Below are 57,671 nucleotides of genomic sequence, written 5' to 3'. Positions count from 1 at the left end.
AGACGCTGACAAACTGGCGCGTTCAGCCAAACGGCACCGAGGGGTATCGCACGGCGGAAGTGACGCTGGGCGGCGTTGATACAAATGAACTCTCCTCGCGCACCATGGAAGCCCGCAACGTGCCGGGGCTCTACTTTATCGGCGAAGTGATGGACGTCACCGGCTGGCTCGGCGGGTATAACTTCCAGTGGGCGTGGGCAAGTGCCTGGGCGTGTGCGCAGGCGCTGGCCGAAAAGAACAGTTAGTATTTATTTTTTTTGCGTGCTGTGCCCTTAACGGGCTCGCGCTTTTTATTGTCTGCATGGTGTTTTGTATCCAAAAAAGGGTTGTGTATGTCAGCTGCTCATCTCGGTTTCCCGACGGAAACCGTTGTTGTCTTTGTGGTGATGGCCGTTGGGGCGATGTTTATCGACCTCTTTATGCACCGTCACGATAAACCTGTCTCGCTGAAAAGCGCGGCGATGTGGTCCATCTTCTGGGTCATGATGGCAATGGCGTTCGCCGGGTTCCTGTATGTCCACCACGGTGCAGAGATGGCGAGCCTGTTCCTCACCGGCTATGCGCTGGAAGAGGTGCTTTCCGTCGATAACCTGTTTGTGATGATGGCGATTTTCGCCTGGTTCGGCGTGCCGGATAAGTACCGTCACCGTGTACTCTACTGGGGTGTGCTGGGGGCGATTGTTTTCCGCGGTATTTTCGTGGCGATCGGGACCAGCCTGCTGAGCCTGGGGCCGTACGTGGAGGTCATTTTTGCGCTGGTTGTCGGCTGGACGGCGGTGATGATGCTCAAACGCAATGAAGAGAGTGACGAAGTGGAAGATTACTCCGGCCATCTCGCGTACCGCCTGGTGAAGCGCTTCTATCCGGTCTGGCCGAAAATCAGCAGCAATGCCTTTATCCTGACCCAGAAAGAGGTGGATGCGGAGCTTGAAAAGCCGGAAAACCAGGACGTCATGGTCGGGCGCGTGAAGAAGGCGAAACGCTACGCGACGCCGCTGCTGCTTTGCGTGGCGGTGGTGGAACTTTCTGACGTGATGTTCGCATTTGACTCCGTACCGGCCATTATTGCCGTGAGCCGCGAGCCGCTGATTATCTATAGCGCCATGATGTTCGCCATTCTCGGCCTGCGTACCCTCTACTTTGTGCTGGAAGCGCTGAAGCAGTATCTGGTCCACCTTGAGAAAGCCGTGGTGTTGCTGCTGTTCTTCGTGGCGTTCAAGCTGGGGTTAAATGCCACCGATCACTTCTGGCATCACGGGTACAGCATTGGCGCGACGGCGAGCCTGTTTGTGGTCTTAGGCGTGCTGGCGCTGGGGATTATTGCGAGCGTGATGTTCCCTGGGAAACGTGAGGCCTGATGCTTTGCCTTTCTCCCTCTCCCTGTGGGAGAGGGGGGGGGTGAGGGCACCAGACCGCACCTAACCCTTAATCGGCGAATTCCGGCGCTTGCGCGGGTGGTGGAAATGCCGCCAGTGAGGATCCTGCGCCGCGGCCAGCAGCTCGTGGTCGCCGCGGGTATCTCCCCAGGCGCGCAGGTGATAGGCGTTCAAATCGCCATACACTTTTTCCAGTCTTGCGACTTTCTGGGCACAGCGGCAGTTATTGCCGGTGATGCGTCCTGTCAGCTTGCCGTCTTTCACTTCCAGCTGGGTGCCAATCAGCTTAATACCGAGCTTATCCGCCCAGGGCTGAAGCACCAGCGCCGGAGAGGCAGAACAGATCGTCACCTCCGCACCGGAATTCACCTCCGCCGCCACGGCCAGAACCCCTTCGGGGCGCATCAGCTTGTTCCAGTATTTTTCGCAAAATGCTTCCGCCTGCTGGCGCAGCCAGTGCTCATCCACTCCCGTCAGGAATGTTTTGATCAGCACTTCCTTTAGCTCATCCCGCGTCAGCTTGCGGCGAACGCAGTGCAGCGTAGGTAACGCCATGCGCACCAGGCGGCCTGCGAAGTAGCGTTTCCCAAAGGCAAAACGCAGGAAAGGGATAAAGCTATCGTGGTGCGTTAGTGTCCCATCAAAATCAAAGACAGAGAGCACGCTGGATTTAGCCACCGTCTCGTCGGCAATCATATTGGTCATAAATACGTCTTAGCTGAAATACACATTCTGCGGATCAGTTTACCTGCTTTATCTAAACAGTCCTTACATCTCCACCCTTTTTTTCACGATCTTGCGATCTAAAAGTGAGTCCATTTTTGGCCTCGATAGTCGTTGGTGAAAAAATGAACTGTCTATATTATCGCCACATCGAAAGATATTTCGGGGGAACATTGGCCCCCACGCGTAAGGAAAAATTCACTCTAAGCCACGATTTTTGATATGACGTTAAGATCGCTTATTTCAATCCTCACACTCAGTTTTGCTTCGTTTTCTGCAATGAGTTTTCAACTGCCTGCATCGATGATCTCGATGAATTCTGCGTTTGCGGAATCACCCGCGAAATCGGCGCTGTTTCATCAGGAAACGGGCCCGCTGCGCTCGCGCATTCTCGATCAATACCAGAAGTGGAAGGGAACCCAGTATCAGTGGGGCGGCACGAGCCACCGCGGCGTGGATTGCTCTGCACTGATGCAGCACCTGTTCAGCGATGCGGCGAATCTTAATTTGCCGCGCACGACCAGCGAGCAAATCCATCGCGGCGTGCAGGTGGCGCAGTACCGTCTTAAGGCCGGCGACCTGGTCTTCTTCCAGACGGGGCCAAACCGCAAGCATGTCGGTGTCTACATCGGTGACAACCGGTTTATTCACGCCTCCAGCAGCCAGGGGGTGACGGTGTCAACCCTGACCGATGACTACTGGCAAGCACATTACATCACGGCCCGCCGCGTGACGGGCAGTGCGGCGTAACGGGATCAGATGATGTCATCCACCACGCCACCGTCAACGCGCAACGCTGCGCCCGAGGTGGCGGAGGCCTGAGGCGAACAGACATAAATCACCATATTGGCCACCTCTTCTACCGTGGCCGCACGCTGGATAACCGAGCTGGGGCGGTTGGCCATGACAAATTCTTTCGCCAGCTGCTCCAGCGATTTCCCGGTTTTCTCGATTTCATCTTTCATCATTTCAGCGAAACCGTCCGACAGTGTTGGCCCCGGCAGTACGCTGTTCACCGTCACGCCGCTTCCCGCCACGAACTTCGCCAGCCCGCGCGCGAGCGAGAGCTGTGCCGTTTTGGTCACCCCGTAGTGGATCATATCCGCCGGAATATTGCAGGCCGATTCGGAAGAGATAAACACCACCCGTCCCCAGCCTTTTTTCACCATGCCTGGCAGCAGAGCGCGGGAAAGACGCACGCCGGACATCACGTTGGTCTGCCAGTAACGCTCCCAGGTTTCATCGTCGGTGTTATAGAAGTCCTGCGGGCCGTAAATTCCGGCGTTGTTCACCAGAATATCGACATCACTTGCGACCTTCAGCAGCGACTCAACCCCTTCTGCCGTACTGAGATCGGCAATGGCGGCACGCACCTGTACGCCGGGTACAACCTGCTGTAACTGCTGAATACCCTTGTTCACCGAGTCGATACTGCGGCCATTCACGATCACTTCCGCGCCGCTTTCCGCCAGGCCTCTGGCAATGGCGAACCCGATACCGCCGGTTGAGGCAGTCACCAGCGCCACTTTCCCCGCAAAGTCGATTTTCATCTTCTGCTCCTTATCGTTTTAGCGTTCGGACCTTAAAGCGTAGCAGGTGGTGATGACGGCTCCTGGTTAAAAAGGCGCAGCAGGGTTTCAACCTGCTCATCCAGCGGGGCGAGGGTACGTTTCACGATCAAATGCAGCGGCGTGGCCCGGCGGACACCGTGGTTCAGCGGAAGGATTTTCAGTAAGCCTTGCTCCAGCAGGGGCTGGATGCGTTCCTCTGGCAGCCAGCCGTAGCCGACCTGAGAGACAACCGCCTCTATGGCAGCATCAATGGTGGAGAACGTCCACGACTCGCCGGCAGCCCGCGCGGCGTTCTGGCTATCCGCAATCTGGATAAGCGGCCACGGGCGCAGCATCTCATCATTAAGCGGTGCATCAAGACAAAAGAGCGGGTGCTGGTAATGCGCCACGGCGACAAAGTCGATATTCATCAGCCACTCGCCAAGCCCGGTAATGTCCTGGCGGCGGGTCAGGACCATTACGTCCGCTTCGTCGTTTATCGTGTCCGCGCGGCTATTTTCCAGCACCTCGGTAAGGCGCACCTGGGTTTGCGGATACCGTTGCTGGAATTGTCTTAAAATCGCGAACAGCCTGCGGCGGGGAAAAATACTGTCTACGATCAGATCGACTCGGGTGCGCATGCCGCTATGCAGCGTCGCGGCGCGCGTCTCAACATAAGAGAACGCTTTCAGCAGCGGTTTTACCTGATTCAGCAATAATTCTCCTGCGGGCGTGAGGACTGCCCGTCTCCCTTCCACCACCAGCAGCGCAATGCCCAGGCGCTCCTGGAGTAAAGAGAGGTTGTAACTGACGGAAGACTGGCTGCGGTGTGTCTGTTCTGCCGCTTTGGCAAAACTCCCGGCCTCGACCACTTTTTCCAGGAGTGACCACTGTTCAAGAGTTGTTTTATGCATGACATATCTAATTTTTGAATTAACTTGATTCAAACATAGCGTTATTCATTCATTTTTTGAAGGGGTACGATACGTTCATCAAAACAAAGGAGACACATCATGAGCAACTTCGACAAACATGACTTAAGCGGCTTCGTTGGCAAACATCTGGTTTATACCTACGATAACGGCTGGAACTACGAGATTTACGTCAAAAATGAAAACACCCTCGACTACCGTATTCACAGCGGCCTGGTCGGAAACCGTTGGGTAAAAGATCAGCAGGCGTATATCGTTCGCGTCGGGGAGAGCATCTATAAAATCTCCTGGACAGAGCCAACCGGTACTGACGTGAGCCTGATTGTTAACCTGGGCGACAACCTGTTCCACGGCACCATCTTCTTCCCGCGCTGGGTAATGAACAATCCGGAAAAAACCGTCTGTTTCCAGAACGATCATATTCCGCTGATGAATAGCTATCGCGATGCCGGTCCGGCATATCCCACAGAAGTGATTGATGAATTCGCGACAATCACCTTTGTGCGCGACTGTGGTCCAAATGATGACAGCGTGATTGCCTGTGCGGCCAGCGAGTTACCTGAAAACTTTCCAGAAAACTTAAAATAAGCGCGACAATTAACTAAAAAGAAAAGTTCCCGGCTATTTCATATTATTTTGAAATGGCCGGGATTTTTTTTGTTTGTTGATGTTTGGTTTAAATCATTTCCTGGCAAAACGTTGTGAAGATCACAATAAAAAATATTTAATATTAATTTAACTTGTTGTTTTTAAAGTGTCTGCTAGTAGTTCTATAACGTTATAAACGTTGTCTTAATTTTTCCCTAAGAAATGAAAGCTATTTTGATATGAGTTTATGGTTCGTTGAAATAAACGGACCGGCATTTGGTTAATATCAAAAACGTGCCATTTTTATTGCAAGGAAATTAATAATGAGTGATTTTCTGCCCTTTTCGCGACCCTCAATGGGTGCCGAAGAAATGGCGGCGGTTCAGGACGTTTTGATGTCGGGCTGGATCACCACGGGGCCTAAAAATCAGGAGCTTGAAGAGGCATTTTGTCACCTGACGGGCAATCAGCATGCGATTGCCGTCTGTTCTGCCACCGCGGGCATGCATGTCACGCTGATGGCGCTGAATATTGGCCCCGGCGATGAAGTGATCACCCCCTCCCAGACCTGGGTTTCCACGCTAAATATGATCGTGTTGCTGGGTGCCACACCGGTGATGATTGATGTGGACAACGACACGTTGATGGTGACGCCTGACGCCGTTGAAGCGGCGATAACCTCGCGTACTAAAGCCATTATCCCCGTCCATTATGCTGGCGCACCGTGTGACATCGACGCGATTCATGCCATTGGCGAACGTCACGGTATTCCCGTTATTGAAGATGCTGCCCATGCCGCCGGAACCTATTACAAGAACCGCCATGTGGGCTGGAAAGGGACGGCGATTTTTTCCTTCCACGCCATTAAAAATATGACCTGTGCAGAAGGCGGTTTAGTTGTCACGGATAACGCTCAGCTTGCTGCGCGGATCCGCAGTCTGAAATTCCACGGCCTGGGGGTGGATGCCTATGACCGCCAGACGCACGGTCGTGCACCGCAGGCTGAAGTGATCTCGCCGGGCTATAAATACAACCTGGCGGATATTAACGCCGCGCTGGCGCTGGTGCAGTTGGGCAAATTAAAAGAGGCCAACAAACGCCGTGAGGAAATCGCGCAACGCTACCTGCGGGAGCTGGCCGATACGCCGTTCCAGCCGCTGACCATTCCAGCATGGCCGCACGTTCACGCCTGGCACCTGTTTATTATTCGCGTTGATGAAGCCCGCTGCGGTATTTCACGCGACAACCTGATGGCGGCGCTGAAGGAGAAGGGCATCGGTACCGGCCTGCACTTCCGTGCGGCGCACACTCAAAAATACTACCGCGAGCGTTTTCCTGATGTATCGCTCCCGAATTCGGAATGGAATAGCGCGCGTATTTGTTCTCTCCCTCTTTTCCCGGACATGACTCATGACGACACAACCCGCGTCATTACCGCGCTCCATCAGCTTGCAGGACATTGATATGTTCAGTGCACCACCCGTACAAAAAGTTTCCGTCGTCATTCCTGTTTATAACGAACAGGAGAGCCTGCCTGAACTGATTCGCCGCACGACGGCCGCCTGCGAGACGCTTGGCAAAGCGTATGAAATTCTTCTGGTGGACGACGGCAGTAGCGATGATTCCGCAATGATGCTGACCGATGCTGCCCAGGCTGAAGGCAGCCATATTGTTGCCGTGCTGCTGAACCGTAACTACGGCCAGCACTCGGCGATCATGGCCGGATTTAGCCACGTTACGGGCGATCTGATCATCACTCTGGACGCGGATCTGCAAAACCCGCCGGAGGAGATCCCACGCCTGGTGGCGAAAGCCGATGAAGGCTATGACGTGGTCGGCACGGTGCGTCAGAACCGTCAGGACAGCCTGTTCCGCAAGCTGGCCTCACGCACTATCAACCGTCTTATCCAGCGTACGACCGGTAAAGCGATGGGCGATTACGGCTGTATGCTGCGCGCCTACCGCCGTCATATTGTCGACGCCATGCTGCATTGCCACGAGCGCAGCACGTTTATTCCGATCCTCGCTAACACGTTCGCCCGTAAGGCAACGGAAATCCCGGTCCTGCATGCCGAGCGTGAGCACGGGGAATCGAAGTACAGCTTTATGCGTCTCATCAACCTGATGTACGACCTTATCACCTGCCTGACCACCACGCCGCTGCGTCTGCTGAGCGTTTTCGGCAGCATCATCGCGCTGGCGGGGTTCGCGCTCTCCGTCCTGCTGGTGGTGCTGCGGCTGGTCTTTGGCCCGCAGTGGGCGGCGGAAGGGGTCTTCATGCTTTTTGCCGTGCTGTTTATGTTCATCGGTGCCCAGTTTGTCGGCATGGGCCTGCTCGGTGAATACATTGGCCGAATTTATAACGATGTCCGCGCACGTCCGCGCTACTTTATTCAACGTGTTGTCCGTCAGGAACACAAAGCATCTCAAGAGGAAATCCACCCATGAAAGCTGTTGTATTTGCCTATCACGATATGGGGTGCACGGGCACGCTGGCCCTGCTGGAAGCGGGCTATGACATTGCGGCAATCTTTACCCATCCGGACACGGCGGGCGAAAATCACTTTTTCAGCTCAGTGGCGCGCATCGCCGCCGAGCGGGGGATTCCGGTTTATGCCCCGGACGACGTGAACCATCCGCTGTGGGTGGAGCGCATCCGCGCGCTTGCCCCTGATGTCATCTTCTCGTTTTACTATCGCAACCTGATCTGCGACGAGATCCTCGGCCTGGCCGCAAAAGGAGCATTTAACCTTCACGGCTCACAGCTGCCAGCCTACCGTGGGCGCGCGCCGCTGAACTGGGTGCTGGTGAACGGCGAAACGGAAACGGGCGTGACCCTGCACCGGATGGTCCACCGTGCGGATGCGGGGGCCATCATTGCCCAGCACCGCGTGGCAATCGATGCGGATGAAACGGCGCTGCAGCTGCACCAGAAACTTTGCACCGTGGCACAAAGCCTGCTGCGCGACGCGCTGCCAGCTATCCTGAACGGCACCTTCAGCGAGACCGCGCAGGATGAGAGCAAAGCAAGTACCTTCGGTCGCCGCACGCCGGAGGATGGTCGTCTGGACTGGAACCAACCTGCTCGCCAGCTTCACAACCTGGTGCGCGCCGTGACCGACCCGTGGCCGGGGGCATACAGCTTTGCGGGCGTAAGCAAATTTATCGTCTGGAAATCCCGCGTGCGCGACGACATCCCGGCGGCAAAACCGGGCACCGTTGTCTCCGTCTCCCCGCTGATTGTGAGCTGCGGCGAGCAGGCGCTGGAGATTATTACCGGGCAAACCGACAGCGGTCTTTACGTGCAGGGCACGCAGCTGGCCCAGTCTCTGGGTCTGGTCGCCGGGGCGCTGATCACAAGCGCCCCGGTGGTTGCCGTTAAACGCCGTACCCGCGTGCTGATCCTCGGCGTAAACGGCTTTATCGGTAACCATCTGACTGAACGCCTGCTCAAAGACGATAACTACGAAATCTATGGCCTGGATATTGGCGCGGATGCGATCAGTCGTTTCCTCGACAACCCACGCTTCCATTTCGTGGAAGGGGATATCAGCATCCATTCCGAGTGGATTGAATACCACATTAAAAAATGTGACGTGGTACTGCCGCTGGTCGCCATCGCCACGCCTATCGAGTACACCCGTAACCCGCTGCGCGTGTTCGAGCTGGACTTCGAGGAGAACCTGAAGATCATTCGCGACTGCGTGAAATACGACAAGCGCATCATCTTCCCGTCCACCTCTGAAGTGTACGGCATGTGTACCGACAAAAACTTCGACGAAGACACCTCTAACCTGGTGGTCGGGCCGATCAACAAACAGCGCTGGATCTACTCTGTCTCCAAACAGCTGCTGGATCGCGTGATTTGGGCCTACGGTGAGAAAGAGGGGCTGCGCTTTACCCTGTTCCGTCCGTTCAACTGGATGGGCCCGCGTCTGGATAACCTGAACGCGGCGCGTATCGGTAGCTCCCGTGCGATCACCCAGCTGATCCTGAACCTGGTAGAAGGCTCACCGATTAAGCTTATCGAAGGCGGCAAACAGAAACGCTGCTTCACGGATATCAGCGACGGTATCGAAGCGCTGTTCCGCATCATCGAAAACAAAGATAACCGCTGCAACGGTCAAATCATCAACATCGGGAACCCTGACAACGAAGCGAGCATTCGCGAACTGGCTGAGATGCTGCTGGCCAGCTTTGAGCGCCATCCGCTGCGCGATAAATTCCCACCGTTTGCCGGTTTCCGCGAAGTGGAAAGCAGCAGCTACTACGGTAAAGGCTACCAGGACGTTGAGCACCGTAAGCCGAGTATTCGCAATGCGAAGCGCTGCCTGAACTGGACACCGACGGTGAAGATGGAGCAAACCATTGACGAGACGCTCGATTTCTTCCTGCGCACCGTGGAGCTGTCGGAACAGGTCTCATGAAAAAAGTCGGTTTACGCATTGATGTCGACACCTTCAGGGGAACGCGTGACGGCGTCCCCAGGCTGCTGGAACTGCTGAGCAAGCACGGTGTGCGTGCCAGCATCTTCTTCAGCGTGGGGCCTGACAACATGGGACGCCATTTATGGCGTCTGATTAAACCGGCATTTCTGTTCAAAATGCTGCGCTCACGCGCAGCATCTCTCTACGGCTGGGATATTCTGCTGGCCGGCACCGCCTGGCCCGGTAGACGCATCGGCGCGGGTAACGAAGCGGTTATCCGTGAGGCGGCGCAGCAGCATGAGGTCGGCCTGCATGCCTGGGATCATCACGCCTGGCAGGCGTGGGCAGGCGTCTGGGATATCCCACGTCTCTCCCGTGAAATTGAGCGTGGAATGCTGGAGCTTGAGGCCATCACCGGTCAGCCCGTGCGCTGTTCCGCCGTGGCAGGATGGCGTGCGGATCAACGGGTCGTAAAGGCCAAAGAAGCCTTTGCGTTTCGCTACAACAGCGATTGCCGCGGAACTGGGCCGTTTTTGCCGCTGTTAGGCGAAAATCACTACGGTACGGTGCAAATTCCGGTCACGCTTCCCACCTGGGATGAAGTGGTTGGACGCGAGGTGAAGGCGGAAGAATTTAATCGTTATATTCTGGACCGTATGCATCGCGATACGGGTACGCCGGTGTATACCATCCATGCAGAAGTAGAGGGGATTGCGTATCAGCATGATTTCGATGCGTTGCTGACCCTGGCCGCTCAGGAGGGCATTGAATTCTGCCCGTTGAGCGAGCTGCTGCCCGACGACTTCAGCACCCTGCCTGTGGGAAAAATTGTCCGTAATGAACTGGCTGGCCGGGAAGGCTGGCTTGGCCATCAACACACCGTGAGTCCGGTCCCATGAAAACAGCCCGTTATGGCTTAGCGCTTCTCGCACTGTTTATCGTTTACTACCTCATTCCTGTCGATGTCCGCCTGCTGTGGCAGCCTGACGAAACGCGCTATGCGGAAATTAGCCGCGAAATGCTGGCATCGGGTGACTGGGTCGTCCCGCATTTTCTGGGGCTGCGTTACTTTGAAAAACCGATTGCTGGCTACTGGATCAACAGTCTCGGGCAGTTGCTGTTCGGGCACACCAACTTTGCCGTACGCGCCGGGGCGATATTCTCCACCGGGTTAACGGCGCTGCTGGTGATCTGGATGGCCTGGCGTCTCTGGCGGGATAAGCGAGTAGCCATTTTCTCCGGCCTTATCTTCCTGACCCTGTTCATGGTGTACGGTATCGGCACGTATGCGGTGCTGGATCCTATCATCACCCTGTGGCTGGTGGCGGCGATGTGCAGCTTCTGGCTGGCCTCGCAGGCCCAAACCGTGGCCGGAAAAGCGGGTGGCTATGTGCTGCTTGGGCTGGCCTGCGGGATGGGGGTGATGACCAAAGGCTTCCTGGCGCTGGCCGTTCCGGTGATTGGCGTGCTGCCGTGGGTGATCGTCCAGAAGCGCTGGAAAGAGGTGCTGATTTTTGGCTGGCTCGCGATCCTGAGCTGCGTGCTGATTGTGCTGCCGTGGGCGCTGGCGATTGCGCATCGGGAGCCTGATTTCTGGCGTTACTTCTTCTGGGTTGAACATATTCAGCGTTTTGCCCAGAGCGACGCCCAGCATAAAGCCCCGTTCTGGTATTACCTGCCGTTCCTGCTCGCGGGCAGTCTGCCGTGGCTGGCACTGCTGCCGGGCGCGTTTCGTCTCGGCTGGAATGACAGACAAAGCGCGGGGGGAGGATTCTATCTGCTGGGCTGGGTGGTGATGCCGCTGCTGTTCTTCAGCATCGCCAAAGGCAAACTGCCGACCTACATCCTGCCCTGTTTTGCCCCGCTGGCTATCCTGATGGCGCGCTATGCCTGCCTCGCGGCGGAAAAAGGTGCGAGAGCGTTGCGCATTAACGGTGGGATTAACCTGGCGTTTGGGGTGTTCGGCGTGATTGCGGCGCTGGTGGTCTCGCCATGGGGGCTGGCTAAGCATCCGGTCTGGACGCCGGTCGAACTGTACAAAGTGTTCTGTGCAGTGGTGGCGTTCCTCCTCTGGGCCGCGGTGGGCTGGTTTACGTTCAGACAGAGTCAGCAGCGGTGGTGGCTGGCAGCCTTGTGTCCTGCAGGCCTGGCGTTGCTGATTGGTTTTGCCATTCCTAACCTGGTGGTGGATTCCAAACAGCCGCAGTCGCTGGTCGATACCGTGCGCGAGCCGCTTCAGGAAAGCCGATTTGTGCTGGCCAATAACGTTGGCGTGGCCGCGGGTCTGGCGTGGGAGCTGAAGCGTAATGACATTACGCTGTTTGGTCAGAGCGGCGAACTGCGTTACGGGCTGGATTATCCCGATGTGAAAGATCGTTACGTCGACAAAGATGACTTCGCGCAGTGGCTGGCGACGCATCGTCAGCAGGGGCGTGTGTCGCTGGTGGTTCTGCTGTCAAAGCGTGACGATATCTCACGGGCGAATTTACCGCAGCCGGACAATCTCTATATCCAGGGACGGTTTGCCTTGCTGGAGTATCTGCCGAAGTGATGACCTGGACCTGGCTGGTACTGGCAAGCTTGCTCAGCTGCGCGGGGCAGTTATGCCAGAAACAGGCCACCCGTCCGGCGAAAGCCGGGCGGCGCGGCGCGCACATTATGTTGTGGCTTGGTCTGGCAGGGCTGGCGCTGGGTAGCGGAATGCTGGTCTGGCTGGTGGTGCTGCAACGCCTGCCCGTTGGCGTCGCCTATCCTATGCTGAGCCTCAACTTTGTCTGGGTAACGCTGGCGGCAAAAGTATTCTGGCGCGAACACGTTGCTGCGCACCACTGGCTGGGGGTCGGGTTTATCATCATTGGGATTATCGTGCTGGGAGGAAGCCTGTGAAAGGCGCGTTCTGGGCGTTATGCAGCGTGCTGTTAGTCAGCGCCGCACAGCTGTTGCTGCGCGATGCCATGCAGGCACTGCCGCCGGTCAGCGATGTTCTGGCGCTTATTTCCGCGCTGTGGCACTTCTCATCCGGCACGGGCGCGCTGCTGCTGGGGTTGATGGGGTATGTGGCCTCTATGGGCTGCTGGTATCTGGCGCTGCATCGCATGGCGCTCAGCAAAGCATATGCCTTGCTGAGCCTCAGTTATATTCTGGTGTGGGCCGCGGCAATCGTCCTGCCCGGCTGGGGGGAACACTTCTCCTGGCACGGGCTGGTGGGCGTCGGGTTTATTATGCTGGGTGTATTAACGATTTTTAGGCCAGCACGTCGTCAGCAGAATGGATCAGGCCGGCGCTGAGTTCGAAGGGCGTTGCGGTACAGACCGCAAGGCTCAGCGAGTCTATGCGGCAGTGGCTGACTGAATGAAACGCGCTGGCGGTACTGTCAATGCTAACCATTTGCCAGGCGTGACCGCCGCACTGTTTAACGATCGCTTCCTTTCGCGTCCAGATACGCCAGAATGCCGTAAGCTGGCGCTCTGGCGTTTCCTTTTCCAGCTCTTCATGCTCGGCGCCGCTGAAGACGGCATTAGCGAGCGTGCGCCAGTTATCCTGCGGGCGAATACGTTCCAGGGAGCAGCCCACGTTACCTTCGTCACTGATAATTAACGCAATCTCATCTCCCGAGTGGCTAAGGCTGAACCACAGCGGATAGTCGCCGGCAAAAAGGGGTTTCCCCTGTTCGTTGTGGATAATCTCCGGGAGTGGCGTCGGCGCCAACAGACGCGAAAGCAACCCGCGTCCAGCGAGCCAGCGCGCGCGATGGGCGCCTTCGGGCGCGTGTCGGGAGAGCGCTTCAGCCCAGCGGTTGGTGCTCAGCGAGGAGATTTTTCCCAGAAAAACCTGGTACATATAACGTCTGGCCTTCAGTCAAACAGAGAGTCGCAAAGTTGCGCGGCGAAACCATTACTATAATCTATTGTCCCCGATAATGGCTAACCCGACCAGCGGCTTAGCCCGGCAACCGGCTTTTGGGTCGTCCCGGCCCCAGCAGGATCGCCAGCTTGCTGCCCCCTTTGGTGGTCTCCATCCAGATTTTACATACGCTGGTCAGCGGAACCGACAGCAGCATCCCAACCGGGCCCAGCAGCCATCCCCAAATCAGTAAGGATAAAAATACCACCAGCGTCGACATGCCCAGCCGGTGCCCCATCATGCGCGGCTCGAGAATATTCCCCAGCACCATATGCACGACGAGGAACAGCGCGCCGACCAGCATACATTCATAAAATCCATTAAACAGAAACGCCTGAATCATCGGCGGCACGGCGGAGAGCACGGCGCCAATGTTGGGAACGTAGTTCAGCAGAAATGCCAGCACCCCCCACATCAGGGCGAACTGGACGCCCATCAGCATCAGCCCCAGCCAGACAATGATCCCGGTCCATACGCTCAACAGCGTTTTCAGCGCCAGATATTTGGACACGCCCTTCAGCGCGCGGTGTAAACCGGCAATATGGATTTGCGGGTTATTTAATGCAAAACGCAGCTTGTAGGGCACATGACGGACTTCGAACAGCATGAACACCACCGTCATGACCAGCAGCAAAATGCTGGCCATCGCGCCGGAAAGACCGGTCATCAGCGTGGTGGCGTAGGTCATAACTTTCTCTGAATCCATCCTGCGCAGCATCCGTTCTGGCGAGATATGCAGATTAAGAAAGGGCATCATCTCCTGCAGGGCGATGATTTTGCGCGTCAGCTCTTTATTGTACTGCGGCAGCATGGTGGAGAATTCGCTCAGCGATGCGGCCAGTACGCCGAAGAGTGCCGTCAGGCCAATCAGCATTACAATCACCACAATAGTGATGGCCACCGGGCGGCTAACGCCCCGGCGTAAAAACCAGGTCACCAGCGGATTGAGAACAATGGCAAAAAAGAGTGCCAGCAGAAGCTGGACGATAATGTCAGCGGCAGCATGAATACCCGCGAGGATAACCACCAGACAGGCGAGTTTTAATAAAATGTGGAGTCCTGCTTTATCGGGCTGGGGGGAGATCATGCGCGTTCCTTAGTAAGATGACGCATTAAGTGTAGTGCCTGGCTTCCGCTTCGTCTGGCACCGATAATCTGAAAGTCGGGGCTGATTTTCTGATGGCGTCGTGGTAATAGTGAAACACTGTTGCAAAAAATTCAGGTCTAACTCCATGCCCGAACCTGCCGCTGAACCGGCGCTGAGCGGATTGCGCCTCAATCTGCGTATTGTTTCCGTCGTCATTTTCAACTTTGCCAGTTATCTGACCATTGGTCTGCCGCTGGCGGTCTTGCCGGGCTATGTCCATGACGTAATGGGGTTTAGCGCATTCTGGGCGGGGCTGGTGATTAGCCTGCAGTATTTCGCCACGCTGTTAAGCCGGCCGCATGCCGGGCGCTACGCGGACATGTTCGGACCAAAAAGCATCGTCGTGGTGGGGTTGTGCGGCTGTTTCCTCAGTGGCCTGAGCTACCTGCTGGCGGCCACAACCAGCGCCTGGCCGCTGGTCAGTCTGACGCTCCTCTGTCTGGGCCGCGTCATCCTCGGTATTGGGCAAAGTCTGGCGGGAACCGGCTCCACGCTGTGGGGCGTGGGCGTTGTCGGCGCATCACACATTGGCCGGGTGATCTCCTGGAACGGAATTGTTACCTACGGCGCGATGGCGCTCGGTGCACCGCTCGGCGTGGCCTGTTATGCCTTTGGCGGGCTCTATGGACTCGCCATCACCATTATGGTGGTCGCGCTTCTGGCGATTCTGTTTGCCCTGCCGCGCCCGAAAGTAAAGGCCAGCAAGGGCAAGCCACTGCCGTTTCGGGCTGTGCTGGGCCGCGTATGGCCGTACGGTATGGCACTGGCCCTGGCGACGACCGGCTTCGGCGTCATTGCGACCTTCATTACCCTGTTCTATGACGCCAAAGGCTGGGAGGGCGCGGCCTTTGCGTTAACCCTCTTTAGCGTGGCGTTTGTTGGCGCGCGCCTGCTTTTCCCGAACGGCATCAACCGTCTGGGTGGGCTGAATGTGGCGATGATCTGCTTTGCGGTCGAGATAGTCGGGCTGCTGTTGACCGGTATCGCCAGTGCACCCTGGATGGCGAAAATGGGCGTCTTCCTTGCGGGGGCCGGTTTCTCGCTGGTCTTCCCGGCGCTGGGCGTGGTGGCGGTGAAAGCAGTGCCGCAGCAGAACCAGGGAGCGGCGCTGGCGACCTATACGGTATTTATGGATATGTCGTTAGGCATTACCGGGCCGCTGGCGGGGCTGGTGATGGCCTGGGCAGGGGTACCGGTGATTTATCTTGCCGCAGCGGGTCTGGTGATAATTGCCTTGTTACTGACGTGGCGGCTAAAAAAATGGCCCCCGGTGCAAGCACCGGAGGCCACGTCATCATCGTGAAGGTTACTGGATCACGATGGTGTTAATGATGTTTTCAGCCGCCGTCTGCGCTTTCTGCTGATCTTCCGCTGGCAGGGTGATCTGCAGGGTCAGCAGTTTGTTATCCACCTTGCCCAGCACCACAGAAGAGTAAGCGGTCTGGCCTTTGGCAGAGATGATGCTGTCCAGCTGTTGCAGCGTGTGGCCTTTCAGCTCGATGGATTTATTGGTCACCACCTGCAGCTGCGGATCGCGGCCGCGCTGCTGATCTTCCAGACGTTTAGACAGGACAGCCAGGTCTTCGCTGGTGTCGTCGCCCACAATCACAATGACCGCTTTCTGACCGGTTGCGTCGGAGTAAACGTGCATGTTGTTCGCCTGGGTACCCAGCTTGCCGCTCTGGTCAGTCATATCGGCTGGCAGAGAGAAACTGAGTTTGCCATCCATCAGATTCACCGGCTGGCCGGTCGCGTTGCTCTCTGCGGATGCGCCCTGAGCAGGCGTTTTCGTGTCGCTGTTATCACAGGCTGCAAGACCCACAACCAGCAGGCCAATCCCGACATATTTAACCAGATTGCGCATTGACTTCTTCCTTTCGATAAACGGCCATAACGGCTCATTCGTCCATCTTATCACAACTGATAAAGCGAACCCTTAACCAGCCTGCAATGCCGTGATTTCAGATTTATCTGCCAGCCTTTTCAGCAGCATATTCAGCAGCACGCCGTACATTGGCAGGAAGAAGACAATGCTGATGAGGACCTTGAAGCAGTAGTCCACCAGCGCAATTTCCATCCAGTGCTCGGCCATAAAGGCATCCGGGCTGCGCCAGAAAGCGATGAAGAAGAAGGCCAGCGTATCGCTCACGTTACCGAATAGCGTCGAGGCGGTAGGCGCCATCCACCAGCGATGGTTCTGGCGCAGACGGTTAAACACGTGCACGTCAAGGATCTGCCCCAGCGCGTAGGCCATAAAGCTTGCCGCGGCGATACGGGCGACAAACAGGTTGAAGTGCGTCAGCGCCTCAACGCCCTGCCAGCTTCCCATATAAAACAGGGACGACACCACGTATGAGATGAACAGCGCAGGAAGCATGACCGCAAAAATAATGCGGCGGGCCAGCGGTGCGCCAAAAATACGCACGGTCAAATCCGTGGCGAGGAAAATAAACGGAAAACTGAACGCGCCCCAGGTGGTATGAAAACCAAAGATGGAGATGGGGAGCTGCACCAGATAGTTACTGGACGTGATCACCAGTAAATGAAAAAGCGAAAGCCAGAACAACGCTTTAACGCGCTGTGATTCAGAGAACTGCGTCATATTGTGACCTTTTTATACGTTGGGGTGAGGGAACCCAATAAAAACCGCAGCATGATACTGCTTTGGCTGGACATTGCAATGGTTGATTTTTGCGCAATCGTTAACCTGGTTTGCATTGTCCGCCACCGGGCGTAAACTACAGCCGTTTTTACCAGACCGAGAAGACCATGACCGACCTGTTTTCCAGCCCAGACCATACCCTTGATGCTCAGGGCCTTCGCTGCCCGGAGCCGGTAATGATGGTACGTAAGACCGTGCGTAACATGCAGCCCGGTGAAACGCTGCTGATTATTGCCGACGACCCGGCCACGACCCGCGATATTCCCGGGTTTTGTACCTTTATGGAGCATGAGCTTGTGGCGCAGCAGACAGAAGCGCTGCCGTACCGGTATTTGATTCGTAAGGGGTAGGTGGTCCGCCGCTGCGGTCTGATGCCCTCACCCCGGCCCTCTCCCACGGGGAGAGGGGGCAAACACTAAAAATGGCCACTGCGTGGCCATTTTGCTTTTACCTAGCCTTTCATCCACGCGCGGATCCCGTCCAGGAACATCTGCGTCGCCATCATCACCAGAATCAGCCCCATCAGGCGCTCCAGCGCGTTAACCCCTTTCTCCCCCAGCAGGCGCAAGAACAGCGACGATTGCAGCAGGATGATAAATGTCCCACCCCAGGCGATAAGCAGGGCAATCACCAGGTGGCTCATTTGATTCGGATACTGATGTGACAGCAGCATCAGGGTGGCCAGAATGGTCGGCCCGGCGACGAGGGGAATCGCCAGCGGTACGATAAACGGCTCTTCGCCCGCGGGCAGGCCGCTGCTGCTCCCTTCGGCGCTCGGGAAAATCATCTTAATGGCAATCAGGAACAGAATAATCCCGCCGGAAATGGAGACCGTTTCTGCGCGCAGGTTCAGGAAGGCGAGGATCTTTTCTCCCGCAAACAGGAAGATAAACATCACCAGCAGGGCGATGAGCAGCTCGCGGATCATGATCGCCCGGCGGCGCTTCGGCTCAGTGTGCTTCAGCACCGACATGAAGATAGGCAGGTTGCCCAGTGGATCCATTATCAGGATCAATAAAACCGCTGCGGAAATGATTTCACTCATGTAAATTATCCCTGAACATCTCTATGGTTATTATGATAATTAGCTGTATTTCTGATTGCCGGGCAATCATCGATTAATTTCGCTTGCGACTTTGGCAGCATTTTGTAATGTGAAGCATATCCCAGTTCAATACTGGCTTGCACAATCAGCACACACCCTCAGCAGGAAAAAAATGCTATGAAAAACGTTGGTTTCATCGGCTGGCGCGGTATGGTCGGCTCTGTACTCATGCAACGCATGGTTGAAGAGCGCGATTTCGACGCTATCCGCCCGGTCTTCTTCTCCACTTCCCAGCTCGGCCAGGCTGCACCGTCCTTTGGTGGTACCACAGGCACGTTGCAGGATGCTTACGATCTGGAAGCGTTGAAGGCACTCGATATTATTGTGACCTGCCAGGGCGGCGATTATACCAACGAAATCTATCCTAAGCTGCGTGAAAGCGGCTGGCAGGGCTACTGGATTGACGCGGCCTCTTCGCTGCGCATGAAAGACGATGCCATCATTATTCTCGACCCGGTTAACCAGGGCGTGATCACCGATGGCCTGAACAACGGTGTGAAAACCTTTGTCGGTGGTAACTGCACCGTCAGCCTGATGCTGATGTCCCTTGGCGGCCTGTTTGCGCAGGATCTGGTTGAATGGGTTTCCGTGGCGACCTACCAGGCCGCGTCCGGCGGCGGCGCGCGTCATATGCGCGAGCTGCTGACCCAGATGGGCCAGCTGCACCACAGTGTCGCAACCGAGCTGGCAAACCCGGCATCCGCGATCCTCGATATCGAGCGTAAAGTCACCGATCTGACCCGCAGCGGCGCGCTGCCGGTGGATAACTTTGGCGTACCGCTGGCCGGTGGCCTGATCCCATGGATCGACAAACAGCTGGATAACGGCCAGACCCGCGAAGAGTGGAAAGGTCAGGCTGAGACCAACAAAATCCTCAATACCGCGAACACCATTCCGGTTGACGGTCTGTGCGTGCGTATCGGCGCACTGCGCTGCCACAGCCAGGCCTTCACCATTAAACTGAAAAAAGATGTGTCTATTCCAACCGTGGAAGAGCTGCTGGCCGCGCACAACCCGTGGGCGAAAGTGGTACCAAACGATCGCGATATCACCATGCGTGAGCTGACCCCGGCTGCCGTCACCGGCACGCTGACCACGCCGGTTGGCCGTCTGCGTAAGCTGAACATGGGGCCGGAGTACCTCTCCGCGTTCACCGTCGGTGACCAGCTCCTGTGGGGCGCCGCCGAACCGCTGCGCCGCATGCTACGCCAGCTGGCGTAATAATTTGTTAATGACCGGGGGTGATTTTCACCCCCTTTTTTTGCGTACTACATGGAGTAACACGCGTATGTCTTATTTTTTATCAGGAGTCATGTAGAGCGTTGGCTATGCTTTAAGGAAGAGTCATTTCTTACCTGAGGTTAGGACGGGACTGAGTGGATGCCCGTCAGGTCACATTAAAGTCGTCCCAGGCGCTAAAAAGGACGACATAAAAAACAGGATGAATACCATGTCCGATCGTGTGGATAGAGACGTGATTAATGCGCTTATTGCGGGTCATTTTGCCGACCCCTTTTCCGTGCTGGGGATGCACCGTACAGAGGCCGGGCTGGAAGTTCGGGCGTTGTTACCGGATGCGACCGAAGTGTGGGTCATTGAGCCCAAAACCGGCCGCAAGGTGGCCAATCTTGAATGCCTCGACTCGCGTGGCTTCTTCTCGGGCATCATGCCCCGTCGTAAAAACCCCTTTCGTTATCAACTCGCCGTTATCTGGCACGGCCAGCAAAACCTGATTGATGATCCTTACAGCTTCGGTCCGCTCTTAAAAGAGATGGACGCCTGGCTGCTGTCTGAAGGTACGCATCTGCGCCCTTATGAAACGCTGGGTGCTCATGCGGATACCATGGACGGCATCACCGGCACGCGTTTTGCGGTGTGGGCGCCTAACGCCCAGCGCGTCTCCGTTGTCGGGCAGTTCAACTACTGGGACGGTCGTCGCCATCCGATGCGCCTGCGCCGGGAAACGGGCATCTGGGAGCTGTTTATCCCGGGGGCGCATAACGGCCAGCTCTACAAATTCGAAATGATCGATGCTCACGGCAAGCTGCGCATTAAAGCCGACCCGTATGCCTTCGAGGCGCAGATGCGTCCGGACACGGCGTCGCTGATTTGCGGCCTGCCGGAGAAGGTGGTCCAGACGGAAGAGCGTAAACAGGCCAACCGCTTTGATGCGCCGATCTCCGTCTATGAAGTGCATCTCGGCTCCTGGCGCCGCCACACCGATAACAACTTCTGGCTGAGCTACCGGGAACTCGCCGACCAGCTGGTGCCGTACGCTAAATGGATGGGCTTTACCCACCTCGAACTGCTGCCGGTTAACGAGCATCCGTTCGACGGCAGCTGGGGCTACCAGCCAACCGGGCTGTATGCCCCAACACGCCGCTTCGGCACGCGCGATGACTTCCGCTATTTCATTAATGCCGCGCACGCCGCCGGGCTGAACGTGATCCTCGACTGGGTGCCTGGTCATTTCCCTTCTGATGACTTTGCGCTGGCAGAGTTTGACGGCACAAAACTGTACGAGCACAGCGACCCGCGCGAAGGCTATCACCAGGACTGGAACACGCTGATCTACAACTATGGTCGTCGTGAAGTCGCGAACTATCTGGTCGGTAATGCCCTGTACTGGATTGAGCGCTTCGGCATTGATGCCCTGCGCGTGGATGCGGTGGCGTCAATGATCTACCGCGACTACAGCCGCAAAGAGGGCGAGTGGATCCCGAACGAGTATGGCGGCCGCGAAAACCTGGAAGCGATTGAATTCCTGCGCAGCACTAACCGTATTATCGGTGAGCAGGTCGAGGGTGCGGTTACCATGGCGGAGGAGTCGACGGACTTTGCAGGCGTCTCCCGACCCCCGTCATCAGGCGGTCTGGGGTTCTGGTATAAGTGGAACCTGGGCTGGATGCACGACACGCTCGACTACATGAAGCTCGACCCGGTGTACCGTCAGTACCATCACGACAAGCTCACCTTCGGCTTGCTCTATAACTACACCGAAAACTTCATGCTGCCGCTGTCGCACGATGAAGTGGTGCACGGCAAAAAATCCATTCTCGACCGTATGCCGGGCGATGCGTGGCAGAAGTTTGCCAACCTGCGCGCCTACTACGGCTGGATGTTTGCCTTCCCGGGTAAAAAACTGCTGTTTATGGGCAATGAATTTGCCCAGGGGCGCGAGTGGAACCACGACTCCAGTCTCGACTGGCATTTGCTGGAAGGCGGCGACAACTGGCACCACGGCGTGCAGCGTCTGGTGCGTGACCTGAACCTGACCTATCGCCATCACAAAGCCCTCCACGAGCTGGATTTCGACCCCTACGGCTTCGAGTGGCTGGTAGTGGACGACCATGAGCGTTCGGTATTTGTCTTTGTGCGTCGTGATAAAGCCGGCAACGAAATCATCGTCGCCAGTAACTTCACGCCGGTACCGCGCGAACACTACCGCTTTGGCATTAACCAGCCGGGGAAATGGCGCGAAATTCTGAATACCGATTCCATGCACTACCACGGCAGCAACGCCGGTAACGGCGGGCTGGTGCAGAGCGACGCCATCGAAAGCCACGGGCGGCCAAACTCCCTGAGCCTGACGCTGCCGCCGCTTGGCACTATCTGGCTGATGCGGGAGGGTGAATGACGCAGCTTACGGCAGGTCATCCCGAACCGCTCGGCGCGCGTTTTGACGGTAAGGGCGTGAACTTCTCGCTCTTTTCCGCTCACGCGGAGCGGGTGGAACTTTGTGTGTTTGACGGGGAAGGTAACGAGCACCGTTACGATTTACCGTCTCGCACAGGGGATATCTGGCACGGGTACCTGTCCGGCGGGCGTCCGGGGATGCATTACGGTTTTCGCGTACACGGTCCGTGGCAACCGGCTCAGGGGCACTGGTTTAACCCGGCGAAGCTGTTGATTGACCCGTGTGCGCACCGCGTCGATGGCGAATTTAAAGACGACCCGCTGTTTCACGTCGGCTACGGTGAGCCCGACCACCGCGACAGCGCGCCGGTCGTGCCCAAAAGCGTGGTGGTGAACGACCTCTACGACTGGGAAGACGATGCACCGCCGCGCACGCCGTGGGGCAACACCGTGATTTATGAAGCGCATGTCAAAGGGCTGACCTGGCTGCACCCGTCGATCCCCAACGCGATGCGCGGCACCTATCAGGCACTCGGCCATCCAACGATGATTGCCTATCTGAAACACCTCGGTATCACCGCGCTGGAACTGCTCCCCGTCGCCCATTTCGCCAATGAACCCCGCCTGCAGCGGCTGGGGCTGAGCAACTACTGGGGCTACAACCCGCTGGCGATGTTCGCCCTAGAACCCCGCTACGCCGCCCATCCGGAGACGGCGCGGGACGAGTTTCGTGATGCGGTGAAGGCGCTGCACGCGGCGGGCATTGAGGTCATTCTGGACGTGGTGCTGAACCACAGCGCTGAAAGCGATCTCGACGGCCCGACGCTCTCCATGCGCGGAATTGATAACCGTAGCTATTATTGGATCAGAGAGGATGGCGATTACGAGAACTGGACCGGCTGCGGTAACACCCTCAACCTCAGCCATCCAGCGGTCACGCATTTTGCTTATGAATGCCTGAAATACTGGGTTGAGACGTTCCACGTCGATGGTTTTCGTTTCGACCTGGCGCCCGTCATGGGGCGCACGCCGGCATTCAGCCAGCAGGCTCCTCTGTTTGAGACCATCAAAAATTGCCCGGTGCTCTCGCAGGTGAAACTGATCGCCGAGCCGTGGGACATCGGTGAGGGCGGCTATCAGGTGGGGAATTTCCCGCCGCTGTTTGCCGAGTGGAACGACCATTATCGCGATGCCATGCGCCGCTTCTGGCTGGCGCGCGATCTGTCATTGGGGGAGTTCGCCGGGCGCTTTGCCGCCTCCAGCGATCTCTTCAGGCGCGACGGCAAACGGCCGTCGGCCACCATTAATCTGGTGACGGCGCACGACGGTTTTACGCTGCGCGACTGCGTTTGTTTCAATCAGAAACACAATGAAGCGAACGGCGAAGAGAATCGCGATGGCACTAACAATAACCATAGCTTTAATCATGGTATAGAAGGATTAGGCGGGAGCCTGGACGTGATTGAGCGGCGTCGCGCCAGCGTTCATGCGCTGCTGACGACGCTTTTGTTATCGCAGGGCACGCCGATGCTGCTGGCGGGCGATGAGCACGGCCACAGTCAGCACGGCAACAATAACGCCTATTGCCAGGACAATACCCTGACCTGGCTCGACTGGGGTGAGGCGAACAGTGGGCTGACCCATTTCACCGCAGCGCTGATCCACCTTCGCCAGCAGATCCCCGCGCTCACCGCCGATCGCTGGTGGGAAGAGGGCGACGGCAACGTTCGCTGGCTGAATAAAGACGCGCAACCGTTGAGTGCGCAAGAGTGGCAACACGGCATCACCTGTCTGCAAATCCTGCTGTCGGATAAGTGGCTGGTGACGCTGAACGCGACGGATGACGTCGCAGAGATTGTTTTACCTGACGGGGAATGGCGCGCTGTTCCCCCCTTTGCCGGAGCGGATAATCCGGTAGTAATGGCTGTCTGGCACGGGCCTGCGCACGGAGTGTGCGTATTCCAAAGATGATAAAAAAGGAGTTAGTCATGGTTAGATTAGAGAAGAACGATCCCTTAATGTTGGCACGCCAGCTACCATTAAAAACGGTTGCCCTGATACTTGCGGGCGGGCGTGGTACCCGTCTGAAAGATTTGACCATCAAGCGCGCCAAGCCGGCCGTTCACTTTGGTGGTAAGTTCCGCATCATCGACTTTGCGCTCTCCAACTGCCTGAACTCAGGCATTCGCCGTATTGGCGTCATTACGCAATATCAGTCGCACACGCTGGTTCAGCATATTCAGCGCGGCTGGTCATTCTTCAGTGAAGAGATGAACGAGTTTGTCGATCTCCTTCCTGCTCAGCAACGTGTTCACGGCGAGAACTGGTATCGCGGGACGGCGGATGCGGTGACGCAGAACCTCGACATCATTCGTCGCTATAACGCGGAATACATTGTGATCCTCGCCGGGGATCACATCTACAAGCAAGATTACTCCCACATGCTCATCGACCACGTCGAAAAAGGGGCGCGCTGCACCGTGGCGTGTCTGCCGGTGCCCGTTGCCGAGGCGACGGCGTTTGGCGTGATGCATGTGGACGCCGACGATAAAATCATCGACTTCGTCGAAAAACCGGCGAACCCGCCAACCATGCCGGGCGATGACACCAAATCCCTCGCCAGCATGGGGATCTATGTCTTTGATGCAGATTATCTTTATGAGCTGCTGGAAGACGACGACAAAGACGAAAACTCCAGCCACGACTTCGGTAAAGACATCATCCCGAAAATCACCAAAGCTGGCATGGCGTATGCACATCCTTTCCCGCTGTCCTGCGTGCAGTCAGACCCGAATGCCGAGCCTTACTGGCGCGATGTGGGCACGCTGGAAGCGTACTGGAAAGCGAACCTCGATCTGGCCTCAGTCACGCCTGAGCTGGATATGTACGACCAGAACTGGCCGATTCGTACCCACATGGAATCCTTGCCGCCGGCCAAATTCGTGCAGGACCGCTCCGGCAGCCACGGTATGACGCTGAACTCGCTGGTCTCTGGCGGGTGCATTATCTCCGGTTCGGTGGTGGTGCAGTCCGTGCTGTTCCCGCGCGTGCGGATAAATTCATTCTGTAATATCGATTCGGCGGTCTTATTGCCGGATGTCTGGGTAGGGCGTTCGTGTCGTCTGCGTCGTTGCGTGATCGACCGCGCCTGCGTCATCCCTGAGGGGATGGTCATCGGTGAAAACGCGGAAGAAGACGCGCGTCGTTTCTACCGTTCGGAAGAGGGGATCGTGTTAGTCACACGGGAAATGTTGCGGAAGCTGCAGATCAAACAGGAGCGATGATGCAGGTTTTACACGTATGTTCTGAGATGTTCCCGTTGTTAAAAACGGGCGGTCTGGCGGATGTTCTTGGTGCATTACCGGCGGCACAAATCGCCGGAGGCGTGGATACCCGAGTCCTGCTGCCTGCCTTCCCGGATATCCGGCGCGGCATTCCTGATGCAAAGGTTGTGACCCGCCGTGAGACGTTTGCCGGACGCATCACCCTGCTGTTTGGACATTACAATGGCGTAGGGATTTACCTGATCGACGCGCCACACTTATACGACCGACCGGGCAGCCCGTATCACGATACGAACCTGTTCGCCTATACCGACAACGTGCTGCGCTTTGCGCTGCTCGGTTGGGTCGGGGCAGAAATGGCGACGGGGCTTGATCCGTTCTGGCGTCCGGATGTGGTGCACGCGCACGACTGGCATGCCGGGCTGGCTCCGGCGTATCTCGCCGCGCGCGGTCACCCGGCAAAATCGGTCTTTACGGTGCATAACCTCGCCTATCAGGGGATGTACTACGCGCATCATATGAATGACATCGATCTGCCATGGTCGTTCTTTAACATGCACGGGCTGGAGTTTAAGGGGCAGATTTCGTTCCTGAAGGCGGGGCTGTACTACGCCGATCACATCACGGCGGTCAGCCCAACCTATGCGCGAGAAATCACCCAGCCGGAGTTTGGCTACGGCATGGAAGGGCTACTGCAACAGCGCCATCGGGAAGGCCGCCTGTCGGGCATTCTGAACGGCGTGGATGAACAGATCTGGAGTCCGGAAACCGATCTCTTGCTGGCGGCACGCTATGGTCGCGATTCCGTGGAAGACAAAGCGGAAAACAAACGCCAGCTGCAGATTGCAATGGGGCTGAAGGTCAACGACAAAGTGCCGCTCTTCGCGGTGGTGAGCCGCCTGACCAGCCAGAAAGGGCTGGACCTGGTGCTGGAGGCGCTGCCCGGCTTGCTCGAGCAGGGCGGACAGCTGGCGCTGCTCGGCGCAGGCGACCCGGTGCTGCAGGAAGGTTTCCTCGCGGCGGCAGCGGAACACCCGGGGCAGGTGGGCGTGCAGATTGGTTACCACGAGGCATTTTCGCACCGCATTATGGGCGGCGCAGACGTCATTCTGGTGCCAAGCCGCTTCGAGCCCTGCGGCCTGACGCAGCTCTATGGCCTGAAATACGGCACCCTGCCGCTGGTACGCCGCACGGGCGGGCTGGCGGATACGGTGTCCGATAGCTCACTGGAAAACCTGGCGGACGGTATCGCCAGCGGGTTTGTTTTTGAAGACAGTAATGCCTGGTCGCTGCTTCGGGCGATTCGGCGTGCTTTCGTCTTGTGGTCCCGTCCGTCGCTGTGGCGTTACGTACAACGTCAGGCGATGTCCATGGACTTTAGCTGGCACGTTGCGGCGCAGTCGTACCGCGATCTTTATCAACGCTTGATGTAACGAGGCGAAGTTACTGATATGAATGCTCCATTTAGCTACTCTTCACCCACGCTCAGCGTTGAGGCGTTAAAGCACTCCATCGCCTATAAGCTGATGTTCACCATCGGGAAAGATCCGGTCATCGCCAACAAACACGAGTGGCTGAACGCCACTCTGTTTGCGGTGCGCGACCGTTTAGTTGAACGCTGGCTGCGATCAAACCGCGCCCAGCTCTCGCAGGAAACGCGTCAGGTTTACTACCTGTCGATGGAATTTTTGATTGGCCGCACGCTCTCCAACGCGCTGCTGTCGCTCGGCATTTACGACGACGTTAAAACCGCCCTCGAAGAGATGGGGCTGGATTTAGAAGAGCTGATTGACGAAGAGAACGACCCAGGCCTCGGCAACGGCGGCCTGGGGCGTCTTGCCGCCTGCTTCCTCGACTCGCTGGCGACCCTGGCGCTGCCGGGACGCGGGTACGGCATTCGCTACGACTACGGCATGTTCAAGCAGAACATCGTCGACGGGCGTCAGAAAGAGTCGCCGGACTACTGGCTGGAGTATGGCAACCCGTGGGAGTTCAAGCGTCACAATACCCGCTACAAGGTGCGCTTTGGCGGGCGTATTCAGCAGGAAGGTAAAAAATCCCGCTGGGTGGAGACCGAAGAGATCCTGGCCGTGGCCTACGACCAGATCATCCCCGGGTATGACACCGATGCCACCAACACGCTGCGCCTGTGGAGCGCCCAGGCCAGTAGCGAGATTAACCTCGGTAAATTCAATCAGGGTGACTATTTCGCCGCGGTGGAAGATAAAAACCACTCTGAAAACGTGTCCCGCGTGCTCTATCCCGATGACTCAACCTACTCCGGCCGCGAGCTGCGCCTGCGCCAGGAGTATTTCCTCGTCTCGGCGACGATTCAGGATATCCTCAGCCGCCATCACCAGCTGCACAAAACTTACGCCAATCTGGCGGAGAAAACCGCGATTCACCTCAACGACACGCACCCGGTGCTCTCTATTCCAGAGCTGATGCGTTTGCTTATCGACGAGCATAAGTTCAGCTGGGATGAGGCATTCGAAGTGACCTGCCAGGTGTTCTCGTACACCAACCACACGCTGATGAGCGAAGCGCTGGAAACCTGGCCGGTGGATATGCTCGGCAAAATCCTGCCGCGCCACCTGCAGATTATCTTCGAGATTAACGACTACTTCCTCAAGACGCTGCAGGAGCAGTACCCGAACGATACCGGCCTGCTGAGCCGGGCGTCGATCATTGATGAATCCAACGGTCGTCGCGTACGCATGGCCTGGCTGGCGGTAGTGATCAGCCACAAGGTAAACGGCGTGTCTGAGCTCCACTCAAACCTGATGGTGCAGTCGCTGTTTGCGGATTTCGCGAAGATCTTCCCGACGCGTTTCTGCAACGTGACCAACGGCGTCACGCCGCGTCGCTGGCTGGCGCTGGCGAACCAGCCGCTTTCTGACGTGCTGGATCAGAACATTGGCCGCACCTGGCGCACCGACCTGAGCCAGCTGAGCGAGCTGGAACAGCACATTGATTTCCCGACGGTGAACAAAGCCGTGCGCGAAGCCAAGCTGCTGAACAAAAAGCGTTTGTCGGTTTACCTTGCGCTGCATCTGAACGTGGTCGCCAACCCGAAAGCGTTGTTTGACGTGCAGATCAAACGTATTCACGAGTACAAGCGTCAGCTGATGAACGTGCTGCATGTGATTACCCACTACAACCGGATTAAGGCCGACCCGACGGCCGAGTGGGTGCCGCGCGTGAAAATCTTCGCCGGTAAAGCCGCTTCCGCCTATTACATGGCGAAGCACATTATCCATCTCATCAACGATGTGGCTAAGGTCGTCAACCTGGATCCGGATATTGGCGACAAGCTGAAGGTGGTGTTCATCCCGAACTACAGCGTAAGCCTGGCGCAGCTGATCATCCCGGCGGCGGATCTCTCTGAGCAGATTTCAACGGCGGGTACGGAAGCCTCCGGGACCAGTAACATGAAGTTTGCCCTCAACGGTGCGCTGACCATTGGCACCCTGGACGGGGCGAACGTTGAGATGCTGGAGCACGTAGGGGCTGAGAACATCTTTATCTTCGGGAACACCACGGAAGAAGTGGAGGCGCTGCGCAGAAAAGGCTACTCGCCGCGTGAGTTCTATGAAAAAGATGAAGAGTTACGTCAGGTACTGACGCAGATCGCGACCGGTGTATTCAGCCCGGACGAGCCGGGCCGCTATCGCGATCTGGTGGATTCGCTGATTAACTTTGGCGATCACTACCAGGTGCTGGCGGATTATCGCAGCTACGTGGACTGTCAGGATAAGGTGGACGAACTGTACCGTCAGCAGGAGAAGTGGACCAGTGCTGCGATGCATAACATCGCCAATATGGGGTATTTCTCGTCCGACAGGACCATCAAGGAGTATGCCGAGACGATCTGGCATATTGATCCGGTGAGGCTGTAAAAACAAAGCCCGGTGGCGCTGCGCTTACCGGGCCTTCGGGATCGAGTAGGCCGGGTAAGGCGGAGCCGCCACCCGGCTTTTTTTCAATTACGACGCTAACGACAGCTCACGCTTTCCCGCATGCTGCTGCAGCCACTGCGCCACACGCGACTGCTGTTCGGCATTCAGCCACATCCCTTCTTTGGTACGGCGCCAGATGGCGTCGTCCAGGCGGCGAACCCACTCGTGCTCGACCAGGTAACGCAGCTCGGCTTCGTACAGCTCGTGACCGAAATGCTCGCCCAGATCCGCAATGTCCTTCGCATCACCGAGGAACAGCTCGGTATTACTGCCGTAGGTGCGGGCGTAGTGGCGCGCCATGCCTTCGGTAATGAACGGGAAGCGACGGCGCAGCTTCGCGGCATAATCGTCGCGGTTGTCGCCGATATCACCGCCGGGCAGTACCGCGCCTTTGGTCCATGCCGGGCCAATGCCCTTATAGTACGGGGCCAGTTTTTCCAGCGCGTGCTCCGCCAGCTTGCGGTAGGTGGTGAGCTTGCCGCCAAACACCGACAGCAGCGGCGCCTGGCCGTCTACGTCGTGAATATCGAGCGTATAGTCGCGGGTGATGGCCTGCGGTGAGTCAGACTCGTCATCGCACAGCGGACGCACGCCGGAGTAAGTCCATACCACGTCATCGCGGGACAGCTGTTTCTTAAAGTGTGCGTTATACACTTTAAGGAGGTAGTTCACTTCGCTCTCGTCGATCTCAACGTTTTTCGGATCGCCTTTGTACTCCACGTCGGTGGTGCCGATGATCGAGAATTCGTCCATCCACGGGATCACAAACACGATGCGCTTATCTTCGTTCTGCAGAATGTACGCTTGTTTTTGCGTGTGTACGCGCGGCACCACAATATGGCTGCCCTTGATCAGGCGGATGCCGTACGGCGAAGGCAGATGCATGCCGTCGTCGAAGAACTGCTTCACCCACGGACCGGTGGCGTTCACCAGACCGCGCGCTTTCCAGCTGAATTTCTCGCCGGTATCAATGTCTTCTGCTTCGACGATCCACAGGCCGTTTTCACGACGCGCGGCGGTAGCGCGGGTACGGGTTTTCACCTCTCCACCTTTCTTCTCCACCATCTGCGCATTCGCCAGCACCAGACGTGCATCGTCCACCCAGCAGTCGGAATATTCGAAACCGCGCACGATTTCAGGCTTCAGGACCGATTCTGAGCCAAAACGCAAACCGTTCGAACCCGGCAGGCTGGTGCGTTTACCCAGATGATCGTACATAAACAGACCAATTCGGATCATCCACGCCGGACGCAGGTGCGGGCGATGGGGCAGACGGAAACGCATCGGGATCGCCAGATGCGGCGCCATTTTTAGCAGCACTTCACGTTCGGCCAGCGCTTCACTGACCAGGCGGAATTCGTAGTGTTCCAGGTAGCGCAGGCCACCGTGGATCAGCTTGGAGCTGGCGGACGACGTCGCGCAGGCGAGATCGTTAGCTTCCAGCATCAGCACGGATAAACCGCGTCCTGCGGCATCGACCGCAATACCGGCACCGTTGATGCCACCGCCTATCACAATCAGATCTTTGGTTTCCATAACACCCTCATGCACTTTCGTTAAAGCTCAAAAATGTTCGATATCGCTCATAATAGCAAAGGAACGCGCTTTTGGTAACATCAAAAAAACAATTTAGAGTGATATGGATAACATAATGGCGTTTACCCGCCGCCAGGACGTACACTACGGGGTAAAATTGTGTCGTTGACCCCTGTAAAGAGAACACCATGGATCAGTTTGAATGTATTAACGTAGAAGAAGCCCATCAGAAGATGCACCAGGGAACGGCGGTGCTGGTGGATATCCGCGATCCGCAGAGTTTTGCGATGGGCCATACGCCGGGCGCGTTCCATCTCACCAACGACACGCTGGGCGCGTTTATGCGCGATAACGACTTCGATACGCCGGTGATGGTGATGTGTTACCACGGCAACAGCAGCAAAGGCGCGGCGCAGTATCTGCTTCAGCAGGGCTACGACGCGGTGTACAGCGTCGACGGCGGCTTCGATGCCTGGCATCGTCATTTCCCGGCAGAAGTGGAATACGCCTTTGAGCGCTAATCCCGCTATACTGTTCCCTTTTGTGTGGAAATAAGCGACCGCTGCCCATGTTGATGATCACCTCTTTTACGAATCCGCGCGTCGCCCAGGCGTTTGTCGACTATATGGCAACGCAGGGCGTTATTCTGACCATTCAGCAACATACGCAGACCGATGTCTGGCTGGCCGATGAGAGCCAGGCCGGGCGGGTAAACGAGGAGCTGGCGCGTTTTCTTGAGAATCCTGGCGACCCGCGCTATCTGGCGGCAAGCTGGCAATCCGGCCAGACGGGCAGCGGATTGCATTACAGTCGTTTCCCTTTTCTTGCCACTATTCGCGAGCGCGCAGGGCCGTTTACGCTGCTGCTGATGGCCGCCTGTATTATCGTCTTCATTATCATGAACGTGGTGGGCGACCAGAGCGTGATGATCGCCCTGGCGTGGCCGTACGACCCCTCTCTGGAGTTTGACGTCTGGCGCTACTTCACCCATGCGCTGATGCACTTCTCAGTGATGCATATTCTCTTCAACCTGCTGTGGTGGTGGTATCTCGGCGGGATTGTCGAGAAGCGACTCGGCAGCGGTAAGCTGATCGTGATCACCGTGATTAGCGCCCTGTTGAGCGGCTACGTGCAGCATAAATTCAGCGGCCCGTGGTTCGGTGGGCTGTCGGGCGTCGTCTACGCCCTGATGGGCTATGTCTGGCTTCGCGGAGAGCGCGACCCGGAAAGCGGCATCTATTTACAACGCGGATTAATAGCCTTTGCGTTAATATGGCTAATTGCCGGATGGTTTGATCTGTTTGGTATGTCTATCGCCAATGGTGCGCACGTCACCGGCCTGGCGGTCGGGCTGGCAATGGCGCTTGCCGACACGCTCCATGCGCGAAAACGAACATAATTCTCAGGGATAATTGATGAAACAAACACAACGTCATGACGCCATTATCGAACTGGTCAAAAAACAGGGATACGTCAGCACCGAAGAGCTGGTCGAGCAGTTTGCCGTCAGCCCGCAAACGATCCGTCGTGACCTGAACGATCTGGCCGATCAGAACCGTATTTTGCGCCACCACGGCGGGGCGGCGCTGCCGTCCAGCTCGGTCAACACCTCCTGGCATGACCGTAAAGCCACGCAGACGGCGGAAAAAGAACGCATAGCCCGTAAAGTGGCGAGCCAAATCCCAAACGGGGCGACGCTGTTTATTGACATCGGTACCACGCCGGAAGCGGTTGCTCACGCGCTGCTGGATCACGAGAACCTGCGCGTGGTCACTAACAACCTGAACGTCGCCAACACTCTCATGCAGAAAGACGATTTCCGGATCATCCTCGCCGGTGGTGAACTGCGCAGCCGCGACGGGGGCATTATCGGTGAAGCGACGCTCGACTTTATCTCTCAATTCCGCCTCGACTTCGGCATTCTGGGGATCAGCGGTATCGACAGCGACGGCTCGCTGCTGGAATTTGATTACCACGAGGTGCGCACCAAGCGCGCGATTATTGAAAATTCACGCCACGTGATGCTGGTGGTGGACCATTCGAAGTTTGGCCGTAACGCGATGGTGAACATGGGCAGCATCAGCATTGTGGATGCGGTCTACACCGACGCGATGCCGCCAGCGGGCGTGATGCAGGTGATTAAAGATAATAATTTGCAGTTAGAATTGTGCTAGGAATTGTGTCGGGTGGCGCTGCGCTTACCCGACCTACAAAACCCCGTAGGCCCGCGCAAGCGTAGCGCCGCCGGGCAAGGAATTACACGCCATACCCCATCATCTTCAAGAGCTGCTGCGCATGCTGCACCGCATCCTGACGATGCGCCACACCCAGCTTCTGATACAGATTACGAATGTGCGTTTTGATGGTGGTCGCCGCCACCGCCAGCTCACCGGCAATCTGCTCGTTGCTGTAGCCGGAATAGATCAGCCCCAGCACCTGCCATTCCCGCTGGGTGAGCGGGCTGGTGCGAATAAGCTCCGGCACTTCCGGATGGTTTAGCAGACGTTCAACGAAGTTCTCATCAAAATGCGCAAATTTGTGGCGATGATGCTGGTTAATCTCGCGCAGAATACGCTGAGCACGATGCTGATCCAGCTCCGGCAGGGTATTCAGCTGAATCAGCTGGCGCAGCTGTTGCGCCATCACTTCACCTTCAATCACAAAGTGGCTGATAAACCCGGTACGGTTCGCCAGCTGCAGCGCTTCCAGCAGCACGCGCTGGGCGTCATTTTTGCGTCCCGCCTGCCAGTAAAGCTGGTTAAGCAGCAGCAGGTTGCGGTTCAGATCGCTCATCAGGCGCAGGCTACGGGCGTTTTCGTTTAACTCTTCCAGTACGATCTCGGCAGGCTCGAAGTCACCCAGCAGGATCTGCACGCGGGCGATGTTGCGCCACTGGCTTTGCAGGAAGTGGTTATTGGCAAACTCTGGTTTTGGCGTATGACGCAGCCAGTTGGCGGCGGATTTTTTATCCCCCGTCATCTGCCAGTAAATCACCCGGACCTTATCGGCGTTTGACACCCAGTCGCTGTGGTACTGGCCGTTGCCGAGCAGGTTTTCCAGACGGTTAAGGTGATTGCGGGCGTTATCAAGATCGCCGCGCGCCAGCGAGCACTGCACCAGCAGCGCCAGGCACTGCAACTGCTGCTGCGGCTGGAAGCCAGAGAGCACGTTCACACCCTGACGGGCGCAGCTTTCTGCTTCATCGAGGCGTGACCATGCCCACAGCAGCTGAGCGCGAATGCGCAACAGGAACTCGTGCATCGGCAGCTGTTCCAGATGCTGTTCACGAATCAGCTGGAACGCTTTTTCCTGATTTTCCCAGGCAGCCTGCAGGAACCCCTGAGCGAATAAAATTTCACTTTGCTGAATCAGACTCCACAGGGCGTAGTGCCACACATCATGGCGGCGCGCCATCTGCTCGGTTTGCTGCATCAGGGAAAGGGAGCGCGTCAGCTCGCCCTTGCAGTGCAGTACTTCCCCGTGTACCGAGGTCGCCACGATGCGGCTGTAGAAATTAGCCAGCGGCAGTTCATCCAGCGCGACCATCGCCAGCCGTTCCGCTTCATCCGGGTCGCCGTCGTTAATTGCGACCTGCGCCCGCAGGGCGTTAAATTCGCCGTGCAGGGTGGTATCCATTTCACTTTCCATCTCCTGCTCGGCACGCGCCAGCAGGGTATTGACCTCACTGTAGCGGTGCTGGCTTTGCATCAGCCAGGCCTGCAGCAGAACCAGACGCGGGTTCTCCAGCAGGCTCTCCCACGGCAGGGCTTTCAGCGACTCTTCCAGCAGCGTCAGTTCGCTGTGGTTAAACAGCCCCCACGCGTGGTTGAGCAGAATATCGCGCAGCATACTGGCGTCACCGGCAGCCAGCGCGTGGTGAATGGCCTCGCTCGGGAAGCCTTGCGCCATCCAGCTTTCAGCGGCGGCGCGATGGATTTCCGGCAGTTCTGTGGCAAGCTCCCACTGACAGCGCTGGCGCAGGAAGCTACCAAACAAGGGATGGTAGCTGAACCACTCGCCGGGATCGTCCATGCGTGTCAGGAACAGGCCCTGACGTTCAATCTCTTCCAGCTGTAACTGGCCGTTTTCACAGCCGGTAACGCGCACGATCAGCGCGTCGTTCATCGAACGCAGCAGGGAGCTTTTCAGCAGGAAATGACGGGTTGAAGGATCAACGCTGTCCAGCACCTCGTCCACCAGATAATCAGAGAGATGGCTGGCGTTGATACCGGCCAGACGCCGTGCCGACTGGTGTGTCGGGCTGTTGTTTTGCCGCGCAGAGAGGGCAATCAGCTGCAATGCCGTGGCCCAGCCCGCGACGTCATCGCACAGGCGGCTGCTTTCAGCGGCCTCAATCGGCGAGGTCAGGCGGCAGTCGAAGAACTGTTTCGCTTCCTGATGGGTAAAGGCCAACTGCTGGCTGCCAATCTCCAGCAGCTGATCGCGCACGCGCAGGTTGGCAATGCCCAGCTGTGGCAGGTTGCGCGACAGCACCACCAGGGTCAGGTTTTCCGGTTGATGGCGCAGGAAGAAACGCATCGACTCGTGGATAACCGGATTTGAAATCAGATGATAATCATCAATCACCACATAAAGCGGACGATGCCATTCAGCCAGTTCAATGAACAGCTGAGAGAAAAGGGAGGACAGGCTGGCGTACTGGCGCTTTTGCACCATCACCTCACTGGCGACGCAGTGTCCATTCGTGGCCTGTTGAATGGCAGCAATCAGATAGCTGGCAAAACGCTCTTGCTGGTTATCGCCCTCATCAAGGGAGTACCAGCCAAGATCGCTCTTACCTGCGGCCCATTGCGAAATGAGCGTTGTTTTTCCATAACCTGCAGGGCTCGTAACCAGCGCCAGTCGGAAATTATGCGCGCCGGAAAGTTTAGCCAGCAGACGCTCGCGGACCACTGTATGGTCGAGACGAACCGGGCGACTTAATTTAGACGGAATCAACATAGGTTTCACTTCACTGTGGGGAACGAGAGATTTTATTTTTTTTGCGCTTCGTAATTAATAGCTATAAGGTCGGACAGATAGAGAACTATTGCAAGTTATGTCTGGATTTGGTGGCTCTGAATTTGCACTCTGTCACAAAACATTCAGGCAGATGATGGAACTTTCCTGAAAGGGCTGTGACGCCGCGCCAGTGCTGGCTTGTATGGTTCTCTTGCGGTTATGCTGAAACTGGTTTCAGAAAGGGATAGTGACGCCAAATTTAATAAAGTCCGGGTAAAGTTCAGTGAGCTTAATAATCTCCTTAGATATGACCCAATTGCAGAAATATTATTCTACGTAAGTAATCATTTCAGCGCGGATTAATTTCGTCCGAAACTGCATTTCATTTCTTTGACATTCTTCCCGGTGACGTTTTCCTCTTCCGGGCACACTCAGGCTATGCTCTGAGAGTGGCCTCGATCACACTTTTATGCTCATCCCCGCTACTCCTCCCTGTCTAATCCCCCACAGGATGAGGAAGAGGTGAAATGAGCCAGGCACACTAGCGCCAACTTGTGTTTTCTTTCTAAAGGATGCCGATCCCCTATGTCACAGCCTACCTTCAACAAAGCTCAATTCCAGGCTGCCCTGACGCGTCAGTGGCAGCGTTTTGGCCTTCATGCTGCAAACGAGATGACGCCTCACCAGTGGTGGCAGGCGGTGAGCGGGGCGCTCGCAGAGCAGCTGGATGCTCAACCCGTGGCGAAGCCCGTCAAAGGCCAGCGTCACGTCAACTATATCTCGATGGAATTCCTGATTGGCCGCCTGACGGGCAACAATCTGCTGAACCTTGGCTGGTATCAGGAGGTGGGTGATGTGCTGAAAGCGCACGACATCAACCTGACTGACCTGCTGGAAGAAGAGATTGACCCGGCTCTCGGTAACGGTGGTCTGGGTCGCCTGGCGGCCTGCTTCCTTGACTCCATGGCAACGGTTGGCCAGTCCGCCATTGGCTATGGCCTGAACTATCAGTATGGCCTGTTCCGTCAGTCGTTCGCTGATGGTCACCAGATGGAAGCGCCAGATGACTGGCACCGCAATACCTACCCGTGGTTCCGCCACAATGCGCAGCTGGACGTGCAGGTCGGCATCGGTGGGAAAGTCACAAAGCAAGGCCTCTGGGAACCGGCTTTCACCATCACCGGTGAAGCCTGGGATCTGCCGGTGCTTGGCTACCGTAACGGCGTGGCGCAGCCGCTGCGCCTGTGGCAGGCGAAGCACGCTCATCCGTTCAACCTGACCAAATTCAACGACGGCGATTTCCTGCGTGCCGAGCAGCAGGGTATCGACGCCGAGAAGCTGACCAAAGTCCTCTACCCGAACGACAACCATCTGGCGGGTAAAAAACTGCGTCTGATGCAGCAGTATTTCCAGTGCGCCTGCTCCGTGGCGGACATTCTGCGCCGTCATCACCTGGCGGGCCGCAAGCTGGCACAGTTGCCGGACTTCGAAGTGATTCAGCTCAACGACACGCACCCGACCATCGCCATTCCTGAACTGCTGCGCGTGCTGATCGACGAGCATCAGCTGAGCTGGGATGACGCCTGGGCGATTACCAGCCGCACCTTCGCCTACACCAACCACACCCTGATGCCGGAAGCGCTGGAGTGCTGGGATGAGAAGCTGGTGAAAGCGCTGCTGCCGCGCCATATGCAGATCATTAACAAGATTAACGATCGGTTTAAAACCCTGGTGGATAAAACCTGGCCAGGCAATAAAGCGGTCTGGGCGAAGCTGGCAGTGGTCCACGATAAGCAGGTTCGCATGGCGAACATGTGCGTGGTGAGCGGCTTTGCGGTGAACGGCGTAGCGGCCCTGCACTCGGATCTGGTGGTTAAAGATCTGTTCCCGGAATATCACCAGCTGTGGCCGACCAAATTCCACAACGTGACCAACGGCATCACGCCGCGTCGCTGGATCAAGCAGTGCAACCCGCTGCTGGCCGATCTGCTGGATAAGACCCTGAAGAAAGAGTGGGCCAACGATCTGGACCAGCTGATCAACCTGGAAAAATACGCGGATGACGCGAAGTTCCGCGAGCAGTACCGTGCCATCAAGCTGGAGAACAAAGTTCGTCTGGCGGCGTTTGTGAAAGCGCGCACCGGGATTGAGATCAACCCGAATGCCATTTTCGATATCCAGATCAAGCGCCTGCATGAGTACAAACGTCAGCACCTTAACCTGCTGCACATCCTGGCGCTGTATAAAGAGATCCGCGAGAACCCGCAGGCCGACCGCGTGCCGCGCGTGTTCCTGTTCGGTGCGAAAGCGGCACCGGGCTACTACCTGGCGAAAAATATCATCCTCGCCATTAATAAAGTGGCGGCGGCGATCAACAACGATCCGAAGGTGGGCGACAAGCTGAAGGTGGTGTTCCTGCCGGATTACTGCGTCTCGGCGGCTGAAATGCTGATCCCGGCGGCGGATATTTCCGAGCAGATCTCGACCGCAGGGAAAGAGGCCTCCGGCACCGGTAACATGAAGCTGGCGCTGAACGGTGCGCTGACCGTTGGCACGCTGGACGGTGCGAACGTCGAAATCGCTGAGCAGGTCGGTGAAGAGAATATCTTCATCTTCGGTCATACCGTGGAAGAGGTGAAAGCCATCAAGGCCAAAGGCTACGACCCGGTGAAATGGCGTAAGAAAGACAAAGTGCTGGATGCGGTGCTGAAAGAGCTGGAGAGCGGTAAATACAGCGACGGTGACAAGCACGCGTTTGACCAGATGCTGCACAGCATGGACAAGCATGGCGGTGACCCGTATCTGGTGATGGCCGATTTCACCGCCTATGTGGACGCGCAAAAGCAGGTCGACGTGCTGTATCGCGACCAGGACGCGTGGACCCGGGCATGCATTCTGAACACGGCGCGCTGCGGTATGTTCAGCTCTGACCGCTCAATCCGTGATTATCAGGCTCGTATCTGGCAGGCAAAACGCTAAGGAAGCGCGATGGAGAGTAAACGTCTGGACAGTGCCGCGCAGGCGGCGGGAATTAGCCTCAGTTACATCAATGCGCACGGCAAACCGCAGTCTATTGGTGCGGACACCAAAAGACGTTTGCTGAATGCCATGCACAAAGCCGACGCGAAAGCGTCGGCACTACCGGTGCCAAACGTAAAGGTCTTTACTGCGGGCAAAAAAATGTCGCTGACGGTGGAGGGGCGCGGCGAGTTTAGCTGGCTGCTCACCACCGAAGAGGGGCATCAGCATAAAGGCCACGCCACCGGCGGCAAAGCGTTTAACCTTCCGGCGAAACTGCCGGAGGGCTATCACAGCCTGACGCTCACCCAGGACGAGCAGCGTTTTCACTGCCGGGTGATTGTCGCGCCAAAACGCTGCTATGAGCCGCAGGCGCTGCTCGAAGGCAAAAAGCTGTGGGGCGCCTGCGTGCAGCTCTACACGCTGCGTTCCGACAGCAACTGGGGCATCGGCGATTTTGGCGATCTGAAGAATATGCTGGCCTCCGTGGGTGAGCGCGGCGGCGCGTTCATCGGCCTCAACCCGATCCACGCGCTCTATCCGGCGAACCCGGAAAGCGCCAGCCCGTACAGCCCGTCCTCCCGTCGCTGGCTGAACGTCATTTATATCGACGTTAACGCGTTGGATGATTTTAAAAACAGTAAAGACGCGCAGGCGTGGTGGAAGCTTGAGACCACGAAGCAGATGCTGAAACAGGCCCGCGAAGCGGACTGGGTCGATTACGCTACTGTGACCGCGCTAAAAATGGCGGCGCTGCGTCTGGCCTGGAAAGGCTTTGCTAAGCGCAATGACGATCAGATGGCGGCCTTCCGCCAGTTTGTGGTGCAGGAAGGCGAAAGCCTCTACTGGCAGGCGGCATTCGATGCGCTGCACGCGCATCAGGTGAAAGAGGACGAAATGCGCTGGGGCTGGCCGGTCTGGCCGGAAGCGTACCAGTCCGTGGACACCCCGGAAGTCAAAGCTTTCTGTAAAACGCATGCCGACGAGGTGGACTTCTATCTGTGGCTGCAGTGGCTGGCCTACAGCCAGTTTGCCGCCTGCTGGCAGGTAAGCCAGGGCTATAACATGCCGATCGGCCTGTATCGCGACCTGGCCGTCGGTGTGGCAGAAGGCGGCGCGGAAACCTGGTGTGACCGTGAGCTTTACTGCCTGAAAGCGTCCGTCGGTGCGCCGCCGGATATCCTTGGGCCGCTCGGTCAGAACTGGGGCTTGCCGCCGATGGATCCGCACGTGATGGCGGCGCGCGCGTACGAGCCGTTTATCGACCTGCTGCGTGCGAACATGCAAAACTGTGGCGCGCTGCGTATTGACCACGTCATGTCCGTACTGCGCCTGTGGTGGATCCCTTACGGCGAAACGGCCGATCACGGCGCGTACGTCCAGTATCCGGTAGACGATCTGCTGTCGATCCTGGCCCTGGAGAGTAAGCGTCACCAGTGTATGGTGATCGGGGAAGATCTCGGTACCGTGCCGGTGGAAATTGTCAGCAAGCTCCGCGACAGCGGCGTGTACTCCTATAAAGTGCTCTATTTTGAAAACGACCATGAGAAAACCTTCCGCGCGCCGAAAGCGTATCCAGAACAGTCAATGGCAGTCGCGACGACGCATGATCTTCCTACGCTCAGAGGTTACTGGGAAAGCGGCGATCTGACGCTCGGGAAAACGCTGGGTCTCTATCCTGATGAAGAGGTTCTGCGCGGGCTGTATCAGGATCGCGAGCTGGCGAAGCAGGGGCTGCTGGATGCGCTGCATAAGCATGGCTGCCTGCCGAAGCGCGCCGGTCACAAGGCGTCGCTGATGGCGATGACGCCAACGCTCAACCGCGGTTTGCAGCGCTATATTGCCGACAGCAACAGCGCTCTGCTTGGCCTTCAGCCGGAAGACTGGATTGATATGGCGGAGCCGGTGAACATCCCGGGCACCAGCTATCAGTACAAGAACTGGCGTCGCAAATTGTCCACAACGCTTGAGAAGATGTTTGCCGATGACGGGGTGAACAGGCTGATTAAGGATTTGGATAAGCGGCGAAAAGCGGCTGCTAAGAAGTGATAAAAAACCCGCCAGTGGCGGGTTTTTTATTGCCCGGTGGCGCTACGCTTACCGGGCCTACATGGAGCCAGTAGGTCGGGTAAGGCGAAGCCGCCACCCGACTTATGACATCAAACCACCATATTCAACAGCAGCACCCCAACCAGGCCACACACCGAAATAATGGTTTCCAGCGCGGACCAGGACTTGATGGTTTCACCGATGGTCAGGTTGAAGTACTCCTTAAACAGCCAGAAGCCCGGGTCGTTCACGTGAGAGAAAATCACGCTACCGGAACCGACCGCGATAACCATCAGCTCAGGACTGACGCCCGTGGTGGCAATCAGCGGCGCAACGATACCGCCTGCAGTAATCGCAGCAACGGTTGCAGAACCCAGCGCAATACGCAGAACCGCGGCAATAGACCAGGCCATCAGGAGCGGCGACACGTTGGTTTCATGCATCATCGCAGCGATGTATTTGTCCACGCCGCTGTCAACCAGCACCTGCTTGAACGCACCGCCACCGCCGATGATCAGGAGCATCATGGCAATAATTTTGATGGAAGAGGTCAATGTGTCGTTGATCTGATCCATTGAACGACCCCGGTTCAGACCGAAGGTGAACATCGCGATCAGGACGGCAATCAGCGTAGCCATGACCGGATCGCCCAGGAATTCTGCCACGCCCAGGAACGCATGACCTTTCGGCAGGATCATCTCTGCCACGGCGCGCATCGCCATCAGGATCACCGGTACCAGCGAGGTCCAGACGCTGACGCCAAAGCCAGGCATCTCTTCTTCGGTGAAGGTTTTCGCGCTGTACAGACCTTCCGGAATTGGCTTATCGATACCTTTCAGGAAGCGGGCATATACCGGGCCTGCCAGAATCACGGTCGGGATTGCCAGAATCGTACCGAACAGCAGGGTTTTACCCATATCGGCGTGGAAGATGGTGGCGATTGCCGTTGGGCCCGGGTGAGGTGGCAGGAAGCCGTGGGTCACGGACAGCGCCGCAGCCATTGGCACACCCACAAACAGCAGCGGAATGTTAGCCGCCGCTGCGATGGTGAACACCAGTGGCAGCATCAGCACGAAGCCCACTTCATAGAACAGCGCGAAACCGACGGTAAAACCGGTCAACACCACCGCCCACTGAATGTTCTTCTTACCAAATTTGTCGATAAGCGTGGTGGCAATACGCTGCGCGCCGCCACAGTCTGCCAGCATTTTGCCGAGCATGGCACCGAAGCCCATGATCAGCGCCAGGCTGCCGAGCGTGCCGCCGACACCGGCTTTAATGGAGCTGATAACTTTAACCAGCGGCATACCCTGCATCAGACCGACTGCAAGTGCCACCAGAACCAGAGCGATAAATCCGTTCATTTTGAAACGGATCATCAAGAGCAGTAATAACACAACACCGATAGCAACGATGACTAATGGCATGATTTACCTGGCCTTTGAATTGTTATGGGTAACGTCATTGTTTCAACGACACATTCCGATTGTCCCAACTGGGAACAGAGAAGTAACGGCACTAATACTGATGCCTTGCAAACCATTAAGTTTAGTCGGCTGTTATGAGTGTGCTTAGTGCCCACGAGAATGATACGGGTAACATGGCGTGGTTGAGAATCACCCAGGCAGGCAAAATGTGAATTATGAGACGCAGGTCAACATATAGAGGAGGCGCGGCGGGAAAACAAAAGCCGGGTGGCGGCTTAGCCTGACCCGGCCTGCGATTGGGATACAGTAACTGTTTTGTAGGCCCGGTAAGCGCAGCGCCACCGGGCAAAGGCAGAAGGCTTAGTAGTAAGAATGCTCGCCGCGCTGGTGCTCGGTCAGGTCACGTACGCCTTTCAGTTCCGGGAACTCGTTCAGCAGCTGCTTCTCGATCCCTTCTTTCAGCGTCACATCGACCATAGAGCAACCGTTACAGCCGCCGCCAAACTGCAGGATCGCCAGGCCGTCTTCCGTGATTTCCATCAGGGAAACGCGACCACCATGACCCGCCAGCTGTGGGTTGATCTGGGATTGCAGCAGATATTCAACGCGCTCCATCAGCGGGGCATCGTCGGAGACTTTACGCATTTTGGCGTTCGGCGCTTTCAGGGTCAGCTGAGAGCCCAGCTGGTCGGTGACGAAGTCGATCTCCGCATCTTCAAGATACGGCGCGCTCAGCTCATCAACATAAGCGGTGAGCTGTTCAAACTTAAGGGCAGTGTCAGTTGCTTCCACAGCGTCTGGCGGACAATAAGAGACACCGCATTCTGCATTCGGCGTGCCTGGGTTGATCACAAACACGCGGATCTGCGTCCCTTCTTCCTGATTTGCCAGCAGTTTGGCAAAGTGCGCTTGTGCAGAATCGGAAATACGGATCATAGCTTTGGCCTAATAGTTGACTAAATTACCTGGGTATAATCATACGCCCATTGAAGAAGGGCTACAAGGTACGGCACAGACACCATACCTGAACCGACGCGGCGCCGCTTCGCAAAAGCAGTCGGGAAAGTTCAGCAACGGTACTGCCTGTGGTGACGACATCATCCACAATCGCGATATGGAGGCCGTTAACCGCCAATTCAAGGCGAAAGGCATTTTTGAGGTTTCTTTTGCGCAGCCGGGCGTTGAGCTGATGCTGAACGGCGGTGGCATGTACGCGGGTGAGTGCGCTGGCAGTGTATCGACAGCCGAGCCAGCGGGCGAGCGGACGGCAGAGCAGGTCGCTCTGATTGTAACCACGCCGCCAGTGGCGATGGCGATACAGGGGAACATTGACCACCATATCAATTTTCGGCAGGGCGCGGGTTCGCCGTGCCTGTAAAACCGCCAGCAATAGCAGGCGGGCAAGGGGCAGTGCCAGCGAACTCTGGCCGGAAAACTTCAGGGCGTGAATCAGCCTGCTCAGCGGTCGAACGTAATCATCCACCGCCACCAGCGCGCTCCACGGCGGGGGTTTTTTCAGGCAGCGGCCACAGGGTAAATAGCGGTTCGTGGCGGGTAAACCACATTGTGGGCAGGTGGTGATACGCCTTTCCAGCGAACGCGTGCAGACGGAACAGACGCCCCAGGCGCTAAGGGCAAGCGGCATTTTGCATAGCCAGCACAAGCCGGGCACTGTTAGCATATTCAACCTCCATGTGAAAAAAGAGAACAGTAACTGATGAAGACGCTGTGGTGGCAGACCGTTGGGACAGGAAATTGCCATCTTGTGCTGCTGCACGGATGGGGCCTGAATGCAGAAGTATGGCATTGCATAAACGAGGAACTAGCCTCGCAATTTACGTTACATCTGGTTGATCTACCGGGGTATGGCCGTAGCCACGGTTATGGTGCTATGACGCTCGAAGAGATGGCGCAGGAGGTGCTGAACGCGGCGCCACAACATGCCATCTGGCTGGGCTGGAGCCTGGGGGGGCTGGTGGCAAGCCAGATTGCGCTTTCCTGGCCCGAGCGCGTAAATGCGCTGGTGACGGTGGCCTCATCGCCCTGCTTTAGCGCGCAGGAGACGTGGCCCGGCATAAAGCCTGACGTGCTGGCGGGTTTCCAGCAGCAGCTGAGTGACGATTTCCAGCGGACCGTAGAGCGGTTCCTCGCGCTACAGACGATGGGCACCGAAACCGCGCGACAGGATGCCAGAGCGCTGAAGCAGGTGGTGCTCTCTTTGCCGATGCCGGACGTTGAGGTGCTCAACGGCGGCCTTGAAATTCTGAAAACGGTCGATCTGCGTGAGCCGCTGGCCGCGCTGACGATGCCGCATCTGCGTATCTATGGTTATCTTGACGGGCTGGTGCCGCGCAAAGTGGTGCCCTTGCTGGACTCCCTCTGGCCGGACAGCGAATCGCAGGTCATTGCCAAAGCCGCGCATGCCCCGTTTATCTCGCATCCGACGGAATTTTGTTCAGCGCTCATTGCGTTAAGTCAACGTTTAGACTGATTATTTTCTATCCAGCCTGGAAAAAGTAACACACCGCAACCATACTCCAGATGTCGTTGCGGTTGTTATGCCTACGATGATCAAAACAACAATCCTATGGAGAGTCAGGCTATGAAACTTGTTACAGGTATTGTCACTTCTCTGGTTATTGGGTCACTGTCATTTGGCGTCTTTGCGGCAAAAGAGCTGGAAAAAGATAAAGTTGCCGGCATGAATCTGACGAAAATCGGTGAGATTTCTACGTCTGACACCACCGCGCCGATGGATGCGAGAAAAGAGCTGTCGAAGAAAGCGGATGAGATGGGCGGGACGTACTACGTCGTCACCAGTGCAGAAAAACAGACCAAAAACGTACGCGCCACCGCGGACGTCTATAAGTAATATGATAAAGCCGGGCAGCGATGCCCGGCTTTATGAGTGCAGTATTAGCGCAGTGCCCACCACTCCCGCAGGCAAGCCTTTCCTTCCGGACAACTTTTACAACTGCCAGAGAGGCAACCCTCTGCCTCCTCCTGGATCCGCACGGCTTTACCCATGGCTTCAAGGCGTTCCAGCATGGCATCGATCATCGGCTGGGGCGTATGCAGGCTGAGGCTCAGCTGTTTCGCCTCCATCCGGCCCTGCAGAGCCAGCATGTCACGCACCTGAATCAATGACGCCATGGTGTGCTCCTTAGTGACAGTCGCCCGCCGGGCTGTTGCAGCAGGTCGCGGCGGTTTTACGATTTGCCAGCAGGTCAATATCGACGCGGCTGCGTGCCCGGCGCAGCAGGCCAAGAACAATCACGTTAAACAGGACAACCGCGAGGATACAAACCAGGCTGTAGCGTGGGTGCTGACTGAAATTAACGGTCTGATAAAACAGCGTCGCCAGCGAGTAAGCGATATTCAGCCCCCACAGAATGGAGAAGCCCATCCAGCCGCGACTGGATTCACGCGCAATCGCTCCCATGACGGAGATGCACGGAATATAGAGCAGAACAAAGATGAGATAGCTGTAGGCCGCAGATGCGCTACCAAATTTCTCTCCCATCACGCCCATGGCACCCGTCGCCATTTCACCGTCGCCTTTGCTGGCCTCAATCGGGTTCGCCAGCACGCTCAGGCTGAAGGTATCTTTCAGGCTCTGCCAGGTCTCCTCGACGGCACCCAGCAGTTCATCACCGAGGTGAAACGCTGCCGGATTAAATTCCTGTTCCTGGATGTTCTCCGCGGTGTAGAGCGTGTTCAGGGTGCCGACAACCACCTCTTTCGCCATCGCACCGGTGAACAGGCCCACGGTCGCCTGCCAGTTATCCTCATGTACGCCAATCGGTTTGAAGACCGGCGTGATGATGCGGCTGACAGAGGCGAGGGCAGAATCGTTGATGTTATCTGCTGCCTGACCGCTGAGGGTGAAGCTGTTCAGCGCGCTCAGGAAAATGCTGACGATGACAATCACCTTACCAGCACGCAGCACAAACCCTTTCAGGCGTTGCCAGGTCTGGATCACCAGGCTTTTCAGGTGTGGAACGTGATAGACCGGCAGCTCCATGACAAACGGTGAGGCTTCACCGCGCATAATCGTGTGCTTGAGCATTAAACCGGTCAGGATCGCCATCACGATGCCCAGAACATACAGCGAGAAGACAGCCAGCGCGCCCTGCTGACCAAAGAAGGCGGCCGCAAAGACGGCGAAGATGGCCAGACGCGCACCGCAGGACATAAACGGCGCCATCATAATGGTCATCAGGCGTTCACGCGGAGCATCCAGGGTACGGGCACCCATGACCGACGGCACGTTACAGCCGAAGCCGACAATCAGCGGTACGAAGGATTTGCCGGGCAGACCCAGGGCCTGCATCAGGCGGTCCATGACGAACGCGGCGCGCGCCATATAACCTGAATCTTCCAGGAACGAGAGGAACAGATACATCATGCCGATCTGCGGTACCAGCGGCAGAACGGTGTTAATGCCCCCGCCGAGCCCCTGAGCGAGGAAAATGGTCAGCCACTCCGGGAAGTGCAGGGTGTAACCCACCCACTGAATCCCGTGTACAAAGATCGCGACGGAACCGGCGTCAAAAATCGGCTGGAGTGCGCCGCCGATGTTGATGGCGAGCAGGAACATCACGTACATCACCAGCAGGAAGATCGGCAAACCGAGGAAGCGGTTGAGTACAATCTTATCCACCGCCGCCGTAAAGCGGCTGGGTTCCGCCGTCAGGGCATTACTGACCACGTCGCAAATCGAGGCGATGGCCTGGTATCGTGCATCGGCGATGTGCAGCGCCGGGTCGTCCAGCTCGTCGCTGAGACGGGCCACCGTCGCGTCCAGTTTATCTGCCGCATGTCCGGCATAGGCGCGGCTATAGATATCGCCTTCCAGCATCTGCAGGCCGAGCCACTGGCGCTGTTTTGCAGGCATGCTTTTGTCCATCTCCTGCGCCAGCAGATCCGCTTCGCGCAGCAGCGGGCGGGCGTAATGCACCAGCTCAACGTCGTGATTTCCCGTGTGACGGTCAATCGCCAGCTTCAGGGCATCAATCCCGCGAGCGCGCGTTGAAACCAGCGGCACTACCGGGCAACCCAGGCGCGCGGAGAGGGCATCGACGTCGATGCGCAGCTTTTGTTTCTCTGCAATGTCGAGCATGTTGAGCGCCACGATGCAGGGAATACCCAGCTCCAGCAGTTGCAGCGTCAGGTAGAGGTTGCGCTCGAGATTGGAGGCGTCGACCACGTTGATCAGCAGATCCGCGTCGCCGCTCAGAATGTAGTGGCAGGCAATTTGCTCATCGAGCGAGGTCTGCGACGAAATGGTGGTCAAGGAATAGGTGCCGGGAAGGTCAACCAGAGTGACCTGATGATCCGTTGTCGTGAACTGGCCTTCTTTACGTTCAACGGTTACGCCTGCCCAGTTACCGACGCGCTGGCGCGCGCCCGTGAGCTGGTTAAATAGCGTGGTCTTGCCGGAATTAGGATTGCCAATTAAGCCAATAGTTAATTTTTTCATTTTTTTAGACTCACTGAAACCGCTGGCTTGTTATCGGGATAAGGCTTCGACTTCTATTAATGCGAGGTCTTTTTTACGCAGGACCAGATTCACGCGTCGGGTTTCAATGTGAACCGGATCGCCTAACGGCGCCACGCGCACCACCTGGAATGACGAGCCGGGCAGCATGCCCAGCGAGAGCAGCTTTTGCCGATAGGCCGGGCTAATTTCGCGGGTAAAACCGGTAATCTTCCACGCACTGTCTGGAGTGAATTGCATAACGCCTGCTTCCACGAAAGGTTAAATTATCTACTATGGGATGATAATGAGAATAGTTTTTATCAGCAATAATAAAACTGTGACGGAATGTTGTTTGGTGTATTAATTTACGGCCTGTTTGACCTTGCTCAATATTTGCTGAAATGCGGAGATAAAGAGAAGAGAGTTATTTGTTAATGAAGTGATAATTAGTGGTTTAAATATGGATGCACTCTATTTGTTTTAATTCTTTGCGGCCTGCTTGCCGGGCGGCACTGCGTTTGCCCGCCCTACAAAACCGTAGGCCCGGTAAGCGTAGCGCCACCGGGCGTTTATCACTTAGCGCTTCTTGCCCATCGCGGCCGCCAGCGCATCCATCATCGCACTGTTGCCCGCTGGCTGAGCATCACGCCCGCGCGGTTTTGCCGCTTTCGCGGCCGGGCGCTGAGAGTCACGAGCGCCGCCGTTTCCGCCACGGCGCGCGTTGGTGTCGCCTGGCTGCTCGTCCAGACGCATGGTCAGGGCGATACGTTTGCGCTGCAGGTCCACTTCCAGCACTTTCACCTTCACGATGTCGCCCGCTTTGACCACGGTGTGCGGGTCTTCAACGAACTTGTCGGCGAGAGAAGAGATGTGAACCAGGCCATCCTGATGCACGCCGATATCCACAAACGCGCCGAAGTTGGTGACGTTAGTTACCGCGCCTTCCAGCACCATGCCGGGCAGCAGATCGTTCATGGTCTCGATGCCGTCAGCAAAGGTCGCCGTTTTGAACTCAGGACGCGGATCGCGGCCCGGTTTTTCCAGCTCTTTGATGATATCGGTGACGGTTGGCACACCAAATTTATCGTCGGTGAAATCCACCGCTTTGAGGTTGCGCAGGGCACAGCTATCGCCCATCAGGTCCTTCAGCGCCTGCTGGGTGGCGGCCAGAATACGTTCCACCACCGGGTAGGCTTCCGGGTGAACGGTGGAGGCATCCAGCGGGTTATCGCCGTGGTTGATGCGCAGGAAGCCCGCGCATTGCTCAAACGCTTTCGGCCCCAGACGGCTCACCTTCAGCAGCTGCTGACGGTTCTGGAACTGGCCGTTCTCATCACGCCAGGCGACGATGTTCTGCGCCATCATGCGGGTTAAGCCCGCCACGCGGGTCAGCAGCGGCACGGAGGCGGTATTCAGGTCAACACCGACGGCGTTTACGCAGTCTTCTACGACCGCATCCAGCTTGCGTGCCAGCTGAGTCTGGCTCACATCGTGCTGGTACTGGCCCACGCCGATGGATTTCGGATCAATTTTCACCAGCTCCGCCAGCGGATCCTGCAAACGACGGGCGATAGAGACCGCGCCGCGCAATGAAACGTCCAGGTCCGGGAATTCCTGCGCCGCCAGCTCGGAGGCGGAATAGACTGATGCGCCCGCTTCGCTGACGATCACCTTCTGCGCCGTGACTTTCGGGAACTGCTTCTGCACGTCGAGGAAGAAACGTTCAGTCTCGCGGGACGCCGTACCGTTACCGATGGCGACCAGCTCGACGTTGTATTTTTCACACAGAGCGGCAACCACGACAGCCGCTTTCGCTGCCTGTCCGGTGTGCGGATAGATGGTGTCAGTGGCGACCAGCTTGCCGGTGCCGTCAACCACCGCCACTTTCACACCGGTACGCAGGCCCGGATCGAGACCCATGGTCGCGCGCAGGCCAGCAGGCGCCGCCATCAGCAGGTCATGCAGGTTACGGGCGAAAACGTTGATCGCTTCATCTTCGGCGCGCTCGCGCACGGTGCCCATCAGCTCGGTTTCGAGGTGCATCAGCACCTTGATGCGCCAGGTCCAGCTCACCACGCCTTTGCGCCAGCTGTCTGCCGGAGCGTTGTTCAGGCGCAGGCCGAGATGGTCAATGATGATCTGCTCGCAGTGGCTCTCTTTCGGCGGCTCGTCAAACTGCGGATCAGCGTTCAGAGAGAGCTGCAGCACACCTTCGTTGCGGCCGCGGAACATTGCCAGCGCACGGTGTGAAGGGGTGGTAGAAATCGGTTCGTGGTGATCGAAGTAGTCGCGGAATTTCGCGCCTTCGTCCTCTTTCCCCGCCACGACGGTAGAGACGATGTGCGCATTCTTCCACAGGTAATCACGCACTTTAGCCAACAGGGCGGCGTCTTCGGCAAAGCGTTCCATCAGAATGTAACGCGCACCGTCGAGGGCGGCCTTGGTGTCCGCGACGCCTTTGTCGGCATCGATGAATTTCGCCGCCTCAGTTTCCGGATGGTGGGACGGCTCATTCCACAGCAGGTCGGCCAGCGGCTCAAGGCCTGCTTCAATCGCGATCTGCCCGCGCGTGCGGCGCTTCGGTTTGTAAGGCAGATAGAGATCTTCGAGTTCGGTTTTGCTCAGGGTGCCGTTAATGGCGCTTTCCAGTTCGCTGGTCAGCTTGCCCTGTTCGCCAATGGATTTGAGGATCGCCTGACGACGGTCTTCCAGTTCACGCAGGTATCCCAGACGGGTTTCCAGGTTACGCAGCTGCGTGTCATCCAGACCGCCGGTGACTTCCTTACGATAACGTGCAATAAACGGCACGGTGTTCCCTTCATCAAGCAGGCGAACGGCAGCTTCTACCTGTTCGGCTCTGGCCTGAAGTTCACCCGCAATAATGCGGCAGAGCGAATCTTTCATCATGGCTTTATCATCTGTTGAGTCGAAAAATCAGGGGATAGTTATACGGGCTGACACGGCAAAATGCCAGCCGGGGAGGGCGCTCTCGGACTATTTTACGTAGACGATCTCATTGACGTACCAGCAGGCTTCACCGGCGGGAGTCTGAACGACGGCCAAATCACCCACTTCCTTTTTCAGCAGCGCGCGGGCCATCGGGGAGTCGATGGAGATGTAATCCTTACGACCAAAAATTTCATCGTAGCCGACAATGCGAAAACGCAGGGTGTCACCGTCGTCGTTTTCAATCTCCACCCACGCGCCGAAGAACACTTTGCCCTCCTGCTGCGGGGAGTAATCGACAATTTTCAGGTTCTCAAGGCACTTGGTCAGGTAGCGAACCCGGCGGTCAATCTCACGCAGTCGCTTTTTGTTGTACTGGTAGTCAGCATTTTCGCTGCGATCGCCCAGGCTTGCCGCCCAGGTCACCTTTTTGGTTACTTCAGGGCGCTCTTCTCGCCACAGGTAATCCATCTCTTTTTTGAGTTTTTCGTACCCTTCGCGGGTGATCAGGGGCGTTTTCATGGTAAAGCCTTTGCTGCCTATTTTCTGTCTGGCGCACAATACGTACCACACAGTGTAACAGACAGGATTAATAATGATTTATGTGATGAAATGAGCAGATAAGCTGCTGTTAAATATGCTTTGTAACAATTTCGACTAGAATTTATACCAGATTTCGCTGGTCGAATACGTGCACTTTTTTAGAATACGCTGTCACAAAGACTATCCGAACCTTTGGGAGTACACACAATGCAAGAGAACTACAAAATTCTGGTCGTGGATGACGACATGCGCCTGCGTGCGCTGCTGGAGCGTTATCTGACCGAGCAGGGCTTCCAGGTTCGTAGCGTCGCGAACGCTGAGCAGATGGATCGTCTGCTAACCCGTGAATCTTTCCATCTGATGGTTCTCGACCTGATGCTGCCGGGCGAGGACGGGCTCTCTATCTGCCGTCGTCTGCGTAGCCAGAGTAACCCGATGCCGATCATCATGGTGACCGCGAAGGGTGAAGAAGTTGACCGTATCGTGGGCCTCGAAATCGGCGCGGATGACTACATTCCAAAACCGTTTAACCCGCGTGAACTGCTGGCACGTATTCGTGCCGTGCTGCGTCGTCAGGCGAACGAGCTGCCTGGCGCACCGTCGCAGGAAGAAGCGGTGATTGCCTTCGGCAAGTTCAAGCTGAACCTCGGTACGCGTGAAATGTTCCGTGAAGACGAGCCAATGCCGCTCACCAGCGGTGAGTTTGCGGTGCTGAAAGCGCTGGTCAGCCACCCGCGTGAGCCGCTTTCCCGTGACAAGCTGATGAACCTGGCGCGTGGTCGCGAATACTCGGCAATGGAACGCTCCATCGACGTGCAGATCTCCCGTCTGCGCCGCATGGTGGAAGAAGATCCGGCGCATCCTCGTTATATTCAGACCGTATGGGGTCTGGGCTACGTGTTTGTCCCGGACGGCTCTAAAGCATGAGGCGAATGCGCTTCTCACCGCGAAGCTCATTTGCCCGCACCCTGTTACTGATCGTCACCTTGCTGTTCGTCAGCCTGGTGACGACCTACCTGGTGGTTTTGAACTTTGCGATTTTGCCGAGCCTCCAGCAGTTTAATAAGGTCCTGGCGTACGAAGTCCGTATGCTGATGACCGATAAACTGCAACTGGAGGACGGCACGCAACTGGTCGTTCCCCCGGCGTTTCGCCGTGAAATCTACCGTGAGCTGGGCATTTCGCTCTACTCGAATGAGGCGGCAGAAGACGCGGGTTTGCGCTGGGCGCAGCACTACGAATTTCTTAGCCAGCAGATGGCGCAGCAGCTGGGGGGGCCAACGGAAGTCCGTGTTGAGGTCAACAAAAGCTCGCCTGTCGTCTGGCTGAAAACCTGGCTGTCACCCAACATCTGGGTGCGCGTTCCGCTGACGGAAATCCATCAGGGCGACTTCTCGCCGCTGTTCCGCTATACGCTCGCCATTATGCTGCTGGCGATAGGCGGGGCCTGGCTGTTTATCCGTATACAGAACCGACCGCTGGTTGACCTGGAGCACGCTGCGCTGCAGGTCGGTAAAGGCATTATTCCTCCCCCGCTGCGCGAGTATGGCGCCTCGGAAGTGCGTTCTGTGACGCGGGCCTTTAACCACATGGCCGCAGGCGTGAAGCAGCTGGCGGATGACCGTACGCTGCTGATGGCGGGCGTCAGTCATGACCTGCGCACGCCGTTGACGCGTATCCGTCTGGCAACGGAGATGATGGGCGAAGAAGATGGTTATCTCGCCGAGTCCATCAACAAGGACATCGAAGAGTGTAACGCCATCATCGAGCAGTTCATCGACTATCTCCGTACCGGGCAGGAGATGCCGATGGAGATGGCGGATCTGAACGCGGTGCTGGGTGAAGTGGTGGCCGCGGAAAGTGGTTATGAACGTGAAATTGATACTGCCCTTCAGGCCGGTGAAATTCAGGTCCGTATGCACCCGCTCTCCATTAAGCGTGCGGTGGCGAACATGGTGGTCAACGCGGCGCGCTACGGCAACGGCTGGATTAAAGTCAGCAGCGGGTCTGAACTCAACCGCGCCTGGTTCCAGGTGGAAGATGACGGTCCGGGTATTAAGCCCGAGCAGCGTAAGCATCTGTTCCAGCCGTTTGTGCGTGGCGACAGTGCGCGCAGCACCAGTGGTACGGGCTTAGGCCTGGCGATTGTGCAGCGTATTATCGATAACCATAACGGATTGCTGGAGATCGGCACCAGCGAGCGGGGTGGGCTGAGCATTCGCGCCTGGTTACCGGTGCCGGTGACGCGCGGACAGGTGAAAGAGAGTTAAAAAAAGGTGGCAAAAGCCACCTTTTTTGTAGGTCGGGTAAGGCGAAGCCGCCACCCGACAACATGCGACCTCTGCGGCCTGATGCCCTCACCCTGGCCCTCTCCCACAGGGAGAGGGAGAAGGGCTACAGCTTCGGTCCCGCACTCACCAGCGCTTCGCCCGCTGGTGTATCGGTATATTTCTCGAAGTTCTCAATAAACAGCTTCGCCAGCGATTCTGCCTTCTCGCGCCACTGTTCCGGCGAACCGTACGTATTGCGCGGGTCGAGGATATGCGTATCCACACCCGGCAGCGACGTTGGAATGGCCAGGTCAAACATCGGCAGCGTGAAGGTTTCGGCGTTATCGAGAGAACCATCCAGAATGGCGTCGATAATGGCGCGAGTATCCTTGATAGAGATACGTTTGCCAGTCCCGTTCCAGCCGGTGTTCACCAGGTAGGCCTGCGCGCCAGACGCCTGCATGCGTTTCACCAGCACTTCAGCGTACTGCGTCGGGTGCAGCGACAGGAATGCTGCGCCGAAGCAGGCGGAGAAGGTTGGGGTTGGCTCCGTCACGCCGCGCTCGGTACCCGCCAGTTTGGCCGTAAAGCCAGAAAGGAAGTGGTACTGCGTCTGGCTGGCGGTCAGGCGAGATACCGGAGGCAGCACGCCAAAGGCATCCGCCGTCAGGAAAATCACCTTCGTAGCATGACCCGCTTTTGACACCGGCTTCACGATGTTGTCGATGTGGTAGATCGGGTATGACACGCGCGTGTTTTCGGTTTTCGAGGCGTCGTCAAAGTCGATAGAGCCGTCGGCACGTACGGTGACGTTTTCCAGCAGCGCATCGCGACGGATTGCGTGGAAGATATCCGGCTCAGCCTCTTCTGACAGGCGAATGGTCTTCGCGTAGCAGCCGCCTTCAAAGTTAAACACGCCGTCATCGTCCCAGCCGTGTTCGTCATCGCCAATCAGACGACGTTTCGGGTCGGTGGAGAGGGTGGTTTTCCCTGTGCCGGACAGGCCGAAGAACACCGCCACATCGCCTTTCTCGCCGACGTTCGCCGAGCAGTGCATGGACGCGATGCCGCGCAGTGGCAGCAGGTAGTTCATGACCGAGAACATCCCTTTCTTCATCTCGCCGCCGTACCAGGTACCGCCGATCAGCTGGATACGCTCGGTCAGGTTGAAGGCGACAAAGTTTTCGGAGTTCAGGCCCTGCTCTTTCCACTGCGGGTTAGTGCATTTCGCACCGTTCATTACGATGAAGTCAGGCGTGAAGTCCTGCAGCTCTTCGTCGGTTGGACGAATAAACATGTTCTTCACGAAATGCGCCTGCCAGGCTACTTCGGTAATGAAACGTACGGAGAGACGGGTGTCGGCGTTAGCGCCGCAGAAAGCGTCTACGATAAACAGACGCTTGCCAGAAAGTTGATGGGTGACGAGCCCTTTCAGATGCTGCCAGGTTTCCGGAGAGAGCGGTTTGTTGTCGTTCTTCCCTTTGCCTTTGTCAGCCCACCACAGCGTATCGCGGGTGGTTTCGTCTCGGACGATATACTTATCTTTCGGCGAACGACCGGTAAAAATACCGGTATCGACGGCGATAGCACCAAGATTCGTCAACACACCGCGCTCGTATCCTTCCAGTGCTGGATTGAGCTCTTCCTGATACAGCGTATCGTAGTCGGGGTTGTAGACGACTTCCTGGACGTCGTGAATACCATAAGCCTTGAGATCTTGCGGGGTTAAACCAGTAACACGCATATCACTGCTCCTTAGCCAATATGTACTGCCTGAAATTGTAGGGTTTTTCTGGGGTTGTTAACCGCGACGGGGCTCATAGATTTACGCATCTGGACAAAACCCTTACTAACGGAAAACGCTGCGACTCCAGTCACAGTGCAGGCGGATTATCGCAGGAATCGCTTTTTGGTTGGGGAAAATGTTCCGAAAAGGTTAAAGGCTGGTGATTTTATCGGAGAGAATGTGAATGTAATCGCATACACGTAAGAAAATTACGTAAGAGTTACATACGGAAAACGATTCAGCTTAAGCGAGGTTTTTTGCCCTCACCCTAACCCTCTCCCACTGGGAGAGGGAACTGGATGGGGAGAGGGAAGGGTATTAGTGAACCTGCGGATCCGCCGGGGAGGCGTTGTTGCGGATCTCAGCGATATCCATTGAATTGAACACATAGTGCGTACCGCAGTAGTCACAGTGCATATCAATTTCGCCGTCTTCCGCCATGATGCTGTCGATCTCTTCATCTGGCAGGGTTTTCAGCGCACCCGCGCAGCGTTCGCGAGAACAGGTGCATTTGAACTCCACCGCCTGCGGGTCGTAAACGGTCACTTCTTCTTCGTGGTACAGACGCCACAGCACGTCAGTCGCCGACAGGTTAAACAGCTCTTCGGCTTTGACGGTTTCGGTCAGCGTCGCCAGGTGCTCGAAGTCATTGGTCTGTGCGTCCTGGGCTGGCAGAACTTGCAGCAGCATACCGCCCGCAGCAGGCTGACCATCCACTTCACCGGTGCGGATGAACAGACGCGTCGGCAGCTGTTCAGAACGCATGAAGTAATCTTCCAGGCAGGCTGCCAGGGTATCCCCTTCGAGGCCGACCACGCCCTGATAGCGTTCACCTTCCTCAGGGGAGATGGTGATCACCAGGTAGCCATTCCCCACCAGCGTTTTGAGGTCTGCATTTTCAGGCACATCGCCCTGAACGCGTGCGACGCCGCGCATCTGCTGCTGGTTATTGCCGTTGATTACTGCCAGCGTCATTGGGCCGTCACCCTGCAACTGCACGGTAATATCACCGGCAAATTTCAGCGTCGCGGTCAGCAGGCTGGTGGCAACCAGCAGTTCGCCCAACAGGGTCTTCACCGGCAGCGGGTAATTGTGGTTTTCCAGAATCTGTTTCCAGGTTTCGGATACGGTGACCAGTTCGCCGCGCACGGCGAATTGTTCAAACAGATAGCGGTGTAATTGGTCGTGTTGGGCCATTTTCATCTCTCGTGCGGGTGAGGGTTACTCTGTCTCACCGTGTTTAAATTTCATCAGATCGCGGCGCTCTTTTTTATCCGGCCGCCGGTCCGGGTGGGGCATGGTTAGCGCATTCATTTTGCGCGCCAGCGCGGTCTTCTCGCGTTTCTCAATGCTTTCCGCCGTCTCTTCATAAAGCAGTGCGGCTTCCGATGCGGGCCGACGTTGTTCGGTAATGGCTTTAATCACCACCGTTTTTTCATCGTTGCCCTGGCGTAGCGTTAAGGTGGCGTTCAGCTCAACCAGCTTGCTCGGCTTGCTGCGCTGGCCGTTGTAATGCACTTTACCGCCGTCAACCATCTCGCGGGCAAGGGCGCGCGTTTTATAAAAACGGGCCGCCCACAGCCATTTATCCAGTCTTACCCCGTCAGAGGGTTTTTCTTTCATGGCGTCTCCTTCACGGTCAGTGAGGGGATCATCTGGCGGTAGTCGTTCAGTCCAGGATGTCGCAAATAGCGTTTTTCAGCCAGGCCAGAGTCAGGATTGGTGACGCCCAGACAATAGCGAATGCCAAACGTTGCCGCGGAATCCAGAATGGGCTCGCTGTCGTCAATGAACAGCGTGCGTTCCGGCTGCAAGCCGGTCTCTTCCTTCACCGCATGCCACAACCGCTGATCCTCTTTCGGATAACCAAATGTGTGGGTAGAAAGCAATAAATCAAGGTGCGATGCCAGCCCCGTGTGCTCCAGCTTCACGGCCAGATTATGTGGATGCGCGTTGGTCAGCAAAATACGGCGCTTGCCGCTGGCTTTCAGCGCGTCCAGGAACGGTACCGTATCTTCGCGCAGTACCGCGCGAGGGCCCTGGGCGGTGGTCATGGCACAAATATCCAAACCGAGGCGCTCGCTCCAGTAGTCAAGACAGTACCAGTTTAGCGTATGTTGCACTGCGCTATATTGCGAACGAATGAATGCCTGTGCTTCTGCCGGGGAGACACCCTGCTGTTCGCCGTAGGTTTCCGGTACCAGCTTTTGCCAGAAATAGTTATCAAAGGCGAGATCGAGCAGTGTGCCGTCCATATCCAGCAGAACGGTGTCGACCTGCTGCCAGTCGATATCAAGATGCATAAGGGGGAACTCCAGCCAGAAGAAACGTGCGCGACAGGGTAGCACATCTTGTCGCGC

General features: G+C 56.8%; 50 protein-coding genes (1 of these 50 only partly in view). 28 read left to right on the top strand and 22 right to left on the bottom strand.

The genetic code is table 11. From position 1 onward, the window contains the following. Positions 1–245: the end of an NAD(P)/FAD-dependent oxidoreductase gene (locus ACOTY9_RS19565; RefSeq protein ID WP_214600440.1), read on the top strand. Its footprint begins 955 nt before the window's first position; 245 of the gene's 1,200 nt are visible here — the last part of the coding sequence; the start codon falls outside the window, past its left edge; the stop codon is at positions 243–245. Positions 246–332: 87 nt separating this feature from the next. Further along, positions 333–1,358 carry a TerC/Alx family metal homeostasis membrane protein gene (locus tag ACOTY9_RS19560; RefSeq protein WP_014885578.1) on the top strand — a complete coding sequence of 342 codons (1,026 nt, stop codon included), beginning with the start codon at positions 333–335 and terminating at the stop codon, positions 1,356–1,358. A gap of 60 nt (positions 1,359–1,418) precedes the next feature. On the opposite strand, the gene ACOTY9_RS19555 is transcribed toward ACOTY9_RS19560, so the two are convergent. Next, the gene (locus ACOTY9_RS19555) at positions 1,419–2,081 is read right to left on the bottom strand and encodes an HAD family hydrolase (RefSeq protein WP_014885577.1); all 663 of its coding nucleotides are present in this window, start codon (positions 2,079–2,081) and stop codon (positions 1,419–1,421) included. A 321-nt stretch (positions 2,082–2,402) separates the two neighbouring features. Between ACOTY9_RS19555 and ACOTY9_RS19550 the strand changes: the two genes are divergently transcribed. After that, positions 2,403–2,849 (top strand): NlpC/P60 family protein, encoded by a 447-nt coding sequence (locus tag ACOTY9_RS19550; protein WP_014885576.1) that lies wholly within the window; start codon positions 2,403–2,405, stop codon positions 2,847–2,849. A 5-nt stretch (positions 2,850–2,854) separates the two neighbouring features. Here the strand turns inward: ACOTY9_RS19550 and ACOTY9_RS19545 are convergent, their stop codons facing one another. Further along, positions 2,855–3,649: an SDR family NAD(P)-dependent oxidoreductase gene (locus ACOTY9_RS19545; protein ID WP_320729193.1), complete on the bottom strand. Its 795-nt coding sequence runs from the start codon at positions 3,647–3,649 to the stop codon at positions 2,855–2,857. Between the two features lie 32 nt (positions 3,650–3,681). Next, on the bottom strand, positions 3,682–4,563 hold the full coding sequence (locus ACOTY9_RS19540; RefSeq protein ID WP_087529949.1) for a LysR family transcriptional regulator: 882 nt from the start codon (positions 4,561–4,563) through the stop codon (positions 3,682–3,684). Between the two features lie 99 nt (positions 4,564–4,662). On the opposite strand from ACOTY9_RS19540, the gene ACOTY9_RS19535 reads away from it, so the two are divergent. The 8 genes from ACOTY9_RS19535 to arnF all read left to right on the top strand — a co-directional run bounded on the left by ACOTY9_RS19535 (position 4,663) and on the right by arnF (position 12,883). Beyond that, positions 4,663–5,169 carry a phenolic acid decarboxylase gene (locus tag ACOTY9_RS19535; protein WP_014885573.1) on the top strand — a complete coding sequence of 169 codons (507 nt, stop codon included), beginning with the start codon at positions 4,663–4,665 and terminating at the stop codon, positions 5,167–5,169. Between the two features lie 323 nt (positions 5,170–5,492). Further along, positions 5,493–6,632, top strand: a complete 1,140-nt coding sequence (gene arnB, locus ACOTY9_RS19530) for a UDP-4-amino-4-deoxy-L-arabinose aminotransferase (RefSeq protein ID WP_023331508.1) — start codon at positions 5,493–5,495, stop codon at positions 6,630–6,632. Position 6,633: 1 nt separating this feature from the next. Beyond that, complete coding sequence (arnC, locus tag ACOTY9_RS19525; protein ID WP_045135446.1) at positions 6,634–7,617, top strand: undecaprenyl-phosphate 4-deoxy-4-formamido-L-arabinose transferase; 984 nt, start codon at positions 6,634–6,636, stop codon at positions 7,615–7,617. Further along, positions 7,614–9,596 carry a bifunctional UDP-4-amino-4-deoxy-L-arabinose formyltransferase/UDP-glucuronic acid oxidase ArnA gene (arnA, locus tag ACOTY9_RS19520; RefSeq protein ID WP_348566058.1) on the top strand — a complete coding sequence of 661 codons (1,983 nt, stop codon included), beginning with the start codon at positions 7,614–7,616 and terminating at the stop codon, positions 9,594–9,596. Before arnC ends, arnA begins: the two co-directional genes overlap by 4 nt. After that, positions 9,593–10,495: a 4-deoxy-4-formamido-L-arabinose-phosphoundecaprenol deformylase gene (gene arnD, locus ACOTY9_RS19515; protein ID WP_050862867.1), complete on the top strand. Its 903-nt coding sequence runs from the start codon at positions 9,593–9,595 to the stop codon at positions 10,493–10,495. Before arnA ends, arnD begins: the two co-directional genes overlap by 4 nt. Continuing rightward, positions 10,492–12,147, top strand: a complete 1,656-nt coding sequence (gene arnT / locus ACOTY9_RS19510; protein ID WP_348566057.1) for a lipid IV(A) 4-amino-4-deoxy-L-arabinosyltransferase — start codon at positions 10,492–10,494, stop codon at positions 12,145–12,147. Before arnD ends, arnT begins: the two co-directional genes overlap by 4 nt. Beyond that, positions 12,147–12,482 carry a 4-amino-4-deoxy-L-arabinose-phosphoundecaprenol flippase subunit ArnE gene (arnE, locus tag ACOTY9_RS19505; RefSeq protein WP_014885567.1) on the top strand — a complete coding sequence of 112 codons (336 nt, stop codon included), beginning with the start codon at positions 12,147–12,149 and terminating at the stop codon, positions 12,480–12,482. Before arnT ends, arnE begins: the two co-directional genes overlap by 1 nt. After that, a complete protein-coding gene (arnF, locus tag ACOTY9_RS19500; RefSeq protein WP_014885566.1) occupies positions 12,479–12,883 on the top strand; it encodes a 4-amino-4-deoxy-L-arabinose-phosphoundecaprenol flippase subunit ArnF in 405 nt (134 codons plus the stop codon). Before arnE ends, arnF begins: the two co-directional genes overlap by 4 nt. Here arnF and acpT read toward each other — a convergent pair. Further along, entirely contained in the window at positions 12,840–13,436 is a 597-nt protein-coding gene (gene acpT / locus ACOTY9_RS19495; protein ID WP_014885565.1) for a 4'-phosphopantetheinyl transferase AcpT, read from the bottom strand. The genes arnF and acpT overlap by 44 nt on opposite strands. 100 nt (positions 13,437–13,536) lie before the next feature. Further along, complete coding sequence (locus tag ACOTY9_RS19490; RefSeq protein WP_014885564.1) at positions 13,537–14,586, bottom strand: AI-2E family transporter; 1,050 nt, start codon at positions 14,584–14,586, stop codon at positions 13,537–13,539. Positions 14,587–14,731: 145 nt separating this feature from the next. On the opposite strand from ACOTY9_RS19490, the gene ACOTY9_RS19485 reads away from it, so the two are divergent. Then, the gene (locus ACOTY9_RS19485; RefSeq protein ID WP_045135451.1) at positions 14,732–15,949 is read left to right on the top strand and encodes an MFS transporter; all 1,218 of its coding nucleotides are present in this window, start codon (positions 14,732–14,734) and stop codon (positions 15,947–15,949) included. Between the two features lie 3 nt (positions 15,950–15,952). On the opposite strand, the gene ACOTY9_RS19480 is transcribed toward ACOTY9_RS19485, so the two are convergent. Then, the gene (locus ACOTY9_RS19480) at positions 15,953–16,510 is read right to left on the bottom strand and encodes a DcrB family lipoprotein (protein ID WP_023309515.1); all 558 of its coding nucleotides are present in this window, start codon (positions 16,508–16,510) and stop codon (positions 15,953–15,955) included. 72 nt (positions 16,511–16,582) lie between these two features. Further along, positions 16,583–17,248 (bottom strand): 7-cyano-7-deazaguanine/7-aminomethyl-7-deazaguanine transporter, encoded by a 666-nt coding sequence (locus tag ACOTY9_RS19475; protein WP_014885561.1) that lies wholly within the window; start codon positions 17,246–17,248, stop codon positions 16,583–16,585. Positions 17,249–17,415: 167 nt separating this feature from the next. Between ACOTY9_RS19475 and tusA the strand changes: the two genes are divergently transcribed. Continuing rightward, complete coding sequence (tusA, locus tag ACOTY9_RS19470; protein ID WP_014885560.1) at positions 17,416–17,658, top strand: sulfurtransferase TusA; 243 nt, start codon at positions 17,416–17,418, stop codon at positions 17,656–17,658. Positions 17,659–17,759: 101 nt separating this feature from the next. Here tusA and yhgN read toward each other — a convergent pair whose 3' ends face one another. Further along, positions 17,760–18,353 (bottom strand): NAAT family transporter YhgN, encoded by a 594-nt coding sequence (gene yhgN / locus ACOTY9_RS19465; RefSeq protein ID WP_003861574.1) that lies wholly within the window; start codon positions 18,351–18,353, stop codon positions 17,760–17,762. A 177-nt stretch (positions 18,354–18,530) separates the two neighbouring features. Here yhgN and asd point away from each other — a divergent pair, with 177 nt between their 5' ends. The 6 genes from asd to glgP all read left to right on the top strand — a co-directional run bounded on the left by asd (position 18,531) and on the right by glgP (position 29,232). Then, positions 18,531–19,634 carry an aspartate-semialdehyde dehydrogenase gene (gene asd / locus ACOTY9_RS19460; protein ID WP_023331502.1) on the top strand — a complete coding sequence of 368 codons (1,104 nt, stop codon included), beginning with the start codon at positions 18,531–18,533 and terminating at the stop codon, positions 19,632–19,634. Between the two features lie 229 nt (positions 19,635–19,863). Continuing rightward, positions 19,864–22,050 (top strand): 1,4-alpha-glucan branching enzyme, encoded by a 2,187-nt coding sequence (gene glgB, locus ACOTY9_RS19455; protein WP_014885558.1) that lies wholly within the window; start codon positions 19,864–19,866, stop codon positions 22,048–22,050. Then, complete coding sequence (gene glgX / locus ACOTY9_RS19450; protein ID WP_348566056.1) at positions 22,047–24,020, top strand: glycogen debranching protein GlgX; 1,974 nt, start codon at positions 22,047–22,049, stop codon at positions 24,018–24,020. Before glgB ends, glgX begins: the two co-directional genes overlap by 4 nt. Positions 24,021–24,037: 17 nt before the next feature. Further along, complete coding sequence (glgC, locus tag ACOTY9_RS19445) at positions 24,038–25,333, top strand: glucose-1-phosphate adenylyltransferase (protein WP_023337914.1); 1,296 nt, start codon at positions 24,038–24,040, stop codon at positions 25,331–25,333. Then, positions 25,333–26,766, top strand: a complete 1,434-nt coding sequence (gene glgA, locus ACOTY9_RS19440; protein WP_014885555.1) for a glycogen synthase GlgA — start codon at positions 25,333–25,335, stop codon at positions 26,764–26,766. Before glgC ends, glgA begins: the two co-directional genes overlap by 1 nt. Before the next feature lie 18 nt (positions 26,767–26,784). Further along, complete coding sequence (gene glgP / locus ACOTY9_RS19435) at positions 26,785–29,232, top strand: glycogen phosphorylase (RefSeq protein ID WP_014885554.1); 2,448 nt, start codon at positions 26,785–26,787, stop codon at positions 29,230–29,232. 87 nt (positions 29,233–29,319) lie between these two features. Here glgP and glpD read toward each other — a convergent pair whose 3' ends face one another. Continuing rightward, positions 29,320–30,828, bottom strand: a complete 1,509-nt coding sequence (gene glpD / locus ACOTY9_RS19430; RefSeq protein WP_014885553.1) for a glycerol-3-phosphate dehydrogenase — start codon at positions 30,826–30,828, stop codon at positions 29,320–29,322. Between the two features lie 188 nt (positions 30,829–31,016). Between glpD and glpE the strand changes: the two genes are divergently transcribed. The 3 genes from glpE to ACOTY9_RS19415 are packed head-to-tail and all read left to right on the top strand — an operon-like array spanning position 31,017 to position 33,002. Continuing rightward, positions 31,017–31,349 carry a thiosulfate sulfurtransferase GlpE gene (glpE, locus tag ACOTY9_RS19425; protein ID WP_014885552.1) on the top strand — a complete coding sequence of 111 codons (333 nt, stop codon included), beginning with the start codon at positions 31,017–31,019 and terminating at the stop codon, positions 31,347–31,349. Between the two features lie 47 nt (positions 31,350–31,396). Then, positions 31,397–32,227 carry a rhomboid family intramembrane serine protease GlpG gene (glpG, locus tag ACOTY9_RS19420; RefSeq protein ID WP_014885551.1) on the top strand — a complete coding sequence of 277 codons (831 nt, stop codon included), beginning with the start codon at positions 31,397–31,399 and terminating at the stop codon, positions 32,225–32,227. Between the two features lie 16 nt (positions 32,228–32,243). Next, positions 32,244–33,002 carry a DeoR/GlpR family transcriptional regulator gene (locus tag ACOTY9_RS19415; protein ID WP_014885550.1) on the top strand — a complete coding sequence of 253 codons (759 nt, stop codon included), beginning with the start codon at positions 32,244–32,246 and terminating at the stop codon, positions 33,000–33,002. A gap of 82 nt (positions 33,003–33,084) precedes the next feature. On the opposite strand, the gene malT is transcribed toward ACOTY9_RS19415, so the two are convergent. Continuing rightward, complete coding sequence (malT, locus tag ACOTY9_RS19410) at positions 33,085–35,790, bottom strand: HTH-type transcriptional regulator MalT (protein WP_014885549.1); 2,706 nt, start codon at positions 35,788–35,790, stop codon at positions 33,085–33,087. A gap of 585 nt (positions 35,791–36,375) precedes the next feature. Here malT and malP point away from each other — a divergent pair. Continuing rightward, entirely contained in the window at positions 36,376–38,769 is a 2,394-nt protein-coding gene (gene malP, locus ACOTY9_RS19405) for a maltodextrin phosphorylase (RefSeq protein WP_047343549.1), read from the top strand. Positions 38,770–38,778: 9 nt separating this feature from the next. Beyond that, positions 38,779–40,857 carry a 4-alpha-glucanotransferase gene (malQ, locus tag ACOTY9_RS19400; RefSeq protein ID WP_063862197.1) on the top strand — a complete coding sequence of 693 codons (2,079 nt, stop codon included), beginning with the start codon at positions 38,779–38,781 and terminating at the stop codon, positions 40,855–40,857. 110 nt (positions 40,858–40,967) lie between these two features. Here the strand turns inward: malQ and gntT are convergent, their stop codons facing one another. The 3 genes from gntT to gntX all read right to left on the bottom strand — a co-directional run bounded on the left by gntT (position 40,968) and on the right by gntX (position 43,965). Continuing rightward, complete coding sequence (gene gntT, locus ACOTY9_RS19395) at positions 40,968–42,284, bottom strand: gluconate transporter (RefSeq protein ID WP_014885546.1); 1,317 nt, start codon at positions 42,282–42,284, stop codon at positions 40,968–40,970. A gap of 360 nt (positions 42,285–42,644) precedes the next feature. Continuing rightward, positions 42,645–43,220, bottom strand: a complete 576-nt coding sequence (gene nfuA / locus ACOTY9_RS19390; protein WP_003861601.1) for a Fe-S biogenesis protein NfuA — start codon at positions 43,218–43,220, stop codon at positions 42,645–42,647. Between the two features lie 61 nt (positions 43,221–43,281). Then, entirely contained in the window at positions 43,282–43,965 is a 684-nt protein-coding gene (gene gntX / locus ACOTY9_RS19385) for a DNA utilization protein GntX (protein ID WP_348566054.1), read from the bottom strand. A gap of 36 nt (positions 43,966–44,001) precedes the next feature. Between gntX and bioH the strand changes: the two genes are divergently transcribed. Further along, a complete protein-coding gene (bioH, locus tag ACOTY9_RS19380; protein ID WP_023331493.1) occupies positions 44,002–44,775 on the top strand; it encodes a pimeloyl-ACP methyl ester esterase BioH in 774 nt (257 codons plus the stop codon). 111 nt (positions 44,776–44,886) lie between these two features. Beyond that, positions 44,887–45,156: a YdgH/BhsA/McbA-like domain containing protein gene (locus ACOTY9_RS19375; RefSeq protein WP_014885543.1), complete on the top strand. Its 270-nt coding sequence runs from the start codon at positions 44,887–44,889 to the stop codon at positions 45,154–45,156. 44 nt (positions 45,157–45,200) lie between these two features. Here the strand turns inward: ACOTY9_RS19375 and feoC are convergent, their stop codons facing one another. The 5 genes from feoC to greB all read right to left on the bottom strand — a co-directional run bounded on the left by feoC (position 45,201) and on the right by greB (position 51,234). Further along, positions 45,201–45,437, bottom strand: coding sequence for a [Fe-S]-dependent transcriptional repressor FeoC (feoC, locus tag ACOTY9_RS19370; protein ID WP_014885542.1), 237 nt, complete (start codon positions 45,435–45,437; stop codon positions 45,201–45,203). A 10-nt stretch (positions 45,438–45,447) separates the two neighbouring features. Then, a complete protein-coding gene (gene feoB, locus ACOTY9_RS19365) occupies positions 45,448–47,766 on the bottom strand; it encodes a Fe(2+) transporter permease subunit FeoB (RefSeq protein ID WP_014885541.1) in 2,319 nt (772 codons plus the stop codon). Positions 47,767–47,796: 30 nt separating this feature from the next. Further along, positions 47,797–48,024 (bottom strand): ferrous iron transporter A, encoded by a 228-nt coding sequence (gene feoA, locus ACOTY9_RS19360; protein ID WP_008503050.1) that lies wholly within the window; start codon positions 48,022–48,024, stop codon positions 47,797–47,799. 318 nt (positions 48,025–48,342) lie between these two features. Then, a complete protein-coding gene (locus tag ACOTY9_RS19355; protein WP_348566053.1) occupies positions 48,343–50,673 on the bottom strand; it encodes a Tex family protein in 2,331 nt (776 codons plus the stop codon). 87 nt (positions 50,674–50,760) lie between these two features. Further along, positions 50,761–51,234, bottom strand: coding sequence for a transcription elongation factor GreB (gene greB, locus ACOTY9_RS19350; RefSeq protein WP_047343546.1), 474 nt, complete (start codon positions 51,232–51,234; stop codon positions 50,761–50,763). Positions 51,235–51,462: 228 nt separating this feature from the next. Here greB and ompR point away from each other — a divergent pair, with 228 nt between their 5' ends. Together ompR and envZ are read left to right on the top strand one after the other, a co-directional pair. Further along, complete coding sequence (ompR, locus tag ACOTY9_RS19345) at positions 51,463–52,182, top strand: two-component system response regulator OmpR (RefSeq protein ID WP_001157751.1); 720 nt, start codon at positions 51,463–51,465, stop codon at positions 52,180–52,182. Next, positions 52,179–53,525 (top strand): two-component system sensor histidine kinase EnvZ, encoded by a 1,347-nt coding sequence (gene envZ / locus ACOTY9_RS19340; RefSeq protein WP_014885538.1) that lies wholly within the window; start codon positions 52,179–52,181, stop codon positions 53,523–53,525. Before ompR ends, envZ begins: the two co-directional genes overlap by 4 nt. 124 nt (positions 53,526–53,649) lie before the next feature. Here envZ and pckA read toward each other — a convergent pair whose 3' ends face one another. The 4 genes from pckA to yrfG form a co-directional block, all read right to left on the bottom strand. Next, complete coding sequence (gene pckA / locus ACOTY9_RS19335) at positions 53,650–55,269, bottom strand: phosphoenolpyruvate carboxykinase (ATP) (protein ID WP_023331490.1); 1,620 nt, start codon at positions 55,267–55,269, stop codon at positions 53,650–53,652. Positions 55,270–55,629: 360 nt separating this feature from the next. Further along, on the bottom strand, positions 55,630–56,514 hold the full coding sequence (gene hslO / locus ACOTY9_RS19330; RefSeq protein ID WP_162184515.1) for an Hsp33 family molecular chaperone HslO: 885 nt from the start codon (positions 56,512–56,514) through the stop codon (positions 55,630–55,632). An 18-nt stretch (positions 56,515–56,532) separates the two neighbouring features. Continuing rightward, entirely contained in the window at positions 56,533–56,934 is a 402-nt protein-coding gene (gene hslR / locus ACOTY9_RS19325) for a ribosome-associated heat shock protein Hsp15 (protein ID WP_096218015.1), read from the bottom strand. Further along, positions 56,931–57,614, bottom strand: a complete 684-nt coding sequence (yrfG, locus tag ACOTY9_RS19320; protein WP_096218016.1) for a GMP/IMP nucleotidase — start codon at positions 57,612–57,614, stop codon at positions 56,931–56,933. Before yrfG ends, hslR begins: the two co-directional genes overlap by 4 nt. Positions 57,615–57,671: the final 57 nt, after the last annotated feature.

The organism is Enterobacter cloacae complex sp. SHL012 (assembly GCF_049237505.1).
GTDB lineage: Bacteria > Pseudomonadota > Gammaproteobacteria > Enterobacterales > Enterobacteriaceae > Enterobacter > Enterobacter kobei.
Note: the sequence above shows the minus strand (reverse complement) of the source record. Positions and strands in the feature narration are given on the sequence as shown.

Bases quoted from the DNA above. Each gene is read 5' to 3' on its own strand.
- glgP (WP_014885554.1), top strand. From the start codon at position 26,785: ATGAATGCTCCATTTAGCTACTCTTCACCCACGCTCAGCGTTGAGGCG.
- arnC (WP_045135446.1), top strand. From the start codon at position 6,634: ATGTTCAGTGCACCACCCGTACAAAAAGTTTCCGTCGTCATTCCTGTT.
- arnD (WP_050862867.1), top strand. From the start codon at position 9,593: ATGAAAAAAGTCGGTTTACGCATTGATGTCGACACCTTCAGGGGAACG.
- ACOTY9_RS19560 (WP_014885578.1), top strand. From the start codon at position 333: ATGTCAGCTGCTCATCTCGGTTTCCCGACGGAAACCGTTGTTGTCTTT.
- glpE (WP_014885552.1), top strand. From the start codon at position 31,017: ATGGATCAGTTTGAATGTATTAACGTAGAAGAAGCCCATCAGAAGATG.
- gntT (WP_014885546.1), bottom strand. From the start codon at position 42,284: ATGCCATTAGTCATCGTTGCTATCGGTGTTGTGTTATTACTGCTCTTG.
- glgB (WP_014885558.1), top strand. From the start codon at position 19,864: ATGTCCGATCGTGTGGATAGAGACGTGATTAATGCGCTTATTGCGGGT.
- feoA (WP_008503050.1), bottom strand. From the start codon at position 48,024: ATGCAATTCACTCCAGACAGTGCGTGGAAGATTACCGGTTTTACCCGC.
- ACOTY9_RS19550 (WP_014885576.1), top strand. From the start codon at position 2,403: ATGATCTCGATGAATTCTGCGTTTGCGGAATCACCCGCGAAATCGGCG.
- feoB (WP_014885541.1), bottom strand. From the start codon at position 47,766: ATGAAAAAATTAACTATTGGCTTAATTGGCAATCCTAATTCCGGCAAG.
- nfuA (WP_003861601.1), bottom strand. From the start codon at position 43,220: ATGATCCGTATTTCCGATTCTGCACAAGCGCACTTTGCCAAACTGCTG.
- malT (WP_014885549.1), bottom strand. From the start codon at position 35,790: ATGTTGATTCCGTCTAAATTAAGTCGCCCGGTTCGTCTCGACCATACA.
- glgA (WP_014885555.1), top strand. From the start codon at position 25,333: ATGCAGGTTTTACACGTATGTTCTGAGATGTTCCCGTTGTTAAAAACG.
- glpG (WP_014885551.1), top strand. From the start codon at position 31,397: ATGTTGATGATCACCTCTTTTACGAATCCGCGCGTCGCCCAGGCGTTT.
- arnE (WP_014885567.1), top strand. From the start codon at position 12,147: ATGACCTGGACCTGGCTGGTACTGGCAAGCTTGCTCAGCTGCGCGGGG.
- ACOTY9_RS19535 (WP_014885573.1), top strand. From the start codon at position 4,663: ATGAGCAACTTCGACAAACATGACTTAAGCGGCTTCGTTGGCAAACAT.
- ACOTY9_RS19375 (WP_014885543.1), top strand. From the start codon at position 44,887: ATGAAACTTGTTACAGGTATTGTCACTTCTCTGGTTATTGGGTCACTG.
- glgX (WP_348566056.1), top strand. From the start codon at position 22,047: ATGACGCAGCTTACGGCAGGTCATCCCGAACCGCTCGGCGCGCGTTTT.
- ACOTY9_RS19490 (WP_014885564.1), bottom strand. From the start codon at position 14,586: ATGATCTCCCCCCAGCCCGATAAAGCAGGACTCCACATTTTATTAAAA.
- asd (WP_023331502.1), top strand. From the start codon at position 18,531: ATGAAAAACGTTGGTTTCATCGGCTGGCGCGGTATGGTCGGCTCTGTA.
- arnT (WP_348566057.1), top strand. From the start codon at position 10,492: ATGAAAACAGCCCGTTATGGCTTAGCGCTTCTCGCACTGTTTATCGTT.
- ACOTY9_RS19475 (WP_014885561.1), bottom strand. From the start codon at position 17,248: ATGACGCAGTTCTCTGAATCACAGCGCGTTAAAGCGTTGTTCTGGCTT.
- ACOTY9_RS19415 (WP_014885550.1), top strand. From the start codon at position 32,244: ATGAAACAAACACAACGTCATGACGCCATTATCGAACTGGTCAAAAAA.
- ompR (WP_001157751.1), top strand. From the start codon at position 51,463: ATGCAAGAGAACTACAAAATTCTGGTCGTGGATGACGACATGCGCCTG.
- bioH (WP_023331493.1), top strand. From the start codon at position 44,002: ATGAAGACGCTGTGGTGGCAGACCGTTGGGACAGGAAATTGCCATCTT.
- glpD (WP_014885553.1), bottom strand. From the start codon at position 30,828: ATGGAAACCAAAGATCTGATTGTGATAGGCGGTGGCATCAACGGTGCC.
- ACOTY9_RS19555 (WP_014885577.1), bottom strand. From the start codon at position 2,081: ATGACCAATATGATTGCCGACGAGACGGTGGCTAAATCCAGCGTGCTC.
- acpT (WP_014885565.1), bottom strand. From the start codon at position 13,436: ATGTACCAGGTTTTTCTGGGAAAAATCTCCTCGCTGAGCACCAACCGC.
- malP (WP_047343549.1), top strand. From the start codon at position 36,376: ATGTCACAGCCTACCTTCAACAAAGCTCAATTCCAGGCTGCCCTGACG.
- glgC (WP_023337914.1), top strand. From the start codon at position 24,038: ATGGTTAGATTAGAGAAGAACGATCCCTTAATGTTGGCACGCCAGCTA.
- greB (WP_047343546.1), bottom strand. From the start codon at position 51,234: ATGAAAACGCCCCTGATCACCCGCGAAGGGTACGAAAAACTCAAAAAA.
- pckA (WP_023331490.1), bottom strand. From the start codon at position 55,269: ATGCGTGTTACTGGTTTAACCCCGCAAGATCTCAAGGCTTATGGTATT.
- gntX (WP_348566054.1), bottom strand. From the start codon at position 43,965: ATGCTAACAGTGCCCGGCTTGTGCTGGCTATGCAAAATGCCGCTTGCC.
- arnB (WP_023331508.1), top strand. From the start codon at position 5,493: ATGAGTGATTTTCTGCCCTTTTCGCGACCCTCAATGGGTGCCGAAGAA.
- yrfG (WP_096218016.1), bottom strand. From the start codon at position 57,614: ATGCATCTTGATATCGACTGGCAGCAGGTCGACACCGTTCTGCTGGAT.
- malQ (WP_063862197.1), top strand. From the start codon at position 38,779: ATGGAGAGTAAACGTCTGGACAGTGCCGCGCAGGCGGCGGGAATTAGC.
- ACOTY9_RS19480 (WP_023309515.1), bottom strand. From the start codon at position 16,510: ATGCGCAATCTGGTTAAATATGTCGGGATTGGCCTGCTGGTTGTGGGT.
- arnA (WP_348566058.1), top strand. From the start codon at position 7,614: ATGAAAGCTGTTGTATTTGCCTATCACGATATGGGGTGCACGGGCACG.
- hslR (WP_096218015.1), bottom strand. From the start codon at position 56,934: ATGAAAGAAAAACCCTCTGACGGGGTAAGACTGGATAAATGGCTGTGG.
- feoC (WP_014885542.1), bottom strand. From the start codon at position 45,437: ATGGCGTCATTGATTCAGGTGCGTGACATGCTGGCTCTGCAGGGCCGG.
- tusA (WP_014885560.1), top strand. From the start codon at position 17,416: ATGACCGACCTGTTTTCCAGCCCAGACCATACCCTTGATGCTCAGGGC.
- hslO (WP_162184515.1), bottom strand. From the start codon at position 56,514: ATGAAAATGGCCCAACACGACCAATTACACCGCTATCTGTTTGAACAA.
- envZ (WP_014885538.1), top strand. From the start codon at position 52,179: ATGAGGCGAATGCGCTTCTCACCGCGAAGCTCATTTGCCCGCACCCTG.
- ACOTY9_RS19485 (WP_045135451.1), top strand. From the start codon at position 14,732: ATGCCCGAACCTGCCGCTGAACCGGCGCTGAGCGGATTGCGCCTCAAT.
- yhgN (WP_003861574.1), bottom strand. From the start codon at position 18,353: ATGAGTGAAATCATTTCCGCAGCGGTTTTATTGATCCTGATAATGGAT.
- ACOTY9_RS19545 (WP_320729193.1), bottom strand. From the start codon at position 3,649: ATGAAAATCGACTTTGCGGGGAAAGTGGCGCTGGTGACTGCCTCAACC.
- ACOTY9_RS19355 (WP_348566053.1), bottom strand. From the start codon at position 50,673: ATGATGAAAGATTCGCTCTGCCGCATTATTGCGGGTGAACTTCAGGCC.
- ACOTY9_RS19540 (WP_087529949.1), bottom strand. From the start codon at position 4,563: ATGCATAAAACAACTCTTGAACAGTGGTCACTCCTGGAAAAAGTGGTC.